Source organism: Enterobacter sp. Res13-Sevr-PEC09-46 (genome assembly GCF_015672585.1).
Classification (GTDB): Bacteria; Pseudomonadota; Gammaproteobacteria; order Enterobacterales; family Enterobacteriaceae; genus Enterobacter; species Enterobacter hormaechei_C.
The window spans coordinates 57672-115342 of the sequence record NZ_JADABR010000020.1 but is presented as its reverse complement, the minus strand read 5'-3'; the positions used below and the strand labels follow the sequence as shown (position 1 = coordinate 115342).

Here is a 57671-nt window from a genome sequence, read left to right as displayed (position 1 = left end):
CAGAACTTACACTCGCCGCACTCTGCGGTGTAGAGCGGGATCACATGGTCGCCGGGCTTCAGGCTGGTGACGCCTTCACCCACTTCCACCACCACACCGCCCCCTTCGTGGCCGAGCACCGCCGGGAATACCCCTTCCGGATCGTCACCGGACAGGGTAAACGCATCGGTATGGCAAACGCCGGTGTGGGTAATTTTGATCAGCACTTCGCCTTTCTTCGGCGGAGCAACATCAATTTCAACGATTTTCAGCGGCTGGCCTGGGCCGAACGCGACAGCTGCGCGAGATTTCATGATGTCTTTCCCTTGTTGTGAGGTGTGTGGGTTTATTTTAGATAAGAGCGCAGTAAATGGCCGACTTCCGCCATCCGCACTGCCCGCTGATCCGGGGTGGTCTCCCCCGTCACCAGCTCATCTTTGAGGTGAATTTCGACCATTTCCCCCATCAGACCATTGGCAGCGCCGCGCACGGCGGCAATTTGCTGCAAAATGGCGAGACAGGGATCGCCCGATTCCAGGGCGCGTTCAAGGGCATCAACCTGGCCCCGAATGCGGCGGACGCGGGTCAGAATACGTTTTTTATCTTCGGGTGAATGCGGCATACGCCCTCCTGATACTATAGGGGGGTATTGTATCTGTTAATACGATTTTATGTAAACATGAAGTTTAGTGTGGGTTTTAAGTAGAGCCGTAGGAAATGTGAAAAATCAGCGTCTGGAGTTAATATTGGTGACTCGCTGATATACCAGAAGTGGGCAATCAGGTGCGTCATGAGCGAAAAGTAGATTGGATAAATCCATGGCAGACATGCACTGTCCCTTTAAAATTTACGTGTTGGTTGTTCTTGTTATTAAGTGTAATGCAAGTGTGGTACAGATGAAGTCATACAACGTCATTCTCCCTTAAAAATCCTACTTTTAAAGACTTGTGCAAGCACACTACCCCCCACTAAAGAATGTAGGTGTCATAAGAATACGAAAAAGAATAGACTAATACATGTTGGATATATTTATCTTTGATAACATTTAGCCTGTAGTAAACAAAATAAGTCGGATACAGCATGTTCGGACAGAAAACATTGCTGAAACTGGTTCGGATCCGGTTTATCTAATAGAATTTCTCTACACTTTGATAAATATTACTATCACAATTGGGTTTTACAAATTGAATTCGGATCACAACGCTTCATCATTAAGGAATGACTAAGTATGAAAAGAATTGTTCTCGCCTCTTTGGTTTTAGCTTTTTCGTTATCTGCTAACGCAAATCAATTAAGCATTGATGACCAAATTAATAATGCTTGCGCTAAGGCCTTAAGCGGTGACAAAGAACATTTGGGTGACTTCCCGCCAGATAGTTATGCTGCAACAGTCAGTCCGAAAGTTAAAGATGCTTACAACGAAGTTTTAAAATCTCGGTCCTATATTGTAAACGATCAGAGTTTACAGAATGCAACCAGTTGCGCCAACCTTGTTAGAGGTAAACTGAAATCAAAAGGTGAGTACACAGAAGAAAAATAATTGCCAGGGTGGAGAAACAGCATTTTTTGTGGAACTGAACGCTTTCTCTATCAGAGTTCGTTCTTAAAAAAACATCGACAAGATAGTTCCGCAGCTGTGTTTTCCACCTCTCGCTGGTCCCTCAATACCCTAACATCCCGTTGCCTGAAGGCACCCTCCGTAATGACAGCGCCCGCCTAAACAGCACAGACGAGGCTGACGATATTTACGCTTTCGTCTCGTCGTGACCAACCCTATTTAGCTCAAAATGTTAAAAATTCGCACTTATATGGCACAATGTGAACAGAAATAACATTCGCGTCACCTAACATATTCGCTACAAACAAAATGGTGGTGTTAATGATTGTACTAAAGAGCTTTTTATTCTTCGTTGGCGCAGCGGCCGCTTGCGCACTTATTGTACTGTGTCTTTGGGTTGATATGCGGTTTGTCGGCCATGATATTCCGGAATTATCACTGACCGAAATTATGCAGGAAACGGTATTAGCGACTATTGTCTTTCTCCATTTTCGTCTGGCGAAAATGGACGAATCCATGCGTTACTGTAATATTCTGGTGGGCGGATTTTTCCTGACAATGCTAATTCGTGAACTGGACGCGCTTTTTGATCTCATTTCTCATGGGAGTTGGGTGTGGTTCGCGCTGATTACCGCTCTGCTGGCGTTAATTCGCCCCGTTATGCATTTTCGCGCTACCCTGGAACAGCTGGCATAATATACCCAATCCCCCTGGTACGGCATTCTGTTGAGCGGCCTGCTGGCTGTACTGGTCTTCTCCCGCCTCTTTGGAATGCAGGTGCTGTGGCACGACATCCTGGAGCATGGCTATATGCGTGTCGTGAAAAACGCCGTGGAGGAAGGTTCGGAATCATTCGGCTATATGCTGTGCCTGGCCGCATCCCTTGGCTATTACGTTACCTTTCGCACTCACGCACGGCAGAAACAGTCTCTTCGCGCTGCGTAGAGAACGACATTTTTTGGACTTTGTGGTGGTCATGTAAGAAAGACATGTCCTAAAAAGGGGCAATCTGCCGTCGATTTCAGCGAATTCTCGCTCACTCCTGCAATCAGCGTCTATCCTTAGACTACCAACAAAAGGAGGCTGGAATGTCTGATTTCGACACTGATAAAAATGCACAGTACGCTGGCGATAAAGCCAAAAACAAACTTGATGAATTATCCGGCTCTGCGCAGCAGCAGTTTGGTGAATTCGTTGATTCCCCTAAACACCAGGTGAAAGGTGCAGCGAAAAAATATGCTGCCCAGGCCAGTGATGCCGTCTCGGATGTCACTGAAGCCGTCAGAAACAATCCCTTAACGGGCTTAATCGCTGCGGGTGCGGTAGGTATCGTTCTGGGACTTCTGCTGGGACGTAAATAATTTCAGGCCCTTCGGGGCCTTTCCTTTTCCCCTCTTTCCTGCTCTTTCCCCCCCTATTGTTGATAGTTTTCCTAACAAAAACACGATCCATGTGAAAAGTTGTACAATTTTAATGTACAGATTTGATCGAATAGTATAAATTCAATGCCACTGATGTTACAAAATTGTTTGTTAACGGTGGAAAATTATGCGTCGCAACCATGCTCCCTCTACAGCAGAAAGCGCTATCACCTTGTATTTTAACAAGGATAACGTCCCTACACAGCAGGAAACCCTTGGTGCCATCGTCAGTGAGATCATCAAAGAAAATGTACAACTGAGCAGAATGACAATCTGTACAAAGCTGTTGCGCAGAATTGAAGAGTCAACGTCTGACGTTGAGAAAGCGCACTATAACGGTCTGATAGCCCTCTTCTTCGAGCGTTAACCTGAACACTGTTTTTTTAACTTACTAAGTTAGTCATGCTGAGTGAGAATAGAGCTCCTGAATGCGATGACTAACCCCATGCTACAGCCTGCTGCGTGTAGCAGAGTGAGATTGAAGCTATGCATAGAACTAAATTTGAACGACTTAAGGATGACCTTATCGGTGAGGCCGTATTATCCATACTGAAAGAGAACGGACCTATTACCTTTGTGTCTCTTGCTAATCGCCTGCGGGCGATGGCTAACGTTGAATCAAATGATGAACGTAAAAATGCATTGATTGCCGCTGAAGATGAAGTGCGCCAGCGTGTAACCGGCGTCTCGCACGACCGGGGAAGAGTGATGGGCGATTATGAAATTGGGCGCATGCGCTCTCTCTTTACTCACAACACGCTTCTGACCCCAGACAAGAAACACTAATTTTAACCGAAACGGTGACCACCATGAGTAAAGCGATTATGCAGCAAACGTATAATTTTGAAGCCCTGCACGATAAAGGACTGGCGGAACATTTTCTTAATGCTGGAAAGCATCTCAGTGGTGAGGTTGAAGTGTTGGGCTCGGCAATACGCTGTATTATGCTGACCGGTGACAATCTCTCAAATAAAGAGATTATCCTGCAACTGATTCACGCCCTCGAAATTACCGAGGAGCCCGAAGCCTGCGATGTCATTCGAAACACGCTTGAAATTGTTGTCGGTTTTACGCGCGATGATATCTGATAACAGATTATTGCCCTGGTGAGTGACTGTTTTGCTGGTGGTCGAAGAGTTAAGTCTGTCGTACCACCAGTATAGTGAAACCATTAACTAAATAGCCGTACCATTCGATCCAGCTCATCTTCTTTAACCGCCCGGGAAAGATAATATCCCTGGAAGCGCTTAACCCCTAATGCGACAAGTTTTTCAAATTTTTCTTCGCTATCGACGCCTTCCGCAACGCATTCCCTTCCCGTCATGTCGCTGTATATCTGTATCGCTTTAATAATGCTATTGTCATTGTCGTTAGCAACAAAGTGCTCGACTATATCGCGGTCAAGCTTCAGTCCATCAAAATTAATCTGTCGGATGGGTAACATAGCGTAATCTCTGGAAAAGCAATCATCCAGAAACAGCCGACATCCTTCGGCGCGTAAACGCTGGAGAGTGACAGGGATATTTGGATCCTTTGTTACATCAATGGTTTCAGCTAATTCGAAGACAAGTTTCCCGGCCCACTGCGGTTTCAGTAACATTTCAACAGCCTTTTTCGCCATTCCCGGCAGCGCGTTCCCGGCAGCCAGTTGAGGAGGAATATTAACCGAAAAATAATATTTTCCATTGTATCTGTTGATACCTGATACGGCCGCGTGAATGACTAACGCCGTCAGCTTGAGCCAAATTTCGCCATTTTTTATCCCATCCAGAAATTGGCCTGGTTTCAGGACCTGACCGTTTTTATGCCAGCGCAGCAGAATTTCAAAGCCTACTCCTTTTTTATCGCCATCGGTAATAATTTGATAAGCCGCAAAGATTTCCCGCTTATGTAACGCCTGCAATATATTTATTTCTGCTTCCGAAAACCCCTGCGCTTTGTTCTTTACTGCACAGACCTCATCCCTTAAGACACGTGCATCGCTAAACCACACTCTGATAAGATATAATTTACTCAACCCCACTTTCCGATGGGTATAAATGGTTTTATCTGACAACCCTAACCTCGCTGACTGCTCTTTTATCGAAATACCCCGATAAAAATTCAGCAATACGGTTAACTCACGTTTTGTTAAACCATGCAGGCTTTCCTTACCTTCCTTCTCAGGTCCTTCACGCAATAAACGTGACGAATCGGCATGCACATCAGAAATACTCTCTACACAATTCATTACCTCTGAAATATTCGCCACCCTGATCCTCGACAACGATTTGGTATTATTAACGAGACTTTTCAGCGTGGCATAAAGCCATCTCTCTGGTATTGCACCATACAGGGTCACGCTACAAATAACCGGCAGTGCATTCAGAACCGAGACCAACCGTTTCAGGCTTTCAAGAAAGGCAGTCACGTCGCGACCAAGAAAAACAGAAACTTCAGGTTGTTGATTTTGCATCATTTTTTGCACATCACCTGAGCAAACTTCATCCTCTTCAAAATGGAGCCGCGTGGCGTTTACGCCACGAGACTTGAGAAGCAGGCTATACCCCTCGAAGGTGAAACCGCAGGCTGAAATAACGAATCGTTGCTTGTAGCAAGTACCTTGCATAAAAGGTAAGTTTTGAGACATAACCTGCTCCTGAGAATGTAAATATCATTCCCAAATGTGATTAAAGCCAATATTCTTTGTCGCATTGAATAATTTTACCGCACCCCATTTGGTTAATAAACCGTTATCAATGTTATGCACGGGAACATCTTTGCGTTAATCAACCCACTCATCCATATGCAGCATAAATATTACTTTCTTTTCATATAACGACAGTAAATATGCACTTCACAAGGTATAATGAAAATTCCGAAAAAGAAGACCGGACACTTCATCTTATCGGCCCAGACAAAAAGAGAAAATGCTATGGATAATCACATTTCATCCAGGGCTTTGCTACATCGAAGGGATGTTATTAAAAACAACCCGCGATTTGGTGAAGCTATAACAGAGCACTACAGAATCAATGATGCCATTTATAAAAAACAACCCTTGTTCTACAAAACGATGCTTCAGGAATCACGCTTCAACATAATACTGTCAATGTGTTGTTTTGTTTTTGGTAATCAGGCTGAGTCAGTTTCAGAGATAAAGGCACTGTGTACCCGCTATAATATCGCCAGTCCTAACAGTGTTATCGCGATCATCACCATACTTAAGACCACCGGGCGAATTAAGACCTGGCGCTGTACCGAAGATCGCCGAAAAACAAAAATCGCGCCAACGGAAAAAGGACTGGACGAGCTGAAACGCTATATGTCTGGGGCATTTACGCCTGTCAGCATTCTTTATCCGACATTCAACATTAATGTTAACCTTCTGGACAATGACATTTTGAGGCACAACTTTTTCCGGCGCGCCGCAGAGTACCTTTTCCGCGGATTAACATTCAGGAAAGTGCTTCCGGAGGTGGGTTTATTTATTGATAAGGATGGTGGCCGAATGATTATGCTCTATCTCTATTTGCAGGCCATTAAAAACAAAACAGCACACGGTGCCATAATAGCGTATTCAGCCAGCACGCTGGCAAAAGAATTTTTCGTCTCGCGTATCCACGTCAACCGCATTATCAAATCGGCGCAGGAGGCAGGTTATCTTAAAGATCGCGGCGATGGCCGGATGTCAATTTACCCGGCCTTTATCGAGCTGGTCGAAAATTATGCCGGATTATATTTTGCGTATGTCACACATTACATCAACGTGGTACCAAAAGAACGACGCCATGCTGTCAACATGACGCCTACACTCTGATCTGACGGGCGTTCGGTTTGCTGAACGCCTTTTTTATCGCTCGCGCAGCGCCTCTTTTGCCTTATTCAATGGTTTCAGCAGATAATCAATGACGGATTTACTGCCGGTTTTGATATCAACCGTGGCTATCATGCCCGGGAACACCGGGAATTCCTTGCCCTGCCTGTTGGTCAGATGGTTACTGTCCGTACGGATATAAACGCGATAATAATAAACATCCCGTTTAACCTCGTCCTGAAGGGTATCCGGGGAAATCATCGTCACCTCCCCTTCCAGCCCGCCGTAGATCGAGTAATCATAGGCGGTGATTTTCACCAGCGCTTTTTGCCCGGGATGGATAAACGCGACATCGCGCGGCGAGATTTTCGCTTCTATCACCATCTGGTCATCAAGCGGTACCAGGCTCATCAGTTTGCCGTTCGGCGGGATCACCCCGCCCACCGTCGTCACGTCAATGTCCTTCACGATGCCACGCACCGGCGCATTAAACGTTAAGCGGGTGAGTGAATCTTCGCGTCCTTTCATGACCGAACGCTGCGCTTCCATTTCCGCGTTCGCTTTTGCCAGTTCTTCGCGGGCGCGAACGTAGTACTGGTTTTTCATTTCGGTGATTTTGCTCTCCAGCTCATTTTTTTGACGTTCAAGGCGTAAGACTTCGACCTTACTGGCCGCCCCCTGCGTCACCAGCGGGCGCGTTAATGCCAGTTCACGCTGCACGAGATCTGCTCCCTGGCGTAAACCCGCCAGCCCTTTTTCAAGGCTTTCGCGACGTGACTGATAAAGCGCCGTTTCCTGTTTGACCAACTCAATGTCGTCATCCAGCTCTGCCGGGAATGTCAGCGCGGTGTCGTTCACCTCAGCATTCAGACGCGCGGCCGTCGCCATCGCAGCGTTTAATCGAGACTCGCTCTCCAGCACGCTGGACTCGGTTTTCGTCCGGTCCAGTTGGGCAAGCTGTTGACCACGCTCGACGATATCGCCCTCGCGCACCATCAGACTGTGAATAATCCCTCCTTCCAGGGACTGGATCACCTGCTCGTGGGAGGACGGGATCACCTTGCCGCTACCCGTCGTGACCTCATCCAGCTGGAACAGGCTGGCCCAGGTAATAAAGACCACCAGCAGGGCAAACAGCGACCATGCCACCAGCGACGAACGCGGCAGGCGGGGGTCCTTCAGCCGGCTGTTAAAGCGGGAGAAATCATTCATGCCACGCCCTCCGTTTTCAGTTTAACCGTGCGCTGCGGCGCCTGCTGCGGGGCCATTCCGTGCTGGCGTAAAATGGCATCACGAGGGCCATCCATCACCACTTTGCCGTTTTCCAGGACGATGATGCGGTCAACCAGGTCCAGAATCGGCAGACGATGCGTCGCCACCACCAGCGTCCGGCGCTTACCGAGCCACTGGTGCAGATGCTGGATAAACTGCTTCTCGCTGACCTCATCCAGCCAGGCGGTGGGTTCATCCAGCAGCAGAATATTCGGCGAGGTGATCAGCGCGCGCGCCAGCAGCAGCGCCTGACGTTGCCCGCCGGAAAGCCCCGTTCCGCCCTCATTGATGATGGTGTTCAGCCCCATTTTCTGCTTGCGCACAAACTCCAGCGCGCCGCTGTTGACCAGCGCCTGATGGATTTCCTCGTCTGTCGCCAGCGGATTACCCATCAGGATGTTGTCGCGTACGGAGCCGAAGAACAGCCGCGCCTGCTGGCTGAGCAACTGCATGTCGCGGCGCACGTCGGCCGGGTCAAGATGATTGAGAGCAATATCGTCCAGCAAAATGCTGCCCTGCTGTGGCTCCTGCATTCCCGCCAGCAGATGCAGCAAGGTGCTTTTCCCCGAACCATTCCGCCCGAGCACCGCCACGCGCTCCCCTGCGCGAATGCGCAGTTTGCTGATATTCAGCACGGTAAGCTTCTCTTCTTCATCGTAATAAAACCCGACGTCGTCCAGCCGATAATCACCGCGCAGATGGGCTTTATGCACTTTTTTGCCGTGCTGGGGATCGTCAATCGGGCGCTGCATCAGGTCATCCAGTCCCTTGCGGGCCACCTTTGCCGACTGCCAGCGGGAGAGCACGCCGGAAATCTGCGACAGGGGCGCGATGGTGCGGGACGCCAGAATCGAGGTCCCCACCAGCGCACCGGTGGTCATGTCGCCGCTGATAACCAGATAACACCCCACCAGCAGCACCACGGCGTAGACGATAGACTGCACCTCCTGGGTCCAGGTCAGCAGCAGCCCCGTCAGCCAGCGCTGCTTCATGCCGACGCTCGCGGCAACGTCATTGGTGTTATTCCACTGGTTCTGGAACCTCTGCTCGGCGCGCATTAGCTTGATGTCCTCAAGCCCCTGCACCGCTTCCACCAGCGTGGCGTTACGAATCGCCGATTCACGCATCCCTTCGCTGGAGAGTTTTCCCAGCGGGCGCTGCACCAGCAGGCCGGGAATGAGCAGCAGCGGTACGGCCAGCAGCACCACCAGCACCAGCGGGCCGCCAATCATCCACAGAATGAAGACGAACAGCAGGAAGAACGGCAGATCGGAGATAGCGGCAATGGTGGTGGAAGTGATCAGCTCCCGCACCGACTCCAGCTCGCGGATCTGGGCGATAAACGACCCGGTCGATTTCGACCGTGCGCCGTTTTTAATCCTCAGGGCGTGGGCAAACACGCGCTCGGAAATACGCAGGTCGGCGCGTTTCCCTACCACGTCCGAAATATGCACCCGCAGCATGCGCATGATGAATTCAAACACGATGGCGATCATCACACCGCCAAACAGCACCCACAGCGTGGCCTCCGACTGGGACGGCACCACCCTGTCATATACCTGCATGGAAAAGACCATGCCGGAGAGCGCCAGCACGTTGGCGACCAGCGCCACCAGCATTATGTCGCTGTAACGACGCCAGTCTTTCAGCGCCAGCTGCCAGAACCAGTTTTTCTCATAGGGTTTGATGTAATCATCCACGCGCGCATCCGGCGTGGACTCCAGGGGACGCAGCACCATCAGCCCCTTTAACCGCGAACCGAGTTCGTCGCGCGTCAGCGTCGTCTCCAGGCCCCCGTCGCCGCTAAACTGCACGCTGACGTTCCCTTCGTTGTCCATACGGTTGATGACCGCAATTTGCCCGCCGGTGAACTCCGCCAGCAGCGGTAAACGCCACGGATCGAGCGCTACGGCTCCCGCCGCCACCCAACGCATCCCCAGCCCAAGCTGGCGCGCCATCTCCTCCAGCACCAGCTGGCGTGGAGACTGGCTTTCATGGTTAATCGTGACCCGAACATGCTCCGCCGAAAAATCCAGCCGATAATATTTCGCGATGATGAGCATGCCCTGCAACCAGGGTTCGTACTGCGGATGTGTCTTCATAATGCTACGTCCTGTTCAGGGCGATGATTTCGCACTGAAATGATACCTTTCCGGGATGATTAGAAATCGAACACTGTCTAAACGAGCCCGCAAAATAATCTTGTGAAATATAGGGTTATGGCTATTCGTGTAAAGAAACGCAAAAGGCCGCGAGGAGCGCTCCCCGCGGCGTTGTTTTACGCAATTAACAGTTGATGATTGGCCAACAGCGTCGCCAGATCCGTCTGCACGCCGTTCAGCGTCACCAGCGTGGTGGGCGTGAACTGACCGCCCGTCCCGTCCAGGTCAACCTGGATCTCGGTGTTGCTGCCGTTTTGCACAACGCGGATGTAGTCGGCGATGTTGCCCGCGCTGCTGTCCAGCGTCGCCACGCCGTTCACGTAGCTCGCCGAGCCGGTGCCGGTATAGCCGCTGTCGGAAAGCAGGTCGCGCAGATCGATACGGTCCGTATCCGCCGTCCCTTCCCAGGTGCCGACGGTAAAGCCGTTCACCACATCGCTACCGTTGCCGCCCGTCGCGTCAGACGCGTTGATCAGCTTATAGAGCAACGTATCGTGACCGCCGCTGCCGATGTTGAAGGTGTCGTTCCCGCCCCGGCCTTCGAACTGGTTATCACCGCTGTTGCCGGTGATCACGTCGTCATAGTCGGAGCCGTTAATCCCTTCAATATTCAACAACCGCGTGGTACCGAATCCGGTGTCCTGCGCCGTTGAGAGGCGCAAATCAACGGTTATCCCAGAGGTGGCATTACGATAATCCACCACGTCCATGCCGCCGGTATTGCTCCAGGTGTCGTAGTCGGAATGGGTATTCCAGCCGCCGGAGCCGTTATAGGTATAGGTCCCATCCTCTGCGATAAAGGTGTCGTTATACCCGGTACCGGTAATGGTTCCGCTGTGGCCGCCAGTGGCCGCTTCGGCGGTGAGAACATAACCCTCTTTGCCGTTGCCCGCGTCCAGGCCGGTCCAGGTGACGTTATCCGAGACGCCGTTGGTGATCTTCACGATCTCCGCCGAGTAGGTTTCGTTCGGATCCAGCCCGTAGAAACTCACCAGCGCAGAGGTATCGTTCGAGCCAATGCCGGACTGAGCGTTGATGATCTGCGAGGCCACCAGCACGCCCGCAGCGTTATACAGATTGACCGTGTTGCCGTAGTACGCGTTGATGCCTTCGCTATCGACAATGTGCAGATGCATCGCGGTACCGTCAGCGATCTCCGCATTGTTCTGCACCAGCACCACCTTACCGTTCTGCTGAGACACCAGCAGATCCTGCGCACCGTCCCAGTTGTAGTCCACCGCGGCGACGCCGGTGACGTTGGCCAGCCCAGAAGCCAGCTGGCTTGAAGTCCAGGTTGAGCCGTAGCCGTTGTTGGTGAACAGGGTCGCCGTCTGTGAGCTGCCGTAGGTGCTGAGCTTGATGATGTCCATCTGCCCGTCACCGTTCCAGTCTACCGCCACCGACAGATAGCCCGCCGTGGCGTTAGAGGCTTCCACCGCGCTTTTGGTCGTGGAAAGCTGCCCGGTACCGTCGTTGTAGTAAATCACACCGCCGTTGTTGTTGTAGCTGCTGCCGAGGTACAGATCCATGTAGCCATCGCCGTTAAAGTCCGCCCACGTCATGGAGGCCGCCGTGGTGGTATTCGAGGCGTTGGCCACAAACACGTTGGTCAGGTTCTGGCCAATGGAAAGCGTACCGTTCCCGTTGTTGTTAATCACGGTGAGCGAGTACGCCCCGCTGCGGTTGGTGTGCTGCACGATGTCCACGGTACCGTCGTTGTTCAGGTCGACGCCGGAGATTTCACGCCCGGAATCGAACTGGCCGTAGAATCCACCTTCCCCGCCGGTGCCGTCCGGCGACAGAACGCCGTTGGTATTCACCAGGTAGGTCAGGGAGTCCATACCGGCATCGCCGTACGCCAGATCAAGATAGCCATCGCCGGTTTTATCGTAGGCAATTACGCCGCCGTACCAGATGGTGGTTCCCATCGCCAGCTGGCTGGCGGTGTAGCTGCTGCCATCGTAGGTCCACATCACCTGCGTAGAGCCCGCGTAGGTGTTCTCCGTCGCAAAGATATCCTGCGTGCCGTTACGGTCAAAGTCGGCGGCGGTCTGGCTCACCACGTAATAGCCACGGGTGTTGCTCAGCGTATTGCCGGCATAGGTCGAGCTATCGCTGCTGGAGTAAGACTGGCCGTTAGCAATGATATTCCACAGCCCGCTGCTGTTCATGCCGAGAGTCATGGTTGAGTTGTTGCTGTTCCCCGCAGTGGTCGCCCAGTCGGTATTCACCGAGGTGGTATCGATCACCAGGCTACCGGTTGCCGTACCGGTGGTGTTACCGTTGCCCGCGCTACTCTTCACCTGCGCGGTTACGTCGTAACTCGCCACACTCAGGGCATCGCTGTCCGGGATCTGTAGATACCAGGTATTGTGATCCGGGTCGACGACCACCGCACCGCCGGTCTGGGAGGTGTAGGTTTTCCCGTTCACCGTCACCACCAGATATTCACCGTTCACCAGGTCTGCGGAGACCGTACCGCTGACAATCGGCGTGGTATCCGAGGTGGTCTGGGCAGTAATCGCCGCCGTGGTGGTCGGGATGCTGGTATCGACGTTCAGCACAAAGCCATCCGATTCCGTGTAGTTACCGGCTTTGTCGGTGACGCGCAGAATGTAGGTGTGATTCCCGTCGAGCAGGCCGTTGTCCTGATAGGACCAGCTTGCGCTGCCGTTCATCGTGACCTGACCCAGCAAGATCCCGTCCCGGTAAAGCTGCACGATTTCGCCATCTTCCGGAGCGCGGTTAAGCGTACCGTTGATCAGCGGCGAGGTATCGTCCGTCGCGACTGATGCGCCGTACGTGCCTGTACGTTCACCTTCCTCGTCGGTATAGCTGACCACCGTTCCCACCGTGTCAGGCGGCGTGGTATCAACCGTTACCACCTGCGAAGAGGTTGAGCCGACGTTGCCCGCCTGGTCGATGATCCGTACCTGGTAGGTGTAATCTCCGTCCGCCAGATCGCGGGTATCCGTATAGCTCCAGCGCTGGTTAGTGACGGTAGTGTCAATCCAGGTATTACCGCCGTCGAGGCTGATCTGTACGCGCTCGTCGCTGGCCAGCGCGCTGCCCAACGAGCCGTTGATCGTCAGCGAGGTGTCCATGGTGATGAAATCACTCCCGGACTGCCCGGTATCTTCGCTGATGCTGTCAATGGTGATGCCGTACTGCGGCGCCTGGGTATCCACCGTCACGTCCTGCGTGGTGGTGGCCCCGACGTTGCCCGCCTGATCGACAACCCGCACCTGATAGCGGTAGTCGCCGTCGGCCAGGGTGCGGGTGTCGTTATAACTCCACCGGGTGCCGCTTACCGTGGCGTAAACCCAGGTGGTGCCGCCATCCATGCTCACCTGCACATACTCACCCGCCCCGAGTTCGGCCCCGAGCGTCCCGTTGAGCGTGTACGAGGTCGAACTGGTCAGGAAGTCGTTATTGTCGAAGCCGGTATCGACGGTGATGTTATCCACGGTAACCGTAATCGCCGCATCCGGCGCGACCGTATCGACCGTCACCTGCTGATGAGCGCTGGCACCTACGTTGCCTGCCGCATCCACTACACGAACGTAGTAGTCATAGGTCTGGTTACCCAGCGTGCGGCCGTCCACGTAGTACCAGCTGTTGCCAGTGACGATCACGTTCTGCCAGGTGACCCCGCCGTCGATGCTGATCTGGGCATATTCGCCGTCGGCCAGCGTTGCGCCGAGCGAGCCGTGCAGCGTCAGGGAGGTGTCATTGGTGATAAAGTCGCTGCTGCTCAGGCCGGTATCGTCGCTGATGCTGTCGATAGCGATCGTTTTGCTGGCGTCCGGCGCGACGGTATCAATGGTCACCACCTGGCTGGTAGTGGCGCTGATATTCCCCGCGTCGTCAATCACCCGCAGCTGATAGTTGTAGTCTCCGTCGGCCAGCGTGCGGCCGTCAACGTAGGTCCAGCTCAGGCCGCTGACGCTCACGTCAGTCCAGGTTGCGCCACCGTCGAGGCTGATCTGAGCGTGGTCACCGCTGCCCAGGGCCGCGCCGAGCGTCCCTTTCAGGCTGATCTGGTTGTCGCTGGTAATAAAGTCGCTGTCGGACAGGCCGGTATCCTGCGAGACGGAATCCACGGTAATAGTCGCCGCCGCAGGCTTCGTCAGATCGATTACCACGTCCTGGCTGTCCGTTGCCCCAACGTTGCCTGCATTGTCGATCACGCGCACCTGGTACTGGTACGTACCGTCGGTCAGGGTACGGCCATCGGTGTAGCGCCAGGTGGTGCCGGTGACGGTCAGGTCAATCCAGGTAGTACCGCCGTCAAGGCTGATCTGCGCTTTCTCGTTATTGCCGAGCTGCGCGGTCAGGGAACCATTCACCACCACCTGGCTGTCGTTGGTGATGAAGTCATTCGCGCTGAGGCCGGTATCGTTTTGCAGGGAATCAATGCTGATCCCCATCGACGGTGCGGTGAGATCCACGGTAACGGTATGGTTATCGCTGGCGCTGTTGCCGATGGCGTTGCTCACCTGCGCGTTAATCACGTACGAACCGCCGTCCGCCAGCGCGGTCACGTCTGCGCTGCCGACCGTATAGCTCCAGGTGCCGTCATTTTGAACGGTAGCCGTGTAGGTTTTACCGTTAAGCGTAATGGTCACCGTCTGGCCCGTTGGCGCATCGGTGGTGCCGCTGATAACCAGCGGCGTGCCGTGCTCGGCGGCGTTGACGATATCATCCTGCGCAAAGGTGTTAATGGCGATGGTCGGCACGTCGCCGTTCAGCGTCACGTCGTGCGTTGCGCTGCCCGGGTTACCTGCCTTATCGCTCACCGTAGCCGTAATGGTGTAATCCCCGTCGCTCAGTCCGAGGAAGTCGCGTCCCGGCACGAAGACGGACCAGGAGCCATTCGCCGCCACGGTCGCCTGATAGCTGTGGCCGTTGAAGGAGACGGTCACCGTCTGGCCCTGCTCCGCGGTGGTGGTCCCGCTGATGGTCTGTCCCGCCAGCTGCTCGGCGTTGTTGACGATATCGTCATCGGCCACGGTGCTGATGGTCACGGCTGGCGCGACGGTATCGACCGTTAAGGTATGCGTCGTCTGGCCGTTATTACCCGCCTTGTCGTTCACCGACGCGGTGACCGTCAGCGCGCCTTCGCTCAGGTTGGCAAGATCGGCGGCCGGGACGTCGAGCGTCCAGGTGCCGTCGTTTGCCACAAGCGCAGTGTAGGTTTTCCCGCCCAGCGTGACGGTCACCGTCTGGCCTGCTTCCGCGCTGGAAGAGCCGTGTACGGTGAGCGGCTGTTGGGCTTCCGCCGCATTCAGCACATCGTCGCCCGACAACGTGTTCACGCTAATCACCGGCGCGGTGGTGTCCACGCTGATGGTGTGCGTCGCCGAGGCGCTGTTCCCGGCGCTGTCCTGCGCCGAAACAGAAACCTGGTAGCTCGCGCCGTCGGCCAGGGTGCCCACGTCGGCGGCCGGTACGGTGGTTGTCCAGGAGCCATCGCTCTGGATAGTGGCCGTATAGCTCTTACCATTCAGGGTGATAGTGACCTGCGTGCCGTTAGCAAACTGCGCGCTGGAGCCGTTGATGACCAGCGACGCCCCCGCTTCTGCCGCATTGATCACGTCATCACCGCTGAGGGTGTTGACGGTCAGCGCGACCGATGCGGTATTTACCACCACGTCATGGGTCTGGGTGCTGCTGTTGCCCGCGCTGTCGGTGATTGTCGCGCTGAGGGTCACGGTGCCGTCGGTCAGGGCAGAAATGTCGCTGGCAGGAACGCCCACGCTCCATTTGCCACTGGCGTCAACGGTGGTGGTGTACTGGTTCGAACCTATCGTGATGACCAGCTTATCGCCGACGCTGGCGCCGGTTGCGGTGCCGCTGATGACCTGCGCCTGCCCGTGCTCAACGCTGTTGATGACGTCATCGCCCGCCACGACGTTAAAGCTGACGGTCGGCGGCGTAGTATCGAGCGTAATCGCTTTGCCCGCGCTGCCCGGGTTACCCGCGGCGTCACTCACGCTCACCTGCACGGTGTAGCCGTTATCCGCCAGAGTGGACAGATCGGCGGCCGGCACGTTAATGCTCCAGACGCCGCCCTGCTGAACCTGTGCGGTATAGCTGTTTCCACCGAGGTTAACGGTTACCGTCTGACCGACTTCAGCCGTGGTGGTGCCGGAAATGGCCACGCCCGCAGCCGCTTCGCTGCCGTTGATCACGTTGTCGCCGGCTACCGTGTCAATGGTCACGGTTGGCGCCGTGGCATCGACGCTGTACTCCCGGCCCGCAGACGCGCTGTTGCCGTTCACATTGGTAACGCTCACCTGCACGCTGGCGTCGCCGTCTTTCAGACCCGCAAGATCCGAGGAAGGCACGGTGGCCGTCCAGTTGCCGTCGGCATCGACTTTGGCGGTGTAAGACTTGCCGCCAAAGGTGATGGTCACGGTCTGGTTCTCTTCCACATTGGAGGTGCTGCCGGAAAGCACCAGATCCGCGCCTTTCTCCGCCGCGTTAATCACGTCGTCGGTGGCGATGGCATCAATGCTGATCGCCACGGCTGCCAGATCGACGGTGACGTCGTGGCTGATAGAGACCGGATTGCCCGCCGCGCTCTGGCCTGCAACGGTCACGGTAACCGTGCCCGCAGCCAGGGCCCCGACGTCTGCTGCCGGGATCGCCGCGCTCCAGGTACCGTCTGCCAGCACGGAGGCCGCATAGGTTTTGCCATTGACGGTCACGGTGAGCGTAGTGCCTGCCGCCAGTCCGTCGCTGGAGCCGGTGACAATCAGGTTCTGTCCATGCTCGATGCTGTTAATCACATCGTCGCCCGCGACGGTATCCACGCGCAGGCCCGGCAGGCTGGCGTCGATAGTGATATCGCGCTCGCCCGTTCCCGTATTGCCATGGTCATTAGTGACGGTTGCTGACACCGTTAAATCGCCATTGCCCAGCGCGGTCAGGACGGATTCCGGCACGTTAACGGACCAGGTCAGATCGCTCTGCACCGTCGCGGTATAGGTGTTGCCGCCGATGTTCACCGTCACGGTGTTACCGATGTCCGCGTTCGCCACCTTACCGGTAATGGTCTGGCCTGCGGCCACTTCCGCCGCGTTGATGACGTTGTCCCCCGCCACGGTGTTGATGGTGACGGTTGGCAGCGCGGTATCGACAAGCAGGTTCGCCGTAGTGCTGATGCTGTTGCCCACGCCGTTGGTGGCCGTCGCGCTCAGGGTGTAGCTGGCTTCACCGAGGCCTGACAGATCCGCAGCCGGAACCGTCAGGCTCCAGGTGCCGTCTGCCGCAGTCGTCGCCGTGTAGTTTTTACCGTTCAGGGTCACGGTGACCACGGTGCCTTCCGCCAGGTTGGCGCTGGTGCCGCTGACGCTCAGATCCTGGCCTTTTTCAACGGCGTTCAGGACGTTGTCATCGCTGATGGCGTTGAAGCTGACCGACGGCAGACCGGTATCGACGGTCACATTATGCGTGCCGCTGCCGGTATTGCCCGCCGCGTCGGTGACTGACGCAGTGACGGTCACGCTGCCGTCGCTGAGGCCTGAAATCACATTCGCCGGAACGCCCACGCTCCAGTTACCCGCCGCATCCAGCACGGTGGTGTACGACTGGCCGCCGATGGTGACGGTGACGGTGTCGCCCGCCGCCGCGCCGGTGGCGGAGCCGCTGATAATTTGCGCCTGATTGTGTTCAGCCACGTTAATCACATCGTCACCTGCAACGGTGTGGATGGTCACCGCAGGTACGGTGACGTCCACCGTCAGGGTGTGGTCAACCGACGCCGGGTTACCCGCCTTGTCGCTGACTGAGGCGGTGACCGTCACGCTGCCGTCGGTTAATCCTGCCAGATCCGCCGCCGGAACGTTCAGCGTCCAGCTGCCGTTCGCGCTGACGGTTGTGGTGTAATCTTTGCCGTTCAGCGATACGGTCAGCGTCTGGCCTGCTTCGGCGGTACTGGTGCCGGAGATTGCCAGGTCTGACTGAGCTTCCGTGGCGTTCAGGATATCGTCGGTGGCAATCGTGTTGATGGTCACGGACGGCGCGGTAGCATCCACGCTGTACTCACGGCCCGCCGAGGCGCTGTTGCCGTTCACGTTGGTGACGCTCACCTGCACGCTGGCGTCGCCATCCTTCAGGCCAGCCAGATCCGCTGACGGCACGGTGTAAGTCCAGTTGCCGCTGTCGTCCACGGTGGTGGTGTAGATCCTGCCGTTCAGACTGATGGTCACGGTCTGCCCGGCTTCCACGTTGGTGGTCACACCGGACAGCACCAGATCCGCGCCCTTCTCCGCCGCGTTAATCACGTCGTCGGTGGCAAGCGCATTGATGCTGATGGCAACGGTAGTCAGATCCACGGTCACGTCGTGGCTGATGGTGATCGGATTACCCGCCGCGCTGTCACCGGTAACGCTGATTTTCACGGTGCCTTCCGGCCACGCGCTCACGTCGGCGGACGGGATCGCCGCGCTCCAGGTGCCGTCTGCCAGTACCGTTGCCGCGTAATCTTTACCGTTGACGGTAACCGTCAGCGCCGTGCCCGGCGCCAGCCCGTCGCTGGAGCCTGAAACAATCAGGTTCTGCGCGTGCTCGATGGTGTTGACCACGTCGTCACCCGCCACGGTATTCACGCGCAGGCCCGGCAGGTTAGCGTCGATAGCGATCTCGCGTTCGCCGGTGCCGGTGTTGCCGTGGCCGTTGGTGACGGTCGCCGTCACGCTCAGGCTGCCGTTGCCGAGTGCGGTCAGCACGTCAGACGGCACGTTGACGGACCAGGACAGATTATTCTGCACCGTTGCGGTGTAGCTGTGGCCGCCGATAGTCACGGTCACGGTGTTGCCCGCTTCGGCATTCGCCACGGTGCCGCTCAGTGTCTGGCCTGCCGCCACTTCCGCCGCGTTGATGACGTTGTCCCCCGCCACGGTGTTGATGGTAACGGTTGGCAGCGCGGTGTCGACAAGCAGGTTCGCAGAACTGCTCACGCTGTTGCCAACGCCGTTGGTGGCCGTCGCGTTCAGGGTGTAACTGGCCTGACCGAGACCGGCCAGATCCGCAGCCGGAACCGTCAGGCTCCAGGTGCCGTCTGCCGCAGTTGTCGCCGTGTAGTTTTTACCGTTCAGGGTCACGGTGACCACGGTGCCTTCCGCCAGGTTGGCGCTGGTGCCGCTGACGCTCAGATCCTGGCCTTTTTCAACGGCGTTCAGGACGTTGTCATCGCTGATGGCGTTGAAGCTGACCGACGGCAGACCGGTATCGACGGTCACATTATGCGTGCCGCTGCCGGTATTGCCCGCCGCGTCGGTGACTGACGCAGTGACGGTCACGCTGCCGTCGCTGAGGCCGGAAATGACGCTGGCCGGAACGCCCACGCTCCAGTTACCCGCCGCATCCAGCACGGTGGTGTACGACTGGCCGCCGATGGTAACGGTGACCTTATCGCCCGCCGCCGCGCCGGTGGCGGAGCCGCTGATAATCTGCGCCTGATTGTGTTCAGCCACGTTAATCACGTCGTCGCCTGCCACGGTGTGGATGGTCACTGCCGGAACGGTGACGTCCACCGTCAGGTTGTGGTCCACCGACGCCGGGTTACCCGCCTTGTCGCTGACGGCCGCGGTCACGGTGACGCTGCCGTCGGTTAATCCTGCAAGGTCAGCTGCCGGCACGTTCAGCGTCCAGCTGCCGTTCGCGCTGACGGTTGTGGTGTAATCTTTGCCGTTCAGCGATACGGTCACCGTCTGGCCTGCTTCGGCGGTGCTGGTGCCAGAGATTGCCAGGTCGGACTGCGCTTCTGAGGCGTTCAGGATATCGTCGGTGGCAATCATGTTGATGGTCACGGACGGCGCGGTAGCATCCACGCTGTACTCGCGTCCCGCAGACGCGCTGTTGCCGTTCACGTTGGTGACGCTGACCTGCACGCTGGCGTCGCCGTCTTTCAGACCGGTCAGATCCGCAGACGGCACCGTGGCGGTCCATTTACCCTCAGCGTCCACCGTGGCGGTGTAGTTCTTGCCGCCGAAGGTGATGGTGACGATCTGGTTTTCTTCGACGTTCGAGGTGGTGCCGGAGAGCACCAGATCCGCACCCCTCTCGGCGGCGTTGATCACGTCATCGGAAGCGATGGCGTCAATGCTGATGGCGACGTTTGCCAGATCCACCGTCACATCATGGTTAATAGTCACCGGATTGCCCGCGCTGCTCTGGCCTTCAACGTTCACGGTGACCGTGCCTGCGGCAAGGGCACTCACGTCCGCAGAAGGGATCGCCGCGCTCCAGGTGCCGTCTGCCAGCACGGTAGCCGGATAGGTTTTACCGTTTACGGTGACGGTCAGCGCCGTACCCGCCGTCAGGCCGTCGCTTGAACCCGTGATAATCAGATTCTGCCCGTGTTCGATGCTGTTAATCACGTCATCGCCCGCTACGGTGTCCACGCGCAGGCCCGGCAGATTCGCGTCGATAGTGATATCGCGCTCGCCGCTGCCGCTGTTGCCCACGCCGTTCGTGACGCTGGCGGTCACGGTCAGATCGCCATTGCCCAGCGCGGTGAGCACAGAATCCGGTACGCTGACGGACCAGGTGAGATTGTCCTGTACCGTTGCGGTGTAGCTGTGGCCGCCAACAGACACAGTCACGGTGTTGCCCGCTTCGGCATTCACCACTGTGCCGCTAATGGTCTGGCCGGTTGCCAGCTCCGCTGCGTTGATCACGTCGTCGCCCGCCACGGTGTTGATGATGACGCCAGGCAGCACGGATTCCACGTTCACGGTGTGCGAGGTGCTGGAGCTGTTGCCGACGCTGTCCGTCGCGGAGGCCGACACGGTGTAAAGCGCTTCACCCAGTTGCCCCACCTCGCTCGCCGGAACGGTTGTGGTCCATTGGCCATTGGTGTCCACCGTGGCGCTGTACGCTTTGCCGTTGAGCATCACGGTGACCACCGCGCCAGCTGCCAGCCCGGAAGCCGTACCTGTGATGGTCAGATCCTGCGTTTTCTCGCTGCTGTTGATCACATCGTCACCGGACACGGTGTCAATGGTCAGCACCGGCGCGGTGAGGTTGACTTCAACCTCGTGCGTTGTGCTGTTGCTGTTTCCGGCTTTATCGGTCAGCGCCGCGGTGATGGTGTAATCCCCGGCGGCCAGGGCACTCACGTCCGCCGCAGGCACGCCCACGCTCCACCTGCCGGAAGTGTCCAGGGTCGCGGTGTAATCTTTGTTATTGATGGTGACGGTCACCACGTCGCCCGCCGCCGCACCGGTCACGGAACCGGTGACAATCAGCGCCTGCGCATGCTCGGCGCTGTTGATCACGTCGTCGTCGGAAACGGTGTTAATGGTCAGCTGTGGCACCGTGGTATCCACCAGCACATCGCGGTCCGCCGAGGCCGGGTTACCCGCCTTATCCGCGACGGCTGCCGTGATGGTGTAATCGCCGTCGGTAATCGCGCCGATATCCGCAGACGGTACGGTGACGCTCCAGCTGCCGTTCGCCTGTACGGTGGTGGTGTAGTCCACGCCGTTCAGCGTCACGGTCACGGTCTGGCCCGCTTCGGCGTTGGAGACACCGTTAACGACCAGATCCTGCTGCGCTTCGGCCGCGTTGATGATGTTGTTGTCGCTGACGATCTCGATGGACACCGTCGGCGCGGTGGCGTCCACGCTGTATTCGCGGCCCGCCGAGGCGCTGTTGCCGTTCACGTTGGTGACGCTGACCTGCACGCTGGCGTCGCCGTCTTTCAGTCCGCCCAAATCGGCAGACGGTACGGTCGCCGTCCAGTTGCCACTGGCATCCACCGTCGCAGTGTACAACTTGCCGCCGAAGGTGATGGTAACGGTCTGGTTTTCTTCCACGTTGGTGGTCGAGCCAGACAGCACCAGGTCCGCGCCTTTCTCAGCCGCGTTGATTACGTCGTCCGAGGCAATCGGATTAATGCTGATGGCGACTGCCGCCAGATCCACTTTCACGTCGTGGCTGATGGAAACCGGGTTACCCGCCGCGCTCTGGCCGTCAACGGTCACAGTGATTGTGCCTGCGCTCAGCGCGCCGACGTCCGCCGCCGGTATAGCCGCCGTCCAGGTGCCGTCCGCCAGCACGGTTGCCGCGTAGGTTTTGCCGTTGACGGTGACCGTCAGCGCCGATCCGCTCGCCAGCCCGTCGCTGGAGCCGGTGATAATCAGGTTTTGACCATGTTCGATGCTGTTGATCACATCGTCGCCTGCTACGGTATCCACGCGCAGGCCCGGCAGGCTGGCATCAATCGTGATGTCGCGTTCGCCGGTGCCGGTGTTGCCGTGGCCATTGGTCACGCTCGCTGTTACGGTCAGATCGCCGTTACCGATAGCGGTTAAGACGTCAGACGCCACGTTAACCGACCAGCTCAGGTCGTCCTGAACCGTCGCGGTATAGGTGTTGCCCCCGATACCGATCGTGACAGTGTCACCGCTCGCCGCGCCGCTCACTTTCCCGCTCAGGGTTTGTCCGGAAGCCACTTCCGCCGCGTTAATCACGTCGTCGGTGGCAACCGCATTAATGGTGACCTGCGGCAGCGCGCTGTCGACCAGCACGCTATGGCTGGTATTCGCGCTATTACCCGCGGTATCGGTCACGCTGGCCGTCACGCTGTAGCTCGCTTCGCCCAGTACCGAGACGTTTGCCGCCGGAACGGTGACGCTCCAGTTACCGCTGGCATCGGTGGTGGCGGCGTAACTGATACCGTTCAGGGTTACGGTGATGCGGGTCCCGTCCGGCTGGTTGCTGGTGCCGGAGATCAACAGGTCCTGGCCTTTTTCGGTCGCGTTGATCACGTCGTCAACCGCCAGGGTATTGATGGCAATCACCGGCGTGGTCAGGGAGACGTCAAACGCGTGCGTCGCGCTGGTGCTGTTGCCCGCTTTATCGGTGAGTGTCGCGGAAATCGTCTGGTCGCCGTTAACCAGCGCGCCCACGTCCGCCGCCGGAACGCCCACGCTCCAGTTACCGGCACCGTCCAGCATCGCGGTGTAGTCTTTGCCGTTCAGGGTCAGGGTAATCACATCGCCCGCCTGCGCGCCCGTCACCTTGCCGGTGACAATCAGCGCCTGGCCGTGCTCGGCAATATTAACAATGTCGTCGCCCGCCACAATGTTGAAGGTAATCTGCGGCACGGTAGTGTCGACCAGCACGGACGCCCCCGCGCTGGCCGGGTTGCCCGCTTTATCGGACACGGTCACCGTGACCGCCGCGCTGCCGTCGGCGATCCCCGCCAGATCCGCCGCCGGAACGTCCAGCGTCCAGCTGCCGTTCGCCTGCACCTGGGCGGTGTACTGATTGCCGTTGAAGGTCACGGTGACCGTCTGGCCTGCTTCGGCAGTAGACGTCCCGCTCAGGGTCAGATCCTGCGCCGCCTCTGCGGCATTCAGCATGTTGTCGCCGCTGATGGTGTTGATGGTGACCGCTGGCGCGGCGGTATCGACGCTGAATGCCTGCGAGGAAGAGGCCGCGTTGCCGTTCACGTTGGTGACGCTGACCTGTACGCTGGCGTCGCCGTCCTTCAGGCCGCTCAGATCGGCAGCCGGTACGGTGCAGGTCCAGTCGCCGTTGGCATCGACCGTCGTGGTCCAGGTTTTACCCGCAAAGATAATGGTAACGGTCTGGCCCGCTTCAACGTTCGAGGAGGAGCCGGACAGCACCAGATCCTGGCCTTTTTCTGCCGCGTTAAGCACGTTGTCGTCCGTCACGCTGTTGATGCTTATCGCCACCGGGGCGAGATCGACATCCACAACGGTACCGATATTCACCGGGTTGCCGGAGGTATCCTGCGCGCTGGCGCTGATGGTGAGCGACCCGTCCGCCCACCGGGAGACGTCGGCAGCCGGAACCGCAGCCTGCCAGGTGCCATCCGCCAGTACCGAGGCGGAATAACTCTTGCCGTTGATGGTCACGGTGACGGTGCTACCCGCCGCCAGGTCGGTGCTGGTGCCGGAGATAACCAGGTTCTGCGCGTGTTCAATAACGTTAATGACGTCGTCACCGGCGACGGTATCAATGCGCAGGCCGGGCAGCTGGGCGTCAATGGTGACATCCAGGGAAGACGATCCGGTATTGCCGTGCGCGTTCGTCACGCTGGCCGATACGGTCAGGTCGCCGTTGCCGAGCGCGGTTAACTGACTCTGGGTTAACGGCAGGCTCCAGGTGAGATCGTCCTGTACGGTGGCCGTGTATGTCTGCCCGCCGAGGATAATCGTGACGGTATCGCCCGATGCCGCGTTAGAAACCTTTCCGGTCAGGGTTTGCCCTGTGGCCACTTCCGCCGCGTTGACGATATTGTCGCCCGCGAGGGTGTTGATGGTGACCACCGGCAGCGAGCTGTCCACCAGCACATCGTGCGTGGCAGCGGCGCTGTTGCCCACATTATCGGTGACGCTCGCCGTCACGGTGTAATTGGCTTCACCCAGCGCGCTCACCGCAGAGGCGGGGACGGTAACGCTCCAGTTGCCGCTGGCGTCGGTGGTGGCGGTGTAGTTGATACCGTTCAGATTAACGGTGATGGTGGTTCCTTCCGGCTGGTTGCTGGTACCGGAAAGCAGCAGATCTTCACCCTTCTCTGCCGCATTGATCACGTCATCCGCGGCCAGCGTGTTAATACCGATAACGGGCGTCACAGTATTGACCACCACATCCACTGAACTGCTGCCGGTGTTGCCGGATTGGTCGGTCACGGAGACGTTAATGGTCCAGGTGCCGTCCGTCAGCCCCTGAACGACGGACGCAGGCAGGCCGAGGCTCCAGTTGCCTGCCGCATCCACCACGGTGGTGTAGTCCACGTTATTGATGGTGATGGTGACCAAATCGCCCGCCGCCGCGCCGGTGACGGAGCCGCTCAGGATCTGCGCCTGAGCATGGGCCAGCTGGTTAACGGTGTTGGTGTCGGTGACGAAATCGTTGATGGTCACCTGCGGCACGGTGGCATCCACCAGCCCAACGCGGTCCGCGCTGCTGCTGTTGCCCGCCACGTCACTGACGGTGGCCGTCACGGTGACATTGCCATCGGTCAGCGCGCCTACGTCGGCGGCAGGCACGTTCAGCTGCCAGCGACCGTCCGCCTGTACCGTGGTCTGGTAAGATTTACCGTTCAGCGTCACGGTGACCGTCTGGCCCGTTTCAGCGGTTGTGCTGCCGCTGAGCACCAGATCCTGCTGCGCTTCTGCCGCATTAATGATGTTGTCGTCGGTCAGGTTATCAAGCGTAATGGCTGGCGGCTGCGTATCGACGATCACCACGCGTGAGGCGTCCGCGCTGTTGCCGTTGACGTTAGTCACGCTGACGCTCACCTGCGCACGCCCGTCGATCAGCGTTTCCATCGCGCTCGCCGGAACGGTCAGGTGCCAGGAGCCGTCCTGCTGCACCTGTGCAGTAAAGGTTTGATCCGCGAATTTCACCACCACGGTCTGCCCGGCCTCCACGCCCTGCGTCTGACCAGAAAGCGTGACATCCGCGCCTTTTTCCGCCGCGTTGAGCATGTCGTCAGTGGTTACGGTATCGATGGTGACGGCCACCGCATTCAGGTCAAGCTCGATCGGGTGTTCAGCCGCCACAGTGTTGCCCCAGGCATCTTCCGCGCTGACGCTGACGGTCATGCCTCCCGCCGTCCATGCCTGAAGGTCCGCCGCCGGCACGCCAATCTGCCAGTTGCCGCTGGCGTTAACCGTGGTGACGTATTCGACATTATTGATGGTAACGGTGATCTGTGTGCCTTCGGCCAGATGAGTGCTGGAGCCGGTTACGGCCAGATCCTGCTGCTGCTCGATGGCGTTAATCACGTCATCGCCAGAGATCGTGTTCACGCGCAGGCCCGGCAGTTCGGCGTTGATGTTGATATCACGTTCGCCGGTGCCGGTATTGCCGTGCGCATTGGTGACAGAGGCGCTGAAGGTTAAATCGCCGTCGCCAAACGCCTGGAGGTCGGCCGATGGGATTGTCACGCTCCATTTCAGGTCGCTGCCAACCGTCGCGGTATAGCTCTTGCCGCCCACGGTGACAGAGACGGTATCGCCCGCCGCCGCGCCGGTGACGCGTCCACTGAGGGTTTGGTCAACCGCCGCTTCGGCGTTATTGACCAGGTTATCCCCGGCAAAGGTGTTGACGATCACCTGCGGCAGCACGGTGTCTACCAGCAGATTCGCCTCGGCGGAGCCGCTGTTACCCACGCTGTCGGTGCCGCTGACGCTGACGGTGTAAAGGGTATTCGCCAGATCCAGCACGTCGGAAACCGGCACCTGAACGGACCAGCGACCGTTCTCAACGGTGGCCTGATAGTTAACGTTGTTCAGCGTCACGGTGACAGCGCTGCCGTTCGGCAGATTACTGGTCCCGCTCAGGCTCAGGGGCTGCATGGCCTCCTGCGCATTCAGGACGTTATCCTGGCTGATGGGGTCAAGGGTAAATTCCGGCGGGTTGCCGCTCAGCGTAATGCCGTGCGTCGCGCTGCCGGTGTTGCCCGCCGCATCGGTCACGGAGACCGAAATGCTGTGGCTACCTTCCCCCAGCGCGCCAATGACGGAGGCAGGCACGCCGACGCTCCAGCTGCCGTCCGCCTGGACGGCACCGGTAAAGGTCTTGCCGCCAACGGTCACGGTGACAATGTCGCCCTCCGCCGCGCCGTTCGCCTGGCCGGAAATAATCTGCGCCTGCCCCTGCTCGCTGGTGTTCAGAATGTCGTCGCCCGCGACGGTGTTGATAGTGACCACTGGCGCTGCGGTATCGACCGTGAAATCGGCGGTGGTGGATGACCCGTTACCCGCTTTGTCGCTGACGTTTACCGTCAGGGTGTGCTCGCCGTTAGCCAGCGCCTGTACTTCACTGGCCGGAAGCGTAACGGACCAGCTGCCGTCGCTGCCCACGGTCGCCGTGTGATTTTTGCCGTTCAGCGTGACCGTCACAATCTGGCCCGCTTCCGCATCGGTTTTCCCGGTCAGCGTCAGCGGCTGATTATGTTCAGCCGCGTTGATGATGTTGTCCTGGGCGATCGTGTCGACAGAGATCACTGGCGAGGCGGTATCCACGCCAATCGTCTGGCTGCCGGACACGGTGTTGCCCGCCGCGTCTTTTCCGCTGACGTTGACCGTCCAGGTACCATCGCCCAGCGCCTGTGCGTCGGCAGCAGGGACCTTCACGCTCCATGCGCCGTTTGCCCCCACTTCTGCGGTATAGGTTTTACCGTTGAGCGTGACGGTAAGCGCCGTTCCCTGCGCCAGGTTTTTGCTGGTGCCGGACAGCGTAAAGCCAGCGGCCTGCTCGCTGGCGTTGATCACGTTATCGCCCGCCGTGGTGGCGAGCGTCACGCTGGTATCCGCTGTAGAAACGGTTACGGTAATACTGCCCGCAGAGGTCGTTTTACTGCCGTCGATCTGTACGACGGACCAGGTATGTTCCCCGTCCGCCTGGGTCGGGAGTGTTACCGTCCAGGTGCCGTCCTTCGCAACCATGGTGCTGGCGATGGTGCTGCCGTTGCCGTCTTTAACCTGAATGGTCGCGCCCGGCTGCCCGGTACCGCTGAAGGTGGGGGTGTTGTCATCCGTGACCTCTTTTGCACTCAGCACGCCCTGCTTGTCACCCGCGTTGTCCGTCAGCAAAAATGTCGGCGTGGCGCTTTCGACTTCTTTTGTATTATCAATAACCCTGGTTTTGGTTTCGCCATCGCCGCCGTGAGCCAGCAGTGCGCCGATCGCACCGCCCCCTAACGCCGCACCGGCAATCCAGCCCCACGGCGCATCGCTTAAGACGCTTCCCTGCTCCAGGAAAGGTTCAATGCTGCTAATGGGTGCAGCCTGGGCGGTTAATTCGGTGGCGGCAACGCCTGATGCTTCCCCGGCATCGGCAAATGAAATATGCGTCAGCTCCTGGTTATCGTTAAATACCAGCTCGGAATGATTATGGGTTTCCGTGTCTTCGACAAAATAATTATTGCAGCGGATCACGCTGCCATCTTTCATATAAATGAGGAGGTCATTCCCCTGGCGGACATAACGCACCACGTCCTGAGCAGAACCCTGAATTTCAATCACGCTCGGTGAGGAAATAGAGACCGAGAGATTCCCCTCTCCGGTTAATTTCGTCTTCTCTGCCGTTTTGCGAATGATGACATCAACAACTTTTGCGGTACTCATATTCTTCTCCTTGCAGGTGCGCGTATTCCTGTGGATATGTCCACCAGAGGGATGTAGCTATCCTTGGGAAAAATCACCCATTATTGTCTGACTTATTTCGCGCAGAAAGGCGCGCCTTTTTTTAACTTAAATCAGGTAATTTCGCGGCAGCGTTTTTCTCTATTCCGATAAGCGGCAAGAGATTATCCACCGCAGAGGCGTAATTAATCGCCGCACTCCAGCCATCGTATTCAGCCATTATTTTCGCTGAGGTGGCAGACCAGACATCCTGCTCCACGCTGAGCAGATCGTTAATGCTGCGCTTGCTCAGGGTATATTCATTTTTGTAGACATCGCGGGCGCGCAACGCATTTTCCAGCTGACGCTTCCCGGCTTCCATTCGTCCACGCGCCCCGGTCCAGTCGGCCTGTGCGACGGAGGCTTTTTGCAGGACATCAAAACGGGCCTGATCGACCTGGGACGATGCCATTGCCCTTGCGCCCTCGGCCTGACGGACGCGCGCCGAGACCGCGCCGCCCTGATAAAGCGGTGCGTCAATATTGAGCTGGATCTGATCATCCCAGTACGCGCGATTATCAGACTCATAGCGGGTGCGGCCCCCTTTCAGGCTTAAGGTCGGCCAGTGCTGAGACCTGGCGGTTTCTACGCCGTACTGGGCTGAACGCTCCATGTTCTGCGCGGCCATCACCGTTGGGATCAGTGAATAATCAATCCGGTTGAGAGAATCCGGCTCCACGGCCAGACCTCCCGGAACCGGTGAATAGCGTTCAGCCTGTATGCCAGTTAATACCGCCAGCCGCGCGCGGGCGCTGTTCAGAGACGCATTATACTGCTCTACCGTCGCCTGCATCCCGGCGATACGGGTGCGGGTCTGAAGCTCATCAGAGGTGGAGCTTACGCCAGCATCGGCGCGGAGTTTTGCCAGTTGCTCAACGTTTTTAAGCGCCTGCACGTTCTCTTTTGCCGCCTGCAACAGATCGCTGTAGCGTTTTACTTCCACATAGCTGAGGGCCGTTTTTTCCGCGACGGCAGACATCGTGCTCATCAGCTGGTAGCGATAGCTGTCACGCTGAGCTGAAGACTGGCTGATGCTGTTATTGGTCTTGCCAAAATCGTACACCAGCTGCGTCAGGCTCAGGCCCCAGGCTGCGGAATTTCGCAACGAGCCGCTTGAATCGGTGGTCTGGCTGTGACCCGTACTCCCGTTCAGGGCTATTTGTGGCATCCAGCCACTGCGCGCTTCGTCTATTTGTGCCTGGCCGATCCCCAGTTGCGCTGCCTGCTGGCTCACCGAGGGGTCGCGATCGAGAGCGAAAAGAATACTTTCTTTCATCGTCATTGCCGCAACGGGAGATATCCCCGCCTGGCCGTTATTTGCATTAGCCGCAGTCACCACCAGCGAAATTAAGGTCAGGGAGACAGATAATCTGAGCAACCTGTTATTGCATTTCATCTTCATAATATCCCCGACTCCAGGTGATAGCCAAATAAATACCCAGGAAGAGGTACAAATAATTCTTCAGAAATCCCTCACCTCTTCTCGATTAATTTGGGTAATAGTTCCCCAAGCCCATTTCAATTGAGATGAGAGCCGTTCAATCTCTTTTTTTCTTTTAAGAATTTACTTAAATATTTATTGATTCGCAGCATAACAAAATGTGATATGAGCAACCACACCCGCATTGTTAATGCGGTGTTACAAATAAGAAAAAAGATGGGGTTTCTGGACAAAACGTTATAAAAGGCCTTTCAGATGAAACAAATAAACCCCCTGTAATATAAAGAAAATTCTAAAATGCCCCGGTGTACATTTTTGCGTTAATTTCACCCCGAATCAGACACAAAGATTTTCAAAGAAATGTCAACTTAAGTAATACACCGAATAAAATTGAATTATTTTACTTTAAAAACAGAAACTAATAGATATATGCACTAATTTATAATTACAAATTAGCCAAACATTCTGGTTAGAGCCAATAATCCGGCAGCTTAAGCCAAATTTTCAAGTAAAACATAGCGATAACAACATACCTAAAAGATACATACATGTTTTTGATGACTGATTAATGCGATATCAATAATCACATCATTAAACTGTTTTTGGATAACATCCCGCACCTGTCGCGATTCCCTTTCCTGCAAAATGCTGTAAACTGCGATTTATTGCGACATTTTGCAGGATACTGCCCCATGCATAAAACCGCCAGACAGAAATATGTGCTTGATATCATTACTGAGCAAGGCCAGGCCAGCATTACCGAGCTGGCAGAGCGATTGCAGGTTTCGGCGGACACCATCCGTCGCGATCTGACCGACCTGGAAAAACAGGGACTGGCACAAAAAAACCATGGCGGCGCCATCGCGCTGAATCTCTCGACGATGACCCGAGTAAGCAGGAATAGCTTGCTCCCTGAAATTAAGCAGCGGCTGGGTAAACAGGTTGCGCAATGCGTGCCTGCGGGCTCGACGCTTTTTCTGGACGCCGGAAGCACACTGCTGGCCGTTGCCTCTTTCCTTCAGGGGCCGCTGACCATCATCACCCCTTCTCTTGATATCGCCCAGCAGGTTAGCGATCGGGAAGATATTGACCTGATCCTGCTCGGTGGAAAGTGGGATCAGAAACAACGCCTGTTTGCCGGAAGCGCCACCCTTTCCCTGCTCTCTCGCTACCGGGCGGATATTGCCATCCTTGGCGCATGCGCCATCCATGCCGAACTCGGATTGAGCGCCAGTCAGGAGGCGGATGCAGAAGTGAAGCGTGCCATGCTGGCCGCAAGCCAGGCGCACTGGGTAGTCGCCGACCATCTAAAACTCAACCAGTGCGAACCGTATCTGGTGTCAGGGTTATCCGAGATTCATCAACTGTTTTTAGATCGTCCCTGGGCAGAGCTCGGGGACCATAGCGCCTTGCAGGTTACCGTTGGCGCGCATTAACGTGGAGAAGGTCATGAATAAAGTGAAGACAATGAATATTGCGCTGATCGGGTATGGTTTTGTAGGTAAGACGTTCCATGCCCCGCTGATCCAGTCCGTCGAAGGCCTGAAGCTGGCGGTGGTCTCATCCCGGGATGAAGAGAAAGTGAAACGCGATCTGCCGGACGTCCTCGTTGTTGCCACGCCGGAAGAGGCCATTCAGCACCCGGATATCGACCTGGTGGTTATCGCCTCCCCTAACGCGACCCATGCGCCGCTGGCCACCCTGGCGCTCAATGCCGGCAAGCATGTGGTAGTGGATAAGCCGTTTACGCTTGATATGCAGGAAGCGCGAGATCTGATTGCGCTTGCGCAAGAAAAACAGCGCCTGCTCTCGGTCTTCCATAACCGCCGCTGGGATAGCGATTTTCTCGGCATTAAGCAGGTGATTGAGCAAGGCCGTATCGGTAAGGTGAAACATTTTGAGTCGCATATCGATCGTTTCCGTCCGGAGGTTCGCGTGCGCTGGAGAGAGCAAAACGTGCCCGGCAGCGGCCTGTGGTTCGACTTAGGCCCGCATATGATTGACCAGACGCTACAGCTTTTTGGTCTGCCGCAGTCGGTACAGGGCAACATCGCCACCCTGCGTGACGGCGCGGAGATTAACGACTGGGCGCACGTGGTGCTGAATTATCCGGAACACAAAGTGGTCCTCCATTGCAGCATGCTGGTGGCGGGTGGCGTTGCCCGCTTTACCGTCCACGGCGATAAGGCCAGCGTGGTGAAAGCGCACATCGATCAGCAGGAAGCCCAGCTGCTGGCAGGCGTCGTTCCGGGTAGCGAAAGCTGGGGTGAAGACAGCGACGCTATGGTGCTGTTTAATGCCCAGGGTGAAGCCAGCGCTATCCCTGCGCCAAAAGGCGACCAGCGGCAGTACTATATAAACGTGCGCGATGCCCTGAACGGCAAGATTGACAACCCGGTCCATCCGGTGGAAGCCCTGGCGGTGATGGCGGTGCTGGAAGCGGCGGTAAAATCTTCGGAAACGGGTTCAACTCAGGAACTGGACTTAACGGCGCAGGAGCGCGCGCAACTGCAATAAGCCGCAAAAAAATGCCCTGCGGGTTCGCAGGGCATTATCGGTTACTGGCGCTTTTTCGGCATCATGCGCAGCAGCGTGTTGTCCTTCCAGAAGTAGTGATGCATCAGCGCGGCAAAGGCGTGCAAACCAATCACGAAGTACCCCAGATTCGCCAGCGTTACGTGCCACTCCTTTAGGGTATCCACCAGGTCAAAATTCCCCTCCGCCGCATGCGGCATCGTCAGGCCAAACGCAAACCAGTCATTTCCCCGGTTATACATCATCACCATGCCAATCAGCGGCAGCGCAATGAACAGCAGGTAGATTACCAGATGCCCGAGATGGGACAGCCCGGTAATCATCGCTTTTGGTTTCGGTTGAATAGGCGGAGCCGGGAATTTGAGGCGGATAAGCAGGCGCGCCACCATCAGCACCAGGATGCTGATCCCGCAGGAAACGTGGATCATATTAATAAGCGGACGATCGGTTCTTGGGAACCACCCTCTGAACTCCATGGCGCAATAGGCCATAATGACTAACAGAAAAACCAGCCAGTGAATGCTGATTTGCAGACCCGTATATTTTGTGCGCATGTTGTTTCCCGATAAAGAATCATTATCGCGCCAACATAACCACCTTTCCTGAAAATGTGAACCCCCTCGCATGGAGGGGGCTCCTGATTACGACTGCAAATAGACAACCTGCGTCTGCAAATACTCATTAAGACCGTGTTTGCCATCCGCCCCGCCGATACCGGATTTACGCCAGCCTGCATGGAAGCCCTGCATCGCTTCAAAGTTTTCACGGTTAATGTAGGTCTCGCCGAACTTAAGCCCCTTAATGGCTTTCATCGCGACGTTCAGGTCCTGCGTATAAACAGACGAGGTTAAACCGTAGTCGCTGTCGTTGGCCATGTTCAGCGCCTCTTCCAGGGTGTCGAATGCCACCACTGGCAGCACCGGGCCAAAGGTCTCTTCGTGCATGATGGCCATATCCTGACGTACGTCCAGCAGCAGCGTTGGGGGATAAAAATACCCTTTGCCTTCTGCCGCTTTACCGCCAAGGACCACTTTAGCCCCCTCCTGCACCGCGCGCGCCACCTTCTGCTCCACGCGCTCCAGCGCGGCGGCGTTGATCAGCGGCCCCATGGCAATATCCGTTCGCTCAGCCGGATTGCCAAACTGGACGGCTTTCATTGCCTCGCCCAGACGATTCACAAAGCGGTCGTAGATCCCCTTCTGGACATAGACACGTTCCGCACAGTTACACACCTGTCCGGTATTGATGACGCGTGAATCCACAATGGCCTTCACGGCCAGCTCGAGGTCGGCATCGTCCATCACGATGGCCGGGGCTTTACCGCCCAGCTCCAGCCCCACTTTGGTGATGTTTTTCGCCGCCGCAGCCATGATCTTTTCACCTGCCCCGACGCTGCCGGTCATGCTGACCATCGCCACTTTCGGGTTCCCGGCCAGCTCCTGTCCGACGGTTTCACCCCGGCCCAGCACAAGGTTAAAGACGCCTTTCGGCAGGCCAATCTCATCGACGATTTTGGCAAACGCAATGGCGTTGTTTGGGGTAAATTCGCTCGGCTTGATAACGATGGTGTTACCGGTGAGCAGCGCGGGAGCGAGCTTACGGGCAATCAGGAAGAAGGGGAAGTTCCACGGCAGAATGCCGGTGGTGACGCCCAGGGCACGCTTAAACACCAGAATATTTTCGCCCGGACGGTCGCTCTGAATGATTTCCCCTTCATAACGGCGCGCCCACTCGGCCATATAGTCGATATAGTCAGCGGTAAAGTTCACTTCCACTTCCGCCAGCTGCTGGATCTTGCCGCCTTCGGCCACAATCAGCGCGCTGATTTCACTGACGCGCTCGCGGATCCCGGCGGAAATTTTGCGTAGCCAGCTGGCGCGTTCAATAGCAGGCAGCGCCTCCCAGCCAGCCTGCGCGCGATCTGCCGCGTCAATGGCCTTGCGGGCGTCCTCGGCGCTGCCATCGGGAATACGGGAAATGACCTCTTCCGTGGCCGGATTGATCACGTCAATCCATGCATCACCCTGCCAGGCAACAAACTGTCCATCAATATACATAGGATGTTGTACGGGTACTGTCATAACCTGCTCCTGTAATCACACTGTTTTTAACAAGTAAACTTAATGTTAAAAACTATAATTACCGGGGCAATTGCCTACTCTATGAGTCTGTTTTTGTGAGATATCTCATAAAAGAAACGGGTCAGCCCGTTTCCAAAATCACAAATCGGCAACACAGGATGCCCGTTTGCGTAAAAGATGGCGCAAACGGGCAGAGCATCACAGCAGGGAACGGCTCACCAGCGCGTCGGTGAGAATGACGTCGTTTCGCAAGATCTGCCACGCGGCGTCCACGTCGGCAGGGATATCGACATGGGCAATGAAATCACGTCCCGCCGGACCGTAGCCGTTGATGTCGTCCCTGAGTCGCGGAAATTCACCCAGCACCAGCGACAAGTAGCGCTCTACCGGCCATAACCCCTCGACCGGGCCGCTAAACACCAGACCGTCGTCGCTGTTTTGCAGCACGGGCGTCAGGCCGGGATGACTCACCCATGCGGGCGATGCGGCCTCGTCGCGGCATACGCGGGCGAACGTAGCCATTGTGCGACGCTGCATCGTCGGGTCCTGCACCACCAGCACCCGGGCGGCGTTCAGTCTGGCTTGTTTCATCAACGCCCGGCTGAAGCGGGCGTTTTCGCCACAGTTGGTCGACTGATCCTCAACGTGAAGATGCTCGGCCGGAATGTTCCAGAATTCACGGGCGATGTCGGCCAGAATAGCCGCCTCAGCACGCCCGGTGGTGGGTATCCTGTTATAGCGGGGGTGTTTCGCAATCGCGGCGTAGAGGAAGGTCGTCGAGTGACCGATCCCGCCGCTGATGATCAGAGGAACACCCTGTTCAGCCGCGATTTTACAGGCAGCATCAATCGCGGGGATCACCGCATTACCCGCCAGAATCACCAGATCAACGGGCTGGTTGTCCTGATAGTCGTCCTGAGCAAGCCACGCCCCAACGGTATTCACGGCGTCGAGGGTTGTGCCAGGCAGACAGGGAAAAAGTGCCATTGTCATCGTTACCTCCTTACAGCATACAGAGCCTTCGATTATCCCCCTTTCTTTGCGTCATGCTATGGCATGAATGCTGAAAAAACGGGCCGGGATGTGCTCAAAAAGCACTCACATTTGATTAACATGAGAAAATCGTATTCACTTGAATTATGATTTGCGTCAGCCTTAGAATCATTAGCCCGCTCACAATTCAACTTTTAGAAAGGTAAACCCCGTTATGCGCCTGCCCCAACGCGACCCTTATGCTCCTCGCGAGTGGCAGCCACACGAGAAACCCGCCCTGCTGGGTTCTCCTTCCACCCCGGAACATCCAACGTCGAAACGAATCGCCTATGGCGTGGTCGGCCTGCTGGTGTGTCTGACCGGGGCGCTGGGTAACGCGGTCGTCACTGCCAATCTGCAAAATCTGCAAGGCACCTTTGGCGCCTGGTCGACTGAAATCGCCTGGCTCCCCGCCGTCTATGTCATGACCAACGTCTCCATCAACCTGCTGCTGGTAAAATTTCGCCAGCAGTACGGTTTGCGCGCCTTTACGGAAGGCTTCCTGGTGCTGTATGTGCTGGTCACCTTTTTCCACCTGTTTGTGAACGATCTCAGCTCCGCGCTGATGGTACGGGCGGCACACGGGATGGTCGCCGCCGCGCTCAGCTCGCTCGGCATTTATTACCAGATCCAGGCCTGGCCCGCGAAGCACCGACTGAAGGCGCTGACCATCGGCATAACAGGGTCGTCGCTGGCTATCCCGCTGGCGCGGCTGTTCTCCACCGAGCTGTTACAGCTTGATGAGTGGCGCGGGCTGTACTTCTTCGAGCTGGGTCTGGCCCTGATCTCCCTGGCCTGCGTGATGGTGCTCAAGCTGCCGCCGGGCGATCGACGCAAGGTCTTCGAGAAGAAAGATTTCATCACCTTCTTTTTGCTTGCGCCCGGCATGGCGCTGCTGTGCGCGGTTCTGTCGTTAGGGCGTCTGGACTGGTGGTTTGAAGCGCCGTGGATCGGCTGGGCGCTGGCTCTCTCGCTGGTGCTGATTGTCTCCGCGATCGTGTTTGAACATAACCGCAACAACCCGCTGCTTAATACCCGTTGGCTCTCCAGCGGCAGCATCGTACGCCTGGGGCTGATCATGCTGCTGATCCGCATCGTACTGGCGGAGCAGAACACGGGCGTCATCGGCTGGCTGCAATATGTAGGCTTACAGAATGAACAGATGACCCATCTGGCGTGGGCTATTTTCGCCGGGATCGTCTGCGGTATCGTCACCAGCTGTCTGACGATTAAGCCCACTAAACTGGCCTGGCCGATTATCACCTCGCTGGCGCTGATGATCGTTGCCTCGCTGCTGGACAGCCAGTCCAACAACCTGACCCGGCCAGATCAGCTTATATTCAGCCAGTTCCTGCTGGGCTTCGGCAGCGCGTTCTTCCTTGCGCCTGCGATGCTGGCCGCCATTGGCGGGGTGATCGCCGATCCGCGCAATCTGGTCAGCTTTTCCGTGATGTTTGGCATGAGTCAGAACCTTGGGGGCCTGCTGGGGTCCGCGATCCTCGGCACCTTCCAGACCTGGCGCGAGAAGTACCATTCCAGCCTGCTGGCTGACCAGCTCACCACCCTTAACCCGCTGGTGAACGAACGGATTCAGCTTTACACCCAGATGTACAAAAGCCTGATTGGCGACAGTTCCCTGCTGGGAACTCAGGCCATTACCCAGCTCCAGACGGTGACGACGCTTGAGGCGAATATTCTGGCTTACAACGATACTTATCTCCTGACGGCGAGCATTGCCACTGCCACGCTGGTCTGGATTTTATGGCGCTTGCTGCGTCTGCACATCACCGCCCGTATGGCCCTTAAGAACGCCACTGGCAACAAGTAATGACTATTTTTCAGGAGAAGTTATGAGTCAGCAGGATGCCGCCAAAGAGCAGGCCAACACCCGCAAAAATGTGCGCGTCGTTTCCATTTTCACCGCCGCGGCTATCGGCATTGTCGGGGTACTGGTGATCCTTTATGCCTGGCAGCTGCCCCCGTTCACGCGTCATGCCCAGTTTACCGATAACGCCTACGTGCGCGGCCAGACCACGTTCATCAGTCCCCAGGTAAACGGCTACATTACCGAGGTCCATGTTCAGGATTTCGCGCAGGTTAAAAAAGGCGAGCTGCTGTTGCAGATAGATGACCGCATCTATCGCCAGCGCGTCCATCAGGCCGAGGCGCAGCTGGCAATGAAAATTGCAGCCCTGAATAACAACCTGCAACAGCGCAAAAGCGCGGAAGCGGTGATTGCCAAAAACGAGGCGGCGCTGAAAAACGCCCGTGCCCAAAGTCTGAAAACCCAGGCGGATTTGAAACGCGTGAAAGAGCTGACCGCGGACGGCTCCCTCTCCATTCGCGAGCGCGATTCGGCGCTGGCCAGTGCCGCCCAGGGGAGCGCCGATATCGACCAGGCGAAAGCAACGCTTGAGATGTCGCGTCAGGATCTACAAACGGTCATCGTCAATCGCGGTTCGCTGGAAGCGGACGTTGAGAACGCGAAAGCCGCGCTGGAGCTGGCGCAGATCGATCTGCAAAACACCCGCATTGTCGCGCCGCGTGACGGTCAGCTCGGGCAGATTGCGGTGCGTCTGGGGGCGTATGTCACCGCCGGGACGCACCTTACCACGCTGGTCCCGCCGCAGCACTGGGTGATCGCAAATATCAAAGAGACGCAGCTGGCGAATTTACGCGTCGGCCAGCCGGTGAAATTCACCGTCGATGCCTTAAACGATAAAGCCTATCAGGGCCGCGTAGAGAGCATATCCCCGGCCACAGGGGTCGAGTTCAGCGCTATCACCCCGGACAACGCCACGGGCAACTTTGTTAAAATCGCCCAGCGCATCCCGGTACGCATTGAGGTACTCGGTGAGCCGGAGGCGTACCGGCTGCTGCGTCCTGGCATGTCGGTGCAGGTGACCATCGACACGCGGGAGGCGAAACAATGACCCTTCGCCCGATAGCCGGCCTGCTGATAATGACTATCCTGGCGGGATGCCAGTCGGTAGACGTTGAGCCCGCCAAATCGTCCCTGCACATACCGGCCCAGTGGCGCGCGACGTCGGGGCCAGCCAGCCCGACAGAGCAGCTCTGGTGGCGAAATTTTCACGACAGCAATCTGAATCGCTATGTGGATCAGGCGCTAAAGAATAACAGCGACGTGCTGATTGCCCGCGAGCGGATTAACGAGTACCAGGCCCGGGTGTACGCCGCCGACGGCAGCCTGTTCCCGTCGCTTGACGCGGGCGTGACCGGGACGCGCGCGCGTTCGCAGTCCGCCGTCACGGGGCTTCCGGTATACGGTACGTTGTACAAAGGCAGCCTGACCGCCAGCTACGACGTGGATATCTGGGGCGTCAACCGCAGCACCTCCCGTGCCGCTGAAGCGTCGCTGGAGGCACAAAAGGCGGCGGCCGCGGCGGCTGATCTTACCGTCGCATCCTCGGTGGCCTCCGGGTACGTCACCCTGCTGTCGCTGGACGAACAGCTGCGCGTTACCCGGTCCACGCTGAAGTCGCGTGAAGAGGCGTTCAACCTCGCCAAACGACAGTTTGAGACGGGATACAGCTCTCGCCTTGAGCTGATGCAATCGGATTCTGAGCTGCGCGCCACCCGCGCCCAGGTTCCACTGCTTCAGCACCAGATTGCGCAGCAGGAAAATGCGCTTAGCCTGCTGCTGGGCAGCAACCCGGGTGACGTTGCGCGCGGTGAAAGCTTTGATGCCCTGACGCCGCTGAAACTGCCCTTCCAGCTGCCGTCGACGCTACTGAACCGGCGCCCGGATATCGTCCAGGCTGAACGTCAGCTGATTGCGGCGGACGCGACGCTGGCGGCATCGCGCGCCAGCCTGCTGCCGTCGATCAACCTCACGGCCACGGGATCGGTGCAGGATCGCACGCTGTCGGGATTGCTGGATAACCCGCTACAGCTCTGGAGCGTGGGCGGCAGTATTCTTGCGCCGCTGCTGAACCGTCAGGCGCTGAATGCGCAGGTAGATATCTCTCAGTCCCAGCGGAATCAGGCGCTGTATAGCTACGAAAAAACCGTGCGTAACGCGTTTGCTGAGGTGAATGACAGCCTTGATGCCATCACCCGCTATCAGGAACAGCTTACCGAGCTGCTGGCACAGCAGACGGTCGCGCAGGAGACGCTGCGGATTGCGCAAAACCGCTACCGCAACGGATACTCTTCTTATCTGGATGAGCTCGATGCGCAGCGCACGCTGTTCTCGGTGCAGACCAGCGTGGTACAGGTGAAAAACAACCTGCTGCTGGCGCAAATTGATTTGTATAAAGCGCTGGGCGGCGGTTGGGTCAGTGCCTGAAAACATGCCGGGTGGCGGCTATGCCTTACCCGGCCTACCTGCTCTACATGTTCTCCCGTAGGCCCGGTAAGCGCAGCGCCACCGGGCAACGGTTTTAGCCGGAAATCTGCTCCATCGCCTGCAAGATACGCTTATCCGAAATGGGATACGGCGTTCCCAGCTGCTGAGCGAAGAAGCTGACGCGCAGCTCCTCGATCATCCAGCGGATCTCCCGCACGTCGTCGTCATCGCGACGCGCCGGCGGCAGTTTGTTGAGCCACTGCTGCCACGCCTGCTGCACGTTTTCGACTTTCAGCATCTGCGCACGATCGCGATGCGGATCGACCGCCATTTTCTCCAGACGCTTCTCTATCGCCTGCAAATAACGCAGCGTATCGCCCAGACGCTTAAAGCCATTGCCGGTGACAAAGCCGCGATACACCAGCCCCGCCATCTGCGCCTTGACGTCCGACAGCCCCAGGGCCATGGTCATATCCACCCGCCCCTTCAGGCGCTTGTTGATATTGAACACGGCGGTAAGGATCTGCTCAACCTGTTTGGCAATCTCCACCACGGTGTCGTTCAGCTCCGCGCGCACCTTTTCATGAAGCTGAGCAAAGCCCCCTTCCGTCCAGACCGGACCGCCGGCCTCGTGGATCAGCTTATCCACACCGCAGGAGATGCAGTCGTCGATCAGGTCCAGCACCTTACCGTACGGGTTAAAGTAGAGTCCCAGCTTGGCTTTGTTCGGCAGCTTCTCGTGCAGATACTTAATCGGCGACGGGATGTTAAGCAGAAGCAGTCGACGCAGCCCGCGCCACATCATCTGCTGTTGCTCCTGCGGATTGTCAAAGAGCTTAATCGCCACGCTGTCGCGCTCATCCACCAGCGCGGGCCAGGCTTTCACCTTGTAGTTCCCGCGCTTCTGCTCGTAGCTTTCCGGGAGCTGACCAAAGCTCCAGATGTGCAGCCCGCTCTGCTCAATGCCGTCATCGGCCACCGCAGAGAGCGTCTCCTGGACTTTACCTTTCAGCGCCTCTTTCAGCTCCGTCAGAGAACGGCCTTCGAGCAGCTTTTTGTTTTTATCGTCCACCACGCGGAATGTGATTTTCAGGTGATCGGGCACCTGATCCCAGTTCCAGTCGTCGCGGTCGATGGTGGTTCCGGTCATGCGGCGGAACTCACGCTCCAGGGCGTCCAGCAGCGGCAGCTCCAGCGGTGTGACGCGGCCTAAAAACGCTTCGGCGTAGTTCGGCGCCGGCACAAAGTTACGCCGCACCGGTTTAGGCAGGGATTTGATTAACGCAATGACCAGCTCGCGGCGCAGGCCGGGGATCTGCCACTCAAACCCGCTCTCTTCCACCTGGTTTAACAGCGGCAGCGGAATGTGCACCGTCACACCATCGGCATCCGCGCCCGGCTCAAACTGATAGGTCAGACGCAGCTTGAGGTTGCCCTGATGCCAGAAGTTCGGGTAATCGAGTTTGCTGACCGACTCCGCGCCCTCTTTGATCAGCATGCTCTTTTCAAAGTTGAGCAGGTCCGGGGCCTCTTTGCTGGCTTTCTTCCACCAGCTGTCGAAATGGCGCGCCGAGATCACATCGTGACTGATGCGCTGATCGTAAAACTCAAACAGCGTCTCGTCGTCCACCAGAATGTCGCGACGGCGGGACTTGTGCTCAAGCTCTTCCACCTCGGCGCGCAGCTTCAGGTTTTCGCGGAAGAAGGCATGACGCGTCTGCCAGTCGCCTTCCACCAGCGCGTGGCGGATAAACAGCTCGCGACTCAACGCCGGATCGATCTGGCTGTAGTTAACCTTACGCGCGGCCACCACCGGCAGGCCGTAGACGGTGACTTTTTCCGTCGCCATCACCGCGCCCTGCCCACGCTCCCAGTGCGGCTCGCTGTATGAGCGTTTCAGCAGGTGCTGCGCCACTGGTTCAACCCACTCCGGATCGATACGCGCGGCGATACGCCCCCACAGACGGCTGGTTTCCACCAGCTCGGCGACCATGGTCCACTTCGGCGGCTTCTTAAACAAACCGGAGCCCGGGAAGATGGAGAAACGCGCGTTGCGTGCGCCGGTATATTCCTGCTTATCCGCATCCTTCATCCCGATATGGGACAGCAGGCCGGTCAACAGGGCGATATGGATTTCGCGGTACTCCGCCGGTTCACTGTTCACCGGTATACCCAGCTCTTTCACCACCTGGCGCAGCTGGGTGTAGATATCCTGCCACTCGCGTACGCGCAGATAGTTGAGGAAATCCACCCGGCACTGACGGCGGAACTGGTTCGAGGAGAGCGCTTTTTGCTGCTCGCCAAGGTAGTTCCACAGGTTCACAAAGGCGAGGAAATCGGACTCTTTATCGTGGAAGCGACGGTGTTTTTCATCCGACGCCTGCTGCTTATCCATCGGACGCTCGCGCGGATCCTGAATGGAGAGCGCCGAGGTAATGATCATCGCCTCGCGCACGCAGCCGTGTTTTTGCGCCTCCAGCACCATGCGCGCCAGACGCGGGTCGACCGGCAACTGGCTAAGCTGGCGGCCCAATGGCGTTAGCTTGTAGGCCGTCGCCTGTTCGTCGGTGGTGATGGCCCCCAGCTCTTCCAGCAGCCGCACCCCGTCCTGAATATTGCGCTTATCCGGCGCTTCCACAAACGGGAAGGCGGCGATATCGCCCAGCCCCAGCGCGGTCATTTGCAGGATAACGGATGCCAGGTTGGTCCGCAGGATCTCCGGATCGGTAAACTCAGGGCGCGACAGGAAATCGTCTTCCGAATAGAGACGAATACAGATCCCTTCCGACACGCGGCCGCAGCGGCCCTTACGCTGATTAGCCGACGCCTGCGAAACCGGCTCAATCGGCAGGCGCTGAACTTTGGTGCGGTAGCTGTAGCGGCTGATGCGCGCCGTACCCGGGTCGATCACGTATTTAATGCCCGGTACGGTCAGCGAAGTTTCGGCCACGTTGGTCGCCAGCACGATGCGGCGCCCGCTGTGCGGCTGGAACACGCGGTTCTGCTCGCTGTTCGACAGGCGCGCGTACAGCGGCAGGATCTCAGTATGGCGCAGATCGCGCTTGCTGAGCGCATCGGCGGTATCGCGGATCTCGCGCTCGCCGCTCATGAAGATCAGAATGTCGCCAGAACTCTCGTTGCCCAGCTCGTCGACGGCATCAAAGATGGCCTGAAGCTGGTCGCGCTCGGTATCGTCCGCCTCTTCCACAATCGGGCGATAGCGCACTTCCACCGGATACGTGCGTCCTGACACCTCGATAATCGGCGCATTGTTGAAATGTTTTGAGAAGCGCTCCGGGTCGATGGTCGCGGAGGTGATGATGATTTTCAGATCCGGACGCCGGGGCAGCAGCTCTTTCAGGTAGCCGAGCAGGAAGTCGATGTTCAGGCTGCGCTCGTGCGCTTCATCGATGATGATGGTGTCGTACTGCATCAGCAGACGATCCTGCTGGATTTCCGCCAGCAGGATACCGTCGGTCATCAGCTTAACCATGGTGTTATCGCTGACGTGGTCGCTGAATCGCACCTTGTAGCCGATGCAGCCGCCCGGCTCCGTTTGCAGCTCTTCCGCAATACGGTTCGCCACGGTGCGCGCCGCCAGACGACGCGGCTGGGTGTGACCGATCAGCCCTTTCACCCCGCGGCCCAGCTCCATGCAGATTTTCGGCAGCTGAGTGGTTTTACCTGAACCGGTTTCCCCCGCGACGATCACCACCTGGTGGTCGCGTACGGCCTCAAGAATGTCCTGTTTCTTCTGGCTGACGGGCAGATTTTCCGGATAGGTAATCTCCGGACGTGCGGCTTCACGCAGCACAACTTTCCCTGCCGCCTGTTCAATCTCGTTGGCCATCTCCTGGTAAATGGCCTGTTGTGCATCAGGATTTTTAACCTTCTTAACGCCGTGCAGACGGCGCGCAAACCGCTGTTTATCGCGCAGCATCAGCGAATCAAGCTTTTGCATCAGCATCGGGAAGGTCAATTTTTGGTGTTCTGTCATAGCGTTAACGGGCAGTGCACTGCCGGATAAAATCTCTTTTTAATGATTGGTATAGAGTACCACATCAGCGCTTTTCGCGCCTTATTCAAAAAATTCGAACATAGGCTTCGATATATTGCGCTATCCCTGTGGCAGGATTGTGAATAAAGTGTCAACAAGCAACGGGGCAACCCCCTCAATCAAATACAAAACAGGAATTTCCCATGAGCAAAGTATTAGTGTTGAAATCCAGTATTCTGGCAGGGTATTCACAGTCTGGTCAGCTGTCTGACTATTTCGTTGAACAGTGGCGTGAACAGCACAGCGCGGATGAAATCACCGTGCGTGACCTGGCGGCAAACCCAATTCCTGTGCTGGACGGCGAGCTGGTTGGCGCGCTGCGTCCGAGCGATGCGCCTCTTACCCCACGTCAGCAGGAAGCCCTGGCGCTCTCCGACGAGCTGATTGCTGAGTTGCAGGCGCACGACGTTATCGTGATCAACGCCCCAATGTACAACTTCAACATTCCTACCCAGCTGAAGAACTACTTCGACCTGGTGGCACGCGCTGGCGTAACCTTCCGTTACACCGAGAACGGCCCGGAAGGTCTGGTGAAAGGTAAACGCGCTATCGTCCTGACCAGCCGCGGCGGTATTCACAAAGACACCCCTACCGACCTGGTCGCACCGTACATGACGCTGTTCCTGGGCTTCATCGGCATTACCGACGTGAACTTTGTGTTCGCTGAAGGTATCGCTTACGGCCCGGAAGTGGCCACCAAAGCGCAGACCGACGCGAAAGCCGCGATCGACAGCCTGGTCGCTGCCTAAGTTTTCCCCCTCTCACCGCCCGGTGGGAGGGTTTTTCTTTTCCCCCGTATTTCGTTATCATCCGCACCCACTCTCCAGCCCGGCGGCCTGATGTCTGTCATTATAGATACGTTTATTGCACCACCCTGTCACGACAACATTGAGATCCTCTGGCAGGACGAGCATCTGCTGCTGATCAATAAACCTTCCGGTCTGCTCAGCCTGTCGGGGAAAAATCCGCAAAACCTCGATTCCGTCCACCACCGTCTGGTTCAAACCTTTCCCGGCTGCACGCTGGTGCATCGCCTTGATTTTGGCACTTCGGGTCTGATGGTCATTGCGCGTAACAAAGCGATCAACGCCGCGCTTTGCCACCAGTTCAGCCAGCGCGCCGTGAATAAGGTTTACACCGCCCTGCTGTGCGGACATGTGGAACAGGACGAAGGGACCGTGGATGCGCCAATTGCCAAAGATCCGGCGCTGTTTCCGATGATGACGATCTGTGCCCGCACCGGTAAGCCCGCTCGCTCCCGCTATCGGGTGGTGGAACGTATTTACCAGGATACGACAATGCCGCTGACGCGGGTTGAGCTTACCCCGGAGACCGGGCGCACCCACCAGCTGCGCATTCACTGCCAGCAGTTAGGCCACCCTATTCTGGGGTGCGATCTGTATGGTGGTCTGGAATGGCCGGGGGCGGAAGAAACGCCCCGGCTGATGCTGCATGCAAGCGCTCTGAATTTTATTCATCCGCTGAGCGGCGAGACGATGAACGCCCGTCACGCCGCGCCGTTCTGAGCGGGGATTACCACATTAAATCGTCAGGGATTTTGAAGTCTGCGTACGGATCGTCTTCGTCCTGCTCTTCCTGACTCAGGGCGCTGTTTAGCACAATGCTGTCCGCATCGCGCTGGGCAATTTTATCCGCCACTACCGCCGGGATAATCGCGTAATCACAGTCGCCATTCGCGTTAATCACCAGTCGGGCAATCGCCAGACGGCCGTTGATCAGCTGGGTTTGCGTCTGCTTATCGACCTCGATTTTTTTGATAAGGTTGCCGTCGGTAAAGTTAAAGGTAATGTTGCCCTTCGCCACGGTGATGCGGTTCATCTCAATCAGCTGCTTCACCTGCGCCCTGAACTCTTTTGCCAGCACCGCCTGTTTTTGCTGTTCGCTCAGCTGCTTATCACGCTCCAGCTGGGCTTTCTTGTTCTCTTCAACAGCCTCTCTCGCCTCGCGAGCCTGGACGCGGGATTTTTTCGCCGTGCGCTGGACCTTCGCCATCTTTTTACTGCTGACTAAGCCCGCTTTCAGCATCTGCTCTTGTAGGGTGAGTTTTGTCATGTTCGTTTAAACCGGTTGGAAATGTCGGGGGATTATACCTGAATCGCGCAGTTCATGAAGAACCCTCATGTTGCAGTGAAATTAAGTCACTTCCCCTGCGCCAGTGGCTCAGGCATAAATTATGCATTGATAACGTTCCGGCAACATGAACTTAGGATGCATAACCAAATGAGTCAGGCTTTCACATTTACCCTTAAGCGCAGTTGCTTTGATGAAAATTATAACCCGTCAGAAAACACGCGTACCACCACCAACTTCGCCAACCTGGCGCGTGGCGAGAAGCGTCAGGAGAACCTGCGCAATACGCTTGTGATGATCAACAACCGCTTTAACGCGCTGGCGAGCTGGGATAACCCGAAAGCTGACCGCTATGCCGTCGAGCTGGAGATTATTTCAGTCGATATGAATATCGGCGGCGATTTTACTTTCCCGGCCATCGAAATTCTGCAAACGACGATCGTGGATAAAAAAACCCACGAGCGCATCGAAGGCATCGTCGGAAATAACTTCTCATCGTATGTTCGTGACTATGATTTCAGCGTCCTGCTGCTGGAGCATAATAAAGACCGGGCCCGTTTCTCCCTCCCCGAGAATTTTGGCGAGCTGCACGGCAATATTTTTAAAAGCTTCGTTCATTCTGCGGAATATCAGGCGAACTTTAAAAAAGCGCCGGTGATCTGCCTGAGCGTCTCCAGCAAAGACACCTATCGTCGTACCGGTAACCACCACCCGGTGCTGGGCTATGAGTACCAGCCGGACGGCGAGTCGCTAACGGAACAGTACTTCGCGAAGATGGGCCTGAAGGTTCGCTATTTCATGCCGGAAAACAGCGTCGCGCCTTTTGCCTTCTTCTTCACCGGCGATTTACTGCGTGATTACACCAATCTGGAACTGATCGGCACCATCAGCACCATGGAGACGTTCCAGAAGATCTATCGCCCGGAAATTTATAACGCCAATTCCGCTGCGGGACAGTGCTATCAGCCCGACCTGAATCAGCAGGATCACTCATTAACCAAAATCGTCTATGACCGTGAAGAGCGCAGCCGTCTGGCCATTGAACAGGGTAAATATACCGAAGAGCGGTTTATCAAACCCTATAAAACCCTTCTTGAGCAGTGGTCTCAACACTTCACGCTTTAATTTTATACGGATAAAAGGTTCTTTTATGAAAACATTGCTCCCGACATCAACGGCTGGCAGCCTGCCGAAACCCACCTGGCTTGCGCAGCCGGAAACGCTCTGGTCGCCGTGGAAACTCCAGGACGAGGAATTACTGGCAGGGAAACAGGATGCGCTGCGGTTGTCTCTGGATGAACAGATCCGCGCCGGGATTGATATCGTCAGCGACGGGGAACAAACCCGCCAGCATTTCGTCACCACCTTTATTGAACATCTCAGCGGCGTGGATTTTGAGAACCGTCAGACGGTGCGCATCCGTAACCGCTACGATGCGAGCGTGCCGACCGTGGTAGACGCGGTGGCGCGCCAGAAACCGGTGTTTGTTGACGACGCGAAATACCTGCGCCAGCTGACGGACAAGCCGATCAAGTGGGCGCTGCCCGGCCCGATGACCATGATCGACACGCTATACGATGCCCACTATAAAAGCCGTGAAAAGCTGGCCTGGGAGTTCGCTAAAATTCTCAATCAGGAGGCTCGGGAGCTGGAAGCGGCTGGCGTTGACATTATTCAGTTCGACGAACCTGCCTTTAACGTCTTTTTCGATGAGGTGAATGACTGGGGTATCGCCGCGCTGGAGCGCGCCATTGAAGGGCTGAAATGCGAAACCGCGGTACATATCTGTTACGGGTACGGCATCAAAGCCAATACGGACTGGAAAAAGACATTGGGCTCCGAGTGGCGCCAGTATGAAGAGGCATTTCCAAAGTTGCAGACCTCGACGATCGATATCATCTCGCTGGAGTGCCACAACTCGCGCGTGCCGATGGATCTGCTGGAGCTTATCCGCGGTAAAAAAGTGATGGTCGGGGCAATTGACGTCGCCACCCAGACCATCGAAACGCCTGAAGAGGTGGCCGATACGCTGCGCAAGGCGTTGCAGTTTGTTGATGCAGACAAGCTTTATCCGTCCACCAACTGCGGTATGGCTCCCCTTTCCCGCCAGGTCGCCAACGGTAAGCTGAAGGCGTTAAGCGCCGGGGCTGACATTATCCGTCGCGAGCTTGCCCGCTAACCTTCAGGTTTGCCAGTACAGCGGCGTACCGAATCGCTCAATATAGTAATCAATCACCGCCCTGACGTTCAGGGGCGGATGACGCGCGTTCGGGTAAATCGCCGCAATCGTCAGTGGCTCCGTATTAATTGAACACTCCATTTCCGGCAGCAGCGCCACCAGCTCACCGCTTTTGAGCCGTTCGCTCACCATCCAGTCCGGGAAAAGCACAACGCCCATGCCGCCCAGCGCCGCAATCAGTAGCGTTTCCGCGTTATTGGAGGTCATCAGCGGTACGATGGGATAGTGAACCCACGCCTCGCCCGGCTGCCGGATCAGCCAGCGGTTAGGCCCGGACGAGCCGCGGTAAACCAGACAGTGGTGACGGCTGAGATCGTCCGGCCCCTCGGGCGCGCCATGTTTTCGCAGATAGTCCGGCGAGGCCGCCAGATGATAGAACTGCTGCCCGAACACCCGGGCGTGAAACGAGGAGTCCGTCAGCGCGCCGATGCGAAAAATAACGTCCGCGGCGTCACGGTGCGGATCGATAAAATCGTCGGTGAGGGTCAGTTCAATGGAGAGACGAGGGTAACGCGCCAGAAGCCCCGGCAGGCCCGGCGCGATGTGCCTTTGTCCGAAAAAGACCGGGCCATTGATACGCAGCGTGCCCGACGGCTCGCGGGCGCGTTCATCCAGCTCGCGTCGCGCGTCCTCCATATTCCCGGCCATCGCCCGGGCATAGCGCACAAAAAGATGCCCGCTCTCTGTGGGCATAATCGCCCGCGTGTTGCGGTAGAAAAGCTGTTGCCCGAGGGCGTCCTCAAGCTGGTGGATCACGCGTGAGACCTGCGACGGAGAAATCCCTTCCCGCCTCGCCACCACGGAAAAATTCTGCGTTTCATAAACGTCGATGAAGATCAGCAGCGCGCGAATGCTGATATGTCCGGCATCCATCATTAATGCATTTCCTGCAAAGGTGTTTCCTGTATTATGGCATTTTTCTCAATGATGTTCAGACGTAATCTTCTCCGCCTGGAAAAAGGAGAAAAAGCGTTATGCACATTATTTTAATTTTACTGGTGATTGCCGGCGGCATGGGGCTGTCCGTGGAAGCCGGGCTGCTGGGGCCGCTGGGCGCAGAGGTGGGCGACCTGTGGGCGGCGTTCAGCATATTCAGCGTGGGAACGGGGCTGACGTTTCTGCTGATGCTGTTTTTCAGCCCGCGCAACAGTCCCTCATTTTTTGCGCAGCCTTCATGGCACCTGTTGGGCGGCGTGCTCGGCCCGGTTTACGTCATCATTCTCACCATTGCCACGCCTGCGATCGGCATTGCCATGACGATGATCGGCATTCTGGCAGGCCAGGTTTTTAAAAGCCTGATTATTGACCACTATGGCCTGCTGGGTACGCCGCACCGCAGGATCGATACAAAACGCATTATTGCGCTGGGATTTATCATCGCCGCGCTCATTCTCGTGGCGCAGGGGTAACGTTATGACAGTAATTATGATTATTCTGGCGGTGATTGGCGGCGCAACGCTGAGCATTCAGGCTGCCATTAACGGGCAATTAGGCAGCAGCGTGGGGGTATTTAAAAGCGCGTTTCTGACGTTTTCCGTCGGCGCGCTGGTGACCGCCCTGCTGATCTTCTTTTTTGAGCCGAAACAGGCGGTCAGCCTGATGGATGTACCCAAATGGCAGCTTCTGGGGGCCCTCTGCGGCGTGCCCTATATCGTGATTATGGTGCTCGCAGTGCAGTGCATCGGGACCGCCGTTGCCACGGTAGCGGTTATCCTGGGCCAGCTGGCCATGAGCATGCTGATTGATAACTTTGGCTGGCTGAACAATGAAGCCATTCCGTTTTCAGTGAGCCGTTTCGGGGCCGTCGTCTGCCTGAGTATTGCGCTCTTCTTCATCTACTCAAGCAGTAAACCTCAGCCCGAAGAGGATTAACCGCCCTCTTTGCGGGTAAAGAACAGCGTCACCGTGGCGACGGTGACGCCAAATTTCTTCATCTCGGTTTTATTAAACAGACGGGTGCTGTCCTGCAAATACATCCAGTCATCAAAGTGCAGCAGCCAGGTTTTGCCGTCCGCCTTCACGTTCATGCTGTAGCGCCAGTTAAGGGCATTGCCCGCCGCCTGGCCTGTCGCGACACCTTCTATGTCACCCGCCGTGCCTTCATAGCGATTCTGCCCAACGCGGCGGATATGCCAGACGCGCTGCTGCTTCTCGCCGTCATCGTAGACAAAATGTTCATTCAGGGTCAGCGTATCGCCGATAACATCCCCGGCGATCTCGACGTGAAAACGACGGATCTGCTTACCGCTGCGATCCTGCACCATCCCCCACGCCTCGGTTTTCCCCTGGAAGTAAGTAAAAATATCAAGCCGTGGCTGCTGCTGACGATACTCTGTCACCTCGGTGCTACATCCGGCCACCAGCATCGTCAGGGCAAGCGCCATTAACAGGAAACGTTTCATTGTGGTCCTCCGATTAACTGCTGACGCAGTTCAGGATACTCGCTCAGCCAGGCTTCACTCTGCGGCTCCTGCTGCAAAATGCCCTGCGCCTGCCACTGGTCGCGGGTCGCCTCAACCAGGTCGTCACCATCGATGTCCCGGGCATAGGTGATAATCAGCGCATTATCGCCGTCTAACCCTGTATAGCTGCCGTCGTGCGTCAGAAGCTGAGAGGTATAAACGGTAAACGGCCCCCAGACGCTCGCCGATCAGGTAGGCCACCGGCCCGCCCAGGGTCGCCAGTACCGTCAGCAACCAGCCCGGCAAGGTGGTCGTGCGGGTCAGTTGCGTCCAGACGGTGGCAAACATTAGCCACAGCGCCACCATCCATAGCGGCATCAGGGACGCGCCCGTGAACGCAATCAGCCCCGTCAGCGCCCAGAGCGCGTCCAGTAGAGGTCAAACCCGATGGCCAACAGAAATACCTGCCCGTAGCGCTTCATACGCGTTCCGCAGTCAGCTGCACCACGCTGATGGTGCGGGCATTAAACCCGGCTTCACAGTAGCCGAGGTAGTACAGCCACATCCGGCGGAAACGGTCATCAAACCCGAGCTTTTCAATCTCCTGCCAGGCGTGAACGAACCGCTGACGCCAGTGCGCCAGCGTGCGGGCGTAGTCCGGCCCCATATCGAAGAGGTTACGCACCACAAAATCGGTATGGCGGGTCATGAGTTCATTCATGGCGGTGATGCTGGGCAAAAAGCCGCCGGGGAAGATGTAGCGCTGAATAAAATCGACGCTTTTGCTGTAGTCGCGATAGCGTTGATCCTGAATGGTGATGGCCTGAATCGCCATCCGCCCGCCTGGACGCAGACGCGCCTGGCAGGTGCGGAAAAATGTTGGCAGGTAGCGTTGACCGACGGCCTCAATCATCTCAACCGACACCAGCTTGTCGTAGACACCGGTTAGATCGCGGTAGTCGCAGAGCAGCACCTCAACGCGATCCTGCAACCCTGCCCGGGCGATGCGCGCGGTGGCCCAGTGGTACTGCTCCTGCGACAGCGTGGTGGTGGTCACCCGGCAGCCGTAATGACGGGCGGCATATTCCGCCATCGCCCCCCAGCCGGTGCCAATCTCCAGCAGATGATCGTTTGCCGTGAGCGCCAGCTGGTCGCACAGCCTCGCCATTTTCGCCTGCTGAGCCGCGGTCAGATCCTGCTCGTCCCCGCTAAACAGCGCGCTGGAGTACAGGAGATGTTCATCAAGGAAATGGGCGTAAAAGGCGTTGCCCAGATCGTAATGGGCGGCGCAACTCCCGCGCCTGCGCGCGGGAGTTGCGCCGCATCCAGTGCCGCAGCCGCTCCACCGGTTTCCCGAGCAGGCGAAACCCTTTTTCCAGCTTTCCGAGGATTTGGCTATTGCGCGCAATCAGCTCCAGCAGCGGCGTCAGGTGGGGCGTCTCCCAGTCGCCATCCATCCACGCCTGTGCCGCGGCGAGGCTGCCCCCGGTTAAAATGCGCCAGTAGACGCCCGGAGCAAGTACCTGCACCTCAGCGTGAAGCGCGGCGGAGGCGTCGCCGAACTGGAACGTCTGCGCGCCTTCACGCAGCGTCAGCGAGCCACCGCGCAGGCCATTCAGCAGGCGGAAGAGCAACCATCGCGCGACGCGGACGTTGCGCGGGATATCGGGTTCAAGCGCAAAGACGGGATTGGTCATGAGCGTTCACTCCTGCTGAGGGGATGGTTATGCAGCGGCACGCGCTTCAGCCACAGCCTGAGCGCCTGCCAGTAAATGGCGAAAACGGTTTTGAGGGTCATCAACGGGATCCGCGCCAGCAGCGAACGCAGCGCCGTGCGCGTCAGCGGGACCCGGCGCAGCGTCAGGGTGGCATCAAACACCTTCGTCTCCTGATGGTTTTCGATATGCATGCGCAGCGTGCTGTCCGGGCTGTTGAAGCGCCAGTGGTAGATCATATCCATCGGATTAAAGGGCGAGACGTGAAACGCTTTCTCCGTCGGCGGGGCGTCCCGCCCCGCTACCGCGTAGTAATGTCGTTCATTCCACGGCGTGTTACGGACTTCGGCGAGAACCCAGCGCAGGGTGTCTTCCCCGTCATAGCAGTAGTAAAAATTGACCGGGTTGAAATGAAAACCGAAATAGCGCAGCTGAGTCAGAAGCATGACCCGCCCCGCCGGACGTTCGCCGGTCAGATTTTCCAGACGCTCAAGGACACGCGCTTTGAGCGGCGTGCCCAGCGGGTAATCCGCATCATAAAATGCCGCGGGCGCAACGCGGTTACGACGCACGCCGACAGAGGGCAGCGCGTCCAGCTCATCCAGATCGAGCCAGGCCATAAACACGCTGTAGGTAAAGTGGTGCGCTTTCGGCGCAAGCCGACGATGGCGCAATGTACCGTGGTAAAGGCAGCTGTTCATCTCAGTTGCCCTCCCCGGTCGCGATAGCGTTGACCACGTCCAGCGCACTGCGCACGCCATCTTCGTGGAAGCCGTTGTACCAGTACGCGCCGCAGAACCAGCTCCGCTGGCGACCGTTTATTTCGCCTCGCCGGGCCTGAGCTTGCCAGCTTTGCGGGTTAAAAAGCGGATGCTCATAGACAAAGCGGCGCAGCACAAACCGTTCCTCCACCGGCGTTTCCGGGTTGAGGGTGACGCAAAACAGCGGGCTGCCCGGCGGCAGTCCCTGCAAGATATTCATGTTGTAGGTGACGCAGGCGCTGGACCGATCCTGCTCGCTGAGGCGGTAGTTCCAGCTCGCCCACGCGCGTTCGCGCACCGGCAGCCAGCGCGGATCGCGGTGAAGCACCACCTCGTTACGCTGCCAGCCGATATCCCCCAGCACCTCGCGTTCAGCCTGCGTTGGGCTGGCGAGCATCGCCAGCGCCTGAGCGGAGTGGCAGGCGAAGATCACCTGATCAAAAGTGTCTGTTACGCCCTCACGCGCAATATCAACCCCACGATCGTGGCGAATAACCTGCTGCACCGGCGCGTTAAGGTGCAGCGTCAGGCGATCGCCGAGCGTATCCAGCATCGCGCGGATATACTCCCTGGAGCCGCCTGGCACCACGTACCACTGCGGACGATGGGTAATGTCCAGCAGACCGTGGTTTTCAAAAAAGCGTAAAAAGAGCGGCAGCGGAAAGCGTTTCATCTCCTGTAGCGACGACGACCAGATAGCCGCCCCCATGGGCAGGATGTAGTGGCGCGCAAAAAAGGGCGTAAAACGGTGCTGGCGCAGGAACGTTTCCAGCGTGGCGGAACCATCGACTTCGCCCCGGAGCGTCTGTTTCGCCAGCCGGTTAAAGCGCACGATCTCCTTCAGCAGCGTCCAGAAAGCCGGGTTGAGCAGATTACGTCGCTGGGCGAACAGCGACGTCAGCGTGTGCCCGTTGTACTCCAGCCCGCTCTGCGGGTTGTGCACCGAAAAGCTCATCTGCGTTTTTTGCCCGCAGATGCCCAGTTCGCTGAGCAGCCCCATGAAGCGTGGATAGGTGCGGTCGTTGTAGACGATAAAACCGGTATCGATGGCAAAGCTGCCCTGCGGCGTATCGACATCCACCGTTGCGGTATGGCCGCCCGGCGTGGCCTGCGCCTCAAACAGCGTGACCTGATGATGTCCGGCGAGCCGCCAGGCACAGGTTAACCCGGCGATACCGCTGCCGATAATTGCGATTTTCATGGTCGCACCATCCTGCGCAGCAGTGCGCGCTGAAGTACATCGGGCAGGCCGGAAAGCACGCGCAGCGCCAGGCTGAACCCGGCGGGAAACGCGATGTGATCCTTCCCTTTTGCCAGACCGCGACGAATGGCGTGGACGGCGTCCCCCACGCTGACCCGGCCCGGCATCGGGAAATCGTTTTTGCGGGTCAGCGGCGTGTCGACAAAACCGGGTGAAACGACCGTGACGGCAATCCCTTTCGGTTCCCAGTCGAGGCGCAGCGTATCGGCGAACCAGGTTAACGCCGCCTTGGAGGCGCCATACGCTTCGGCTCGCGGGAAGTGAAGCCAGTGCGCCATCGAACTGACCAGCACCACGCGGTTGCCGGATACCAGCTGCGGCTGCAACGCCGCAAGGCAGTTTACCGGCCCGATGAAATTGGTGGTCATGACCCGCGCCACCAGCTCGGCATCCACCTCGCCGCGGTCGAGATACTCGCAGGTTCCGGCGCAGAGAATCACCGTGTCGGCAGTACAGTCCGCCAGCGCCTGGCGACAGGCGTCCCTGTCTGTCATATCGAACAGGCGCACCGTAATGTTGGGGCTGTGCTGATGCACGGCTGCCAGACGTTGCGCATCGCGCCCGCAGGCAATCACCCGGTAACCATCGTCGGCAAAAGATTTCGCCAGCCCCGCCCCGATGCCCGAGCTTGCGCCGGTGATCAGAACCGTTTTCATGATTTCACTCTTCGCTTCACGCCGCGCACGGCCCAGCCGAGTATCGGGAGATGTTCGTAAATCATCTCTCCGGCATCGTAGTAATCCCGCTGGCGAACAATGCGATCGTCGCGCATGTCTACCACGGAGCAGCCCGGCAGCTGGCGCATTGCCCCCCCGGCGATACGCGGGTGCGACCAGTGCATCATCCAGGTGACCACAAAGCGATCGCCCTGCTGCAACGGTGCATCGACGGTAAAGCGACAGTGCTGGACGTTAGCCAGCAGATGGGTGAAATAGCGCTGAATCGCGAACACCCCGCTGTGTTCGCCAAAGGGATCGATAAGCGTGGCATCGGCGCGATAAATCCCCGCCAGCGCCGAAGGTGGCTGGGTATCCAGCGTGGCGTAGTAATCAACGAACCGACTGATGACGGACGGCAACGTGCTCATGGGTCACATCCTGGGTGTAAACAACGTAGCGGAATCGCTAATTTAAACTTACACAATTAACTTTATTTGTCCAAGTTTACGCAGATATATTTTTTATTCTTATTATTTTTCAGTTACATGGAATGTCACCACGCACAACCATTTTGTGAAAAATATGAATTTCGCCGCCAGGCTGCCGTTTTTTTAGGGATAACCTTAAGGCAAAGGTGCCATTTATCTTCCAGACTTATCCTTTTAATTCATAAGGATGTCACGCGATGAAACATTTACTGATGACGCTCTTTTCCAGCCCGGAATCCTTGTTGCAGGTCATGAGTCACCAGGAAATTATCGAAGCCGTAGAGGATGGCGACCGCATCATCATCGATCAGGATGGAAACGCCTCGGTTAACTACAAAAGCCACGAGGTGCGGCAGGACTTTCTGCGCCATGTCAACGCGCTGAAGAGGGCCTGAAATGGGAACGGCAATATTCATGGTATTAATGGTATGCGGGTACTGGTACACCAGCCGCGACCTCTCAACACGGTTTAAAATCAAGCGATCCTTTGGCTGGGACGTCTATTTTCTTGTTGCGCTGTATGGCTGTATTTTTGTTCTTCAGGGAGTGATCGCCACCGGCCTGCTGTGGCTGCTGTTGTTCGCCCTCTCCGCCGCCGATAACACGTTCCATTTCACGTCAGCAAAATATGCCGACTGGCAAATTGATTTTATGAACTGGAGCTTCCTGGGGATTCAGGCCCCGGTGGTGGTGATGCTGACCTTCGCGATCCTGTTTTGTCTCTACCGCTCGAACTGGGCCGGAAGCGCGCGGCTGGACGGCGATGGCCGGAAAAAATTGTACAAGCGGCTGGCGCAGTCGAGCGGGATTGAACAGCTGCTCTATCAGTGCATGGAGGAAGGTGAACTGGCGCACGTCACGCTGAAATCGCGGCGGATCTATATCGGCATGATCCATACCGCCACGCTGGAGTATGAAAAAACGGCCAATATCGTGCTTATTCCGATGCTGAGCGGCTACCGTGACGGGAAGAACATGCAGCTCTGTATCGAACATAACTACAGCAAATGGTATGCCGAGCATGACATTACGCTCGATTCGGAGCCCAAAAGCGCCATGGATTTTCGCAAAGTGATCATGCTGGATCAGATCGAGAGTATTTCGCTGTTCGATCCGGCAAGCGCCAGCGCGCTGGCGATGCGTGAATAAAAAAAATGGCGCCTTATCGTAATAAGGCGCCAGGATTAACCAGGATGAACGCTAAACTTATGGCGTGACAATATTGAACCAGAAGTCAAATGTGTCCATGTAGCTCAGCATCTCTTCCAGCTTCGCTCCGTCTCCGCTCACCTTCACGTCACCCTTATCCATCGCCTGCTTCAGCGTCTCTTTCTTAAGGATGATGTCGTTCAGCGTGGTGCGGTCCAGGGTGATGGTTGCGTCGGCATCCTTCGCCTGCGCGTTGGCGGTATGGTTCAGCACGCCGTTTTCCAGCTCCAGCTTGTATTTGCCGCCATCCTTACCGAGATCGATGTTAAAGACCGCTTTCGCGTTACCGGCCCGCACCCCGTTGATGTGCACGCCCAGGTAGTCGAAGAACATTTCCGGGGTCATCGCCCGCACGGTATCCGGGCTGGCGGTGTTCGGCGTCGGCAGCTTCTTCACGCCATTACGCAGTTCCTGCGCGCCGGTCAGGTAGAAGTTACGCCAGGTGCCCGCTTCCGCCTGGTAACCTAACTGCTCCAGCGCGTCGGCTTCCAGATTACGTGCCGCAGCGTTCTGCGGATCGGCGAAGACAATTTTGCTGGTCACCTGCGCCACCCAGCGGTAGTTGCCCTGCTGATAGTCAGCTTTGGCTTTCTGCATGATGGCATCGGCCCCTCCCATGTATTCCACAAACTTCTTCGCAGCCTGTTCAGGCGGCAGTTCGTCGAGGGTAGCCGGGTTGCCGTCGAACCAGCCGAGATAAAACACGTAGGTGGCTTTGACGTCGTGGCTGACGGAACCGTAATAGCCGCGGCTAGCCCACTGTTTTTCCAGCGATTCCGGCAGTGTAAATTCAGCGGCGATCTCGTCGCGGGTCAGCCCCTTGTTTGCCATACGCAGGGTCTGGTCGTTGATGTAGCGATACATATCGCGCTGGCCTTTCATCAGCTTGACGATATTCTCGTTGCCCCAGGTCGGCCAGTGGTGCTGCGCAATAATCACTTCCGCGTCCGCGCCCCAGCGCTCAATGGCGGCGTTGATGTACTTAGACCAGGCCAGCGGATCGCGGATTTTCGCGCCGCGCAGG

Annotated in this window: 38 protein-coding genes and 4 pseudogenes (2 of these 42 cut by a window edge); 20 read left to right on the top strand and 22 right to left on the bottom strand. The window is 57.3% G+C overall.

Features of this window, described 5'->3' with window-relative positions; all coding sequences use genetic code 11:
- On the bottom strand, positions 1–293 hold the beginning of the coding sequence (locus IMQ56_RS14185) for an S-(hydroxymethyl)glutathione dehydrogenase/class III alcohol dehydrogenase (RefSeq protein WP_017693450.1). Its footprint begins 826 nt before the window's first position; the window shows 293 of its 1119 coding nt (coding positions 1–293); its start codon is at positions 291–293; its stop codon lies beyond the left edge, outside the window.
- 32 nt (positions 294–325) lie between these two features.
- Complete coding sequence (locus IMQ56_RS14180; protein ID WP_003857256.1) at positions 326–601, bottom strand: metal/formaldehyde-sensitive transcriptional repressor; 276 nt, start codon at positions 599–601, stop codon at positions 326–328.
- Positions 602–1207: 606 nt separating this feature from the next.
- Between IMQ56_RS14180 and IMQ56_RS14175 the strand changes: the two genes are divergently transcribed.
- From IMQ56_RS14175 to IMQ56_RS14150, 6 genes and pseudogenes are all read left to right on the top strand, one after another.
- Complete coding sequence (locus IMQ56_RS14175; RefSeq protein WP_196063997.1) at positions 1208–1519, top strand: hypothetical protein; 312 nt, start codon at positions 1208–1210, stop codon at positions 1517–1519.
- 339 nt (positions 1520–1858) lie between these two features.
- Positions 1859–2482 (top strand): annotated as a pseudogene (locus IMQ56_RS14170) (transporter).
- A gap of 143 nt (positions 2483–2625) precedes the next feature.
- On the top strand, positions 2626–2898 hold the full coding sequence (locus tag IMQ56_RS14165; RefSeq protein ID WP_003857263.1) for a CsbD family protein: 273 nt from the start codon (positions 2626–2628) through the stop codon (positions 2896–2898).
- 187 nt (positions 2899–3085) lie between these two features.
- Positions 3086–3325, top strand: a complete 240-nt coding sequence (gene ycgZ / locus IMQ56_RS14160; protein ID WP_003857265.1) for a regulatory protein YcgZ — start codon at positions 3086–3088, stop codon at positions 3323–3325.
- Positions 3326–3444: 119 nt separating this feature from the next.
- A complete protein-coding gene (locus IMQ56_RS14155; protein WP_017693452.1) occupies positions 3445–3744 on the top strand; it encodes a hypothetical protein in 300 nt (99 codons plus the stop codon).
- A 23-nt stretch (positions 3745–3767) separates the two neighbouring features.
- Complete coding sequence (locus IMQ56_RS14150; RefSeq protein ID WP_044596271.1) at positions 3768–4046, top strand: biofilm development regulator YmgB/AriR family protein; 279 nt, start codon at positions 3768–3770, stop codon at positions 4044–4046.
- Positions 4047–4129: 83 nt separating this feature from the next.
- On the opposite strand, the gene IMQ56_RS14145 is transcribed toward IMQ56_RS14150, so the two are convergent.
- Positions 4130–5587, bottom strand: coding sequence for an EAL domain-containing protein (locus IMQ56_RS14145; RefSeq protein WP_196063998.1), 1458 nt, complete (start codon positions 5585–5587; stop codon positions 4130–4132).
- Between the two features lie 285 nt (positions 5588–5872).
- Here IMQ56_RS14145 and IMQ56_RS14140 point away from each other — a divergent pair, with 285 nt between their 5' ends.
- Positions 5873–6757 carry a hypothetical protein gene (locus IMQ56_RS14140; protein ID WP_023296585.1) on the top strand — a complete coding sequence of 295 codons (885 nt, stop codon included), beginning with the start codon at positions 5873–5875 and terminating at the stop codon, positions 6755–6757.
- Positions 6758–6790: 33 nt separating this feature from the next.
- On the opposite strand, the gene IMQ56_RS14135 is transcribed toward IMQ56_RS14140, so the two are convergent.
- From IMQ56_RS14135 to IMQ56_RS14120, 4 genes are all read right to left on the bottom strand, one after another.
- Positions 6791–7966 (bottom strand): HlyD family type I secretion periplasmic adaptor subunit, encoded by a 1176-nt coding sequence (locus IMQ56_RS14135; protein ID WP_196063999.1) that lies wholly within the window; start codon positions 7964–7966, stop codon positions 6791–6793.
- Positions 7963–10128 carry a type I secretion system permease/ATPase gene (locus IMQ56_RS14130; RefSeq protein ID WP_017384015.1) on the bottom strand — a complete coding sequence of 722 codons (2166 nt, stop codon included), beginning with the start codon at positions 10126–10128 and terminating at the stop codon, positions 7963–7965. Before IMQ56_RS14130 ends, IMQ56_RS14135 begins: the two co-directional genes overlap by 4 nt.
- A 176-nt stretch (positions 10129–10304) precedes the next feature.
- Positions 10305–28310: an Ig-like domain-containing protein gene (locus IMQ56_RS14125; protein WP_196064000.1), complete on the bottom strand. Its 18006-nt coding sequence runs from the start codon at positions 28308–28310 to the stop codon at positions 10305–10307.
- Positions 28311–28431: 121 nt separating this feature from the next.
- The gene (locus tag IMQ56_RS14120) at positions 28432–29769 is read right to left on the bottom strand and encodes a TolC family outer membrane protein (RefSeq protein ID WP_023303703.1); all 1338 of its coding nucleotides are present in this window, start codon (positions 29767–29769) and stop codon (positions 28432–28434) included.
- Positions 29770–30500: 731 nt separating this feature from the next.
- On the opposite strand from IMQ56_RS14120, the gene IMQ56_RS14115 reads away from it, so the two are divergent.
- Together IMQ56_RS14115 and IMQ56_RS14110 are read left to right on the top strand one after the other, a co-directional pair.
- Positions 30501–31244 (top strand): DeoR/GlpR family DNA-binding transcription regulator, encoded by a 744-nt coding sequence (locus IMQ56_RS14115; RefSeq protein ID WP_015570569.1) that lies wholly within the window; start codon positions 30501–30503, stop codon positions 31242–31244.
- 13 nt (positions 31245–31257) lie between these two features.
- A complete protein-coding gene (locus IMQ56_RS14110) occupies positions 31258–32325 on the top strand; it encodes an oxidoreductase (protein ID WP_032669925.1) in 1068 nt (355 codons plus the stop codon).
- 41 nt (positions 32326–32366) lie between these two features.
- Here IMQ56_RS14110 and cybB read toward each other — a convergent pair whose 3' ends face one another.
- The 3 genes from cybB to IMQ56_RS14095 form a co-directional block, all read right to left on the bottom strand.
- Complete coding sequence (cybB, locus tag IMQ56_RS14105; RefSeq protein ID WP_015570570.1) at positions 32367–32897, bottom strand: cytochrome b561; 531 nt, start codon at positions 32895–32897, stop codon at positions 32367–32369.
- Between the two features lie 87 nt (positions 32898–32984).
- Positions 32985–34424 (bottom strand): aldehyde dehydrogenase, encoded by a 1440-nt coding sequence (aldA, locus tag IMQ56_RS14100; protein WP_023296575.1) that lies wholly within the window; start codon positions 34422–34424, stop codon positions 32985–32987.
- 198 nt (positions 34425–34622) lie between these two features.
- Positions 34623–35417 carry a YdcF family protein gene (locus tag IMQ56_RS14095; RefSeq protein WP_072204532.1) on the bottom strand — a complete coding sequence of 265 codons (795 nt, stop codon included), beginning with the start codon at positions 35415–35417 and terminating at the stop codon, positions 34623–34625.
- 220 nt (positions 35418–35637) lie between these two features.
- Here IMQ56_RS14095 and IMQ56_RS14090 point away from each other — a divergent pair, with 220 nt between their 5' ends.
- Genes IMQ56_RS14090 through IMQ56_RS14080 form a run of 3 tightly spaced genes read left to right on the top strand, consistent with a single transcriptional unit; the run spans position 35638 to position 39765 of the window.
- Positions 35638–37284 carry an MFS transporter gene (locus tag IMQ56_RS14090; RefSeq protein WP_196064015.1) on the top strand — a complete coding sequence of 549 codons (1647 nt, stop codon included), beginning with the start codon at positions 35638–35640 and terminating at the stop codon, positions 37282–37284.
- A gap of 22 nt (positions 37285–37306) precedes the next feature.
- Positions 37307–38389 carry an HlyD family secretion protein gene (locus tag IMQ56_RS14085; protein ID WP_017693458.1) on the top strand — a complete coding sequence of 361 codons (1083 nt, stop codon included), beginning with the start codon at positions 37307–37309 and terminating at the stop codon, positions 38387–38389.
- Positions 38386–39765: an efflux transporter outer membrane subunit gene (locus IMQ56_RS14080; RefSeq protein WP_196064001.1), complete on the top strand. Its 1380-nt coding sequence runs from the start codon at positions 38386–38388 to the stop codon at positions 39763–39765. Before IMQ56_RS14085 ends, IMQ56_RS14080 begins: the two co-directional genes overlap by 4 nt.
- A gap of 94 nt (positions 39766–39859) precedes the next feature.
- On the opposite strand, the gene hrpA is transcribed toward IMQ56_RS14080, so the two are convergent.
- Positions 39860–43762 (bottom strand): ATP-dependent RNA helicase HrpA, encoded by a 3903-nt coding sequence (gene hrpA / locus IMQ56_RS14075; RefSeq protein ID WP_196064002.1) that lies wholly within the window; start codon positions 43760–43762, stop codon positions 39860–39862.
- 203 nt (positions 43763–43965) lie between these two features.
- Here hrpA and azoR point away from each other — a divergent pair, with 203 nt between their 5' ends.
- Both azoR and IMQ56_RS14065 read left to right on the top strand, forming a co-directional pair.
- Positions 43966–44571 carry an FMN-dependent NADH-azoreductase gene (gene azoR, locus IMQ56_RS14070; RefSeq protein ID WP_045622270.1) on the top strand — a complete coding sequence of 202 codons (606 nt, stop codon included), beginning with the start codon at positions 43966–43968 and terminating at the stop codon, positions 44569–44571.
- A 90-nt stretch (positions 44572–44661) separates the two neighbouring features.
- The gene (locus IMQ56_RS14065) at positions 44662–45348 is read left to right on the top strand and encodes an RluA family pseudouridine synthase (protein WP_196064003.1); all 687 of its coding nucleotides are present in this window, start codon (positions 44662–44664) and stop codon (positions 45346–45348) included.
- Between the two features lie 7 nt (positions 45349–45355).
- On the opposite strand, the gene IMQ56_RS14060 is transcribed toward IMQ56_RS14065, so the two are convergent.
- A complete protein-coding gene (locus tag IMQ56_RS14060; RefSeq protein ID WP_017384500.1) occupies positions 45356–45895 on the bottom strand; it encodes a DUF2058 domain-containing protein in 540 nt (179 codons plus the stop codon).
- 168 nt (positions 45896–46063) lie between these two features.
- Between IMQ56_RS14060 and IMQ56_RS14055 the strand changes: the two genes are divergently transcribed.
- Together IMQ56_RS14055 and IMQ56_RS14050 are read left to right on the top strand one after the other, a co-directional pair.
- Positions 46064–47038, top strand: a complete 975-nt coding sequence (locus IMQ56_RS14055; protein ID WP_023296571.1) for a DUF1852 domain-containing protein — start codon at positions 46064–46066, stop codon at positions 47036–47038.
- Positions 47039–47063: 25 nt separating this feature from the next.
- Entirely contained in the window at positions 47064–48092 is a 1029-nt protein-coding gene (locus tag IMQ56_RS14050; RefSeq protein WP_045906719.1) for a methionine synthase, read from the top strand.
- A gap of 3 nt (positions 48093–48095) precedes the next feature.
- Here IMQ56_RS14050 and IMQ56_RS14045 read toward each other — a convergent pair whose 3' ends face one another.
- Entirely contained in the window at positions 48096–49028 is a 933-nt protein-coding gene (locus IMQ56_RS14045) for a LysR family transcriptional regulator (protein WP_196064004.1), read from the bottom strand.
- Between the two features lie 98 nt (positions 49029–49126).
- On the opposite strand from IMQ56_RS14045, the gene IMQ56_RS14040 reads away from it, so the two are divergent.
- The gene (locus IMQ56_RS14040; RefSeq protein WP_003857304.1) at positions 49127–49561 is read left to right on the top strand and encodes a DMT family transporter; all 435 of its coding nucleotides are present in this window, start codon (positions 49127–49129) and stop codon (positions 49559–49561) included.
- 4 nt (positions 49562–49565) lie between these two features.
- A complete protein-coding gene (locus IMQ56_RS14035) occupies positions 49566–50024 on the top strand; it encodes a DMT family transporter (RefSeq protein ID WP_058700923.1) in 459 nt (152 codons plus the stop codon).
- On the opposite strand, the gene IMQ56_RS14030 is transcribed toward IMQ56_RS14035, so the two are convergent.
- The 8 genes and pseudogenes from IMQ56_RS14030 to IMQ56_RS14000 all read right to left on the bottom strand — a co-directional run bounded on the left by IMQ56_RS14030 (position 50021) and on the right by IMQ56_RS14000 (position 55378).
- Positions 50021–50554, bottom strand: a complete 534-nt coding sequence (locus IMQ56_RS14030) for a DUF3833 domain-containing protein (protein ID WP_032653483.1) — start codon at positions 50552–50554, stop codon at positions 50021–50023. The two genes, IMQ56_RS14035 and IMQ56_RS14030, sit on opposite strands and share 4 nt — an antisense overlap.
- Before the next feature lie 44 nt (positions 50555–50598).
- Positions 50599–50790, bottom strand: a pseudogene (locus IMQ56_RS23145) (hypothetical protein); the annotation flags it as partial.
- Positions 50717–51036 (bottom strand): annotated as a pseudogene (locus IMQ56_RS14025) (DUF2878 family protein). The pseudogenes IMQ56_RS14025 and IMQ56_RS23145, both read right to left, overlap by 74 nt.
- Positions 51033–52251, bottom strand: a pseudogene (locus IMQ56_RS14020) (cyclopropane-fatty-acyl-phospholipid synthase family protein). The pseudogenes IMQ56_RS14025 and IMQ56_RS14020 overlap by 4 nt, the downstream one beginning before the upstream one ends.
- On the bottom strand, positions 52248–52970 hold the full coding sequence (locus IMQ56_RS14015; RefSeq protein WP_023296566.1) for a DUF1365 domain-containing protein: 723 nt from the start codon (positions 52968–52970) through the stop codon (positions 52248–52250). The pseudogene IMQ56_RS14020 and the gene IMQ56_RS14015 overlap by 4 nt, the downstream one beginning before the upstream one ends.
- Before the next feature lies 1 nt (position 52971).
- Positions 52972–54231 carry an FAD-dependent oxidoreductase gene (locus IMQ56_RS14010; RefSeq protein ID WP_196064005.1) on the bottom strand — a complete coding sequence of 420 codons (1260 nt, stop codon included), beginning with the start codon at positions 54229–54231 and terminating at the stop codon, positions 52972–52974.
- Entirely contained in the window at positions 54228–54947 is a 720-nt protein-coding gene (locus IMQ56_RS14005) for an SDR family NAD(P)-dependent oxidoreductase (protein WP_196064006.1), read from the bottom strand. The genes IMQ56_RS14010 and IMQ56_RS14005 overlap by 4 nt, the downstream gene beginning before the upstream one ends.
- Complete coding sequence (locus tag IMQ56_RS14000; RefSeq protein ID WP_017384507.1) at positions 54944–55378, bottom strand: nuclear transport factor 2 family protein; 435 nt, start codon at positions 55376–55378, stop codon at positions 54944–54946. Before IMQ56_RS14000 ends, IMQ56_RS14005 begins: the two co-directional genes overlap by 4 nt.
- A gap of 257 nt (positions 55379–55635) precedes the next feature.
- Here IMQ56_RS14000 and IMQ56_RS13995 point away from each other — a divergent pair, with 257 nt between their 5' ends.
- Both IMQ56_RS13995 and IMQ56_RS13990 read left to right on the top strand, forming a co-directional pair.
- The gene (locus tag IMQ56_RS13995) at positions 55636–55833 is read left to right on the top strand and encodes a hypothetical protein (protein WP_003857318.1); all 198 of its coding nucleotides are present in this window, start codon (positions 55636–55638) and stop codon (positions 55831–55833) included.
- A 1-nt stretch (position 55834) separates the two neighbouring features.
- The gene (locus IMQ56_RS13990; protein WP_017384508.1) at positions 55835–56587 is read left to right on the top strand and encodes a hypothetical protein; all 753 of its coding nucleotides are present in this window, start codon (positions 55835–55837) and stop codon (positions 56585–56587) included.
- 57 nt (positions 56588–56644) lie between these two features.
- Here IMQ56_RS13990 and IMQ56_RS13985 read toward each other — a convergent pair whose 3' ends face one another.
- Positions 56645–57671, bottom strand: the 3' portion of a protein-coding gene (locus IMQ56_RS13985) for an alkyl sulfatase dimerization domain-containing protein (protein ID WP_017693471.1). 950 nt of this gene lie beyond the right edge of the window; only the last 1027 of its 1977 coding nucleotides appear in the window; its start codon lies beyond the right edge, outside the window — the gene reads right to left on this strand; it ends in the stop codon at positions 56645–56647.

What these genes read in the sequence shown, in the direction of transcription:
- IMQ56_RS14180 (WP_003857256.1), bottom strand. Translation starts at nt 601, where the DNA reads ATGCCGCATTCACCCGAAGATAAAAAACGTATTCTGACCCGCGTCCGC.
- IMQ56_RS14175 (WP_196063997.1), top strand. Translation starts at nt 1,208, where the DNA reads ATGAAAAGAATTGTTCTCGCCTCTTTGGTTTTAGCTTTTTCGTTATCT.
- IMQ56_RS14165 (WP_003857263.1), top strand. Translation starts at nt 2,626, where the DNA reads ATGTCTGATTTCGACACTGATAAAAATGCACAGTACGCTGGCGATAAA.
- ycgZ (WP_003857265.1), top strand. Translation starts at nt 3,086, where the DNA reads ATGCGTCGCAACCATGCTCCCTCTACAGCAGAAAGCGCTATCACCTTG.
- IMQ56_RS14155 (WP_017693452.1), top strand. Translation starts at nt 3,445, where the DNA reads ATGCATAGAACTAAATTTGAACGACTTAAGGATGACCTTATCGGTGAG.
- IMQ56_RS14150 (WP_044596271.1), top strand. Translation starts at nt 3,768, where the DNA reads ATGAGTAAAGCGATTATGCAGCAAACGTATAATTTTGAAGCCCTGCAC.
- IMQ56_RS14145 (WP_196063998.1), bottom strand. Translation starts at nt 5,587, where the DNA reads ATGTCTCAAAACTTACCTTTTATGCAAGGTACTTGCTACAAGCAACGA.
- IMQ56_RS14140 (WP_023296585.1), top strand. Translation starts at nt 5,873, where the DNA reads ATGGATAATCACATTTCATCCAGGGCTTTGCTACATCGAAGGGATGTT.
- IMQ56_RS14135 (WP_196063999.1), bottom strand. Translation starts at nt 7,966, where the DNA reads ATGAATGATTTCTCCCGCTTTAACAGCCGGCTGAAGGACCCCCGCCTG.
- IMQ56_RS14130 (WP_017384015.1), bottom strand. Translation starts at nt 10,128, where the DNA reads ATGAAGACACATCCGCAGTACGAACCCTGGTTGCAGGGCATGCTCATC.
- IMQ56_RS14125 (WP_196064000.1), bottom strand. Translation starts at nt 28,310, where the DNA reads ATGAGTACCGCAAAAGTTGTTGATGTCATCATTCGCAAAACGGCAGAG.
- IMQ56_RS14120 (WP_023303703.1), bottom strand. Translation starts at nt 29,769, where the DNA reads ATGAAGATGAAATGCAATAACAGGTTGCTCAGATTATCTGTCTCCCTG.
- IMQ56_RS14115 (WP_015570569.1), top strand. Translation starts at nt 30,501, where the DNA reads ATGCATAAAACCGCCAGACAGAAATATGTGCTTGATATCATTACTGAG.
- IMQ56_RS14110 (WP_032669925.1), top strand. Translation starts at nt 31,258, where the DNA reads ATGAATAAAGTGAAGACAATGAATATTGCGCTGATCGGGTATGGTTTT.
- cybB (WP_015570570.1), bottom strand. Translation starts at nt 32,897, where the DNA reads ATGCGCACAAAATATACGGGTCTGCAAATCAGCATTCACTGGCTGGTT.
- aldA (WP_023296575.1), bottom strand. Translation starts at nt 34,424, where the DNA reads ATGACAGTACCCGTACAACATCCTATGTATATTGATGGACAGTTTGTT.
- IMQ56_RS14095 (WP_072204532.1), bottom strand. Translation starts at nt 35,417, where the DNA reads ATGACAATGGCACTTTTTCCCTGTCTGCCTGGCACAACCCTCGACGCC.
- IMQ56_RS14085 (WP_017693458.1), top strand. Translation starts at nt 37,307, where the DNA reads ATGAGTCAGCAGGATGCCGCCAAAGAGCAGGCCAACACCCGCAAAAAT.
- IMQ56_RS14080 (WP_196064001.1), top strand. Translation starts at nt 38,386, where the DNA reads ATGACCCTTCGCCCGATAGCCGGCCTGCTGATAATGACTATCCTGGCG.
- hrpA (WP_196064002.1), bottom strand. Translation starts at nt 43,762, where the DNA reads ATGACAGAACACCAAAAATTGACCTTCCCGATGCTGATGCAAAAGCTT.
- azoR (WP_045622270.1), top strand. Translation starts at nt 43,966, where the DNA reads ATGAGCAAAGTATTAGTGTTGAAATCCAGTATTCTGGCAGGGTATTCA.
- IMQ56_RS14065 (WP_196064003.1), top strand. Translation starts at nt 44,662, where the DNA reads ATGTCTGTCATTATAGATACGTTTATTGCACCACCCTGTCACGACAAC.
- IMQ56_RS14060 (WP_017384500.1), bottom strand. Translation starts at nt 45,895, where the DNA reads ATGACAAAACTCACCCTACAAGAGCAGATGCTGAAAGCGGGCTTAGTC.
- IMQ56_RS14055 (WP_023296571.1), top strand. Translation starts at nt 46,064, where the DNA reads ATGAGTCAGGCTTTCACATTTACCCTTAAGCGCAGTTGCTTTGATGAA.
- IMQ56_RS14050 (WP_045906719.1), top strand. Translation starts at nt 47,064, where the DNA reads ATGAAAACATTGCTCCCGACATCAACGGCTGGCAGCCTGCCGAAACCC.
- IMQ56_RS14045 (WP_196064004.1), bottom strand. Translation starts at nt 49,028, where the DNA reads ATGATGGATGCCGGACATATCAGCATTCGCGCGCTGCTGATCTTCATC.
- IMQ56_RS14040 (WP_003857304.1), top strand. Translation starts at nt 49,127, where the DNA reads ATGCACATTATTTTAATTTTACTGGTGATTGCCGGCGGCATGGGGCTG.
- IMQ56_RS14035 (WP_058700923.1), top strand. Translation starts at nt 49,566, where the DNA reads ATGACAGTAATTATGATTATTCTGGCGGTGATTGGCGGCGCAACGCTG.
- IMQ56_RS14030 (WP_032653483.1), bottom strand. Translation starts at nt 50,554, where the DNA reads ATGAAACGTTTCCTGTTAATGGCGCTTGCCCTGACGATGCTGGTGGCC.
- IMQ56_RS14015 (WP_023296566.1), bottom strand. Translation starts at nt 52,970, where the DNA reads ATGAACAGCTGCCTTTACCACGGTACATTGCGCCATCGTCGGCTTGCG.
- IMQ56_RS14010 (WP_196064005.1), bottom strand. Translation starts at nt 54,231, where the DNA reads ATGAAAATCGCAATTATCGGCAGCGGTATCGCCGGGTTAACCTGTGCC.
- IMQ56_RS14005 (WP_196064006.1), bottom strand. Translation starts at nt 54,947, where the DNA reads ATGAAAACGGTTCTGATCACCGGCGCAAGCTCGGGCATCGGGGCGGGG.
- IMQ56_RS14000 (WP_017384507.1), bottom strand. Translation starts at nt 55,378, where the DNA reads ATGAGCACGTTGCCGTCCGTCATCAGTCGGTTCGTTGATTACTACGCC.
- IMQ56_RS13995 (WP_003857318.1), top strand. Translation starts at nt 55,636, where the DNA reads ATGAAACATTTACTGATGACGCTCTTTTCCAGCCCGGAATCCTTGTTG.
- IMQ56_RS13990 (WP_017384508.1), top strand. Translation starts at nt 55,835, where the DNA reads ATGGGAACGGCAATATTCATGGTATTAATGGTATGCGGGTACTGGTAC.